The organism is Actinomycetota bacterium (genome assembly GCA_030776625.1).
Lineage (GTDB): Bacteria > Actinomycetota > CADDZG01 > CADDZG01 > WHSQ01 > MB1-2.
In genome coordinates this window covers 57,098-111,761 of record JALYHL010000007.1, presented here as the reverse complement: position 1 = coordinate 111,761, position 54,664 = coordinate 57,098, and the positions used below count along the sequence as shown (strand labels likewise).

The 54,664-nt window shown below is 65.0% G+C and carries 64 protein-coding genes (1 of these 64 only partly in view); 21 read left to right on the top strand and 43 right to left on the bottom strand.

Features of this window, described 5'->3' with window-relative positions; translation table 11 throughout:
- Positions 1–47: 47 nt before the first annotated feature.
- Positions 48–263, bottom strand: a complete 216-nt coding sequence (locus M3N53_11935; protein MDP9069037.1) for a hypothetical protein — start codon at positions 261–263, stop codon at positions 48–50.
- A gap of 157 nt (positions 264–420) precedes the next feature.
- On the opposite strand from M3N53_11935, the gene M3N53_11930 reads away from it, so the two are divergent.
- From M3N53_11930 to M3N53_11920, 3 genes are read left to right on the top strand one after another with little or no spacing between them, the layout of a single operon-like run.
- On the top strand, positions 421–1,392 hold the full coding sequence (locus M3N53_11930; protein MDP9069036.1) for a MoxR family ATPase: 972 nt from the start codon (positions 421–423) through the stop codon (positions 1,390–1,392).
- 14 nt (positions 1,393–1,406) lie between these two features.
- Complete coding sequence (locus tag M3N53_11925) at positions 1,407–2,696, top strand: DUF58 domain-containing protein (protein ID MDP9069035.1); 1,290 nt, start codon at positions 1,407–1,409, stop codon at positions 2,694–2,696.
- Positions 2,669–5,029 carry a DUF3488 and transglutaminase-like domain-containing protein gene (locus M3N53_11920; protein ID MDP9069034.1) on the top strand — a complete coding sequence of 787 codons (2,361 nt, stop codon included), beginning with the start codon at positions 2,669–2,671 and terminating at the stop codon, positions 5,027–5,029. The genes M3N53_11925 and M3N53_11920 overlap by 28 nt, the downstream gene beginning before the upstream one ends.
- Here the strand turns inward: M3N53_11920 and M3N53_11915 are convergent.
- From M3N53_11915 to M3N53_11905, 3 genes are all read right to left on the bottom strand, one after another.
- Complete coding sequence (locus M3N53_11915; protein ID MDP9069033.1) at positions 5,012–5,533, bottom strand: MerR family transcriptional regulator; 522 nt, start codon at positions 5,531–5,533, stop codon at positions 5,012–5,014. The two genes, M3N53_11920 and M3N53_11915, sit on opposite strands and share 18 nt — an antisense overlap.
- A gap of 247 nt (positions 5,534–5,780) precedes the next feature.
- On the bottom strand, positions 5,781–6,146 hold the full coding sequence (locus tag M3N53_11910) for a DUF3040 domain-containing protein (protein ID MDP9069032.1): 366 nt from the start codon (positions 6,144–6,146) through the stop codon (positions 5,781–5,783).
- A 49-nt stretch (positions 6,147–6,195) separates the two neighbouring features.
- On the bottom strand, positions 6,196–7,413 hold the full coding sequence (locus M3N53_11905) for a DNA polymerase IV (GenBank protein MDP9069031.1): 1,218 nt from the start codon (positions 7,411–7,413) through the stop codon (positions 6,196–6,198).
- Positions 7,414–7,477: 64 nt separating this feature from the next.
- On the opposite strand from M3N53_11905, the gene ligD reads away from it, so the two are divergent.
- Positions 7,478–8,383 (top strand): non-homologous end-joining DNA ligase, encoded by a 906-nt coding sequence (gene ligD / locus M3N53_11900; GenBank protein MDP9069030.1) that lies wholly within the window; start codon positions 7,478–7,480, stop codon positions 8,381–8,383.
- 41 nt (positions 8,384–8,424) lie between these two features.
- On the opposite strand, the gene M3N53_11895 is transcribed toward ligD, so the two are convergent.
- The 3 genes from M3N53_11895 to M3N53_11885 form a co-directional block, all read right to left on the bottom strand.
- Positions 8,425–11,826: a DNA polymerase III subunit alpha gene (locus M3N53_11895; GenBank protein MDP9069029.1), complete on the bottom strand. Its 3,402-nt coding sequence runs from the start codon at positions 11,824–11,826 to the stop codon at positions 8,425–8,427.
- A 19-nt stretch (positions 11,827–11,845) separates the two neighbouring features.
- A complete protein-coding gene (locus M3N53_11890; protein MDP9069028.1) occupies positions 11,846–12,265 on the bottom strand; it encodes a PaaI family thioesterase in 420 nt (139 codons plus the stop codon).
- 93 nt (positions 12,266–12,358) lie between these two features.
- The gene (locus tag M3N53_11885; protein ID MDP9069027.1) at positions 12,359–12,670 is read right to left on the bottom strand and encodes a DUF6504 family protein; all 312 of its coding nucleotides are present in this window, start codon (positions 12,668–12,670) and stop codon (positions 12,359–12,361) included.
- Positions 12,671–13,013: 343 nt separating this feature from the next.
- On the opposite strand from M3N53_11885, the gene M3N53_11880 reads away from it, so the two are divergent.
- Positions 13,014–13,466: a DUF2269 family protein gene (locus M3N53_11880; protein ID MDP9069026.1), complete on the top strand. Its 453-nt coding sequence runs from the start codon at positions 13,014–13,016 to the stop codon at positions 13,464–13,466.
- 8 nt (positions 13,467–13,474) lie between these two features.
- Here M3N53_11880 and M3N53_11875 read toward each other — a convergent pair whose 3' ends face one another.
- Genes M3N53_11875 through M3N53_11860 form a run of 4 tightly spaced genes read right to left on the bottom strand, consistent with a single transcriptional unit; the run spans position 13,475 to position 17,303 of the window.
- Positions 13,475–14,626: a threonine synthase gene (locus M3N53_11875; protein MDP9069025.1), complete on the bottom strand. Its 1,152-nt coding sequence runs from the start codon at positions 14,624–14,626 to the stop codon at positions 13,475–13,477.
- Positions 14,627–14,672: 46 nt separating this feature from the next.
- Positions 14,673–15,593: a TIGR03619 family F420-dependent LLM class oxidoreductase gene (locus M3N53_11870; protein ID MDP9069024.1), complete on the bottom strand. Its 921-nt coding sequence runs from the start codon at positions 15,591–15,593 to the stop codon at positions 14,673–14,675.
- Positions 15,590–15,907, bottom strand: a complete 318-nt coding sequence (locus tag M3N53_11865; GenBank protein ID MDP9069023.1) for a metal-sulfur cluster assembly factor — start codon at positions 15,905–15,907, stop codon at positions 15,590–15,592. Before M3N53_11865 ends, M3N53_11870 begins: the two co-directional genes overlap by 4 nt.
- Before the next feature lie 31 nt (positions 15,908–15,938).
- Entirely contained in the window at positions 15,939–17,303 is a 1,365-nt protein-coding gene (locus M3N53_11860; GenBank protein MDP9069022.1) for an HNH endonuclease, read from the bottom strand.
- A gap of 163 nt (positions 17,304–17,466) precedes the next feature.
- On the opposite strand from M3N53_11860, the gene M3N53_11855 reads away from it, so the two are divergent.
- Positions 17,467–17,769: a PspC domain-containing protein gene (locus tag M3N53_11855; protein MDP9069021.1), complete on the top strand. Its 303-nt coding sequence runs from the start codon at positions 17,467–17,469 to the stop codon at positions 17,767–17,769.
- Positions 17,766–18,044, top strand: coding sequence for an SHOCT domain-containing protein (locus tag M3N53_11850; GenBank protein MDP9069020.1), 279 nt, complete (start codon positions 17,766–17,768; stop codon positions 18,042–18,044). Before M3N53_11855 ends, M3N53_11850 begins: the two co-directional genes overlap by 4 nt.
- Here M3N53_11850 and M3N53_11845 read toward each other — a convergent pair.
- From M3N53_11845 to M3N53_11820, 6 genes are all read right to left on the bottom strand, one after another.
- A complete protein-coding gene (locus M3N53_11845; protein MDP9069019.1) occupies positions 18,041–18,883 on the bottom strand; it encodes an amidohydrolase family protein in 843 nt (280 codons plus the stop codon). The two genes, M3N53_11850 and M3N53_11845, sit on opposite strands and share 4 nt — an antisense overlap.
- Before the next feature lie 62 nt (positions 18,884–18,945).
- A complete protein-coding gene (gene cax, locus M3N53_11840; protein ID MDP9069018.1) occupies positions 18,946–19,989 on the bottom strand; it encodes a calcium/proton exchanger in 1,044 nt (347 codons plus the stop codon).
- 20 nt (positions 19,990–20,009) lie between these two features.
- Complete coding sequence (gene thiE / locus M3N53_11835; GenBank protein MDP9069017.1) at positions 20,010–20,639, bottom strand: thiamine phosphate synthase; 630 nt, start codon at positions 20,637–20,639, stop codon at positions 20,010–20,012.
- Positions 20,636–21,070, bottom strand: coding sequence for a hypothetical protein (locus M3N53_11830; protein MDP9069016.1), 435 nt, complete (start codon positions 21,068–21,070; stop codon positions 20,636–20,638). The genes thiE and M3N53_11830 overlap by 4 nt, the downstream gene beginning before the upstream one ends.
- Positions 21,071–21,142: 72 nt before the next feature.
- A complete protein-coding gene (locus M3N53_11825) occupies positions 21,143–21,607 on the bottom strand; it encodes a hypothetical protein (protein ID MDP9069015.1) in 465 nt (154 codons plus the stop codon).
- A gap of 6 nt (positions 21,608–21,613) precedes the next feature.
- Positions 21,614–22,129: a hypothetical protein gene (locus M3N53_11820; GenBank protein ID MDP9069014.1), complete on the bottom strand. Its 516-nt coding sequence runs from the start codon at positions 22,127–22,129 to the stop codon at positions 21,614–21,616.
- Positions 22,130–22,257: 128 nt separating this feature from the next.
- Between M3N53_11820 and M3N53_11815 the strand changes: the two genes are divergently transcribed.
- The gene (locus M3N53_11815; protein ID MDP9069013.1) at positions 22,258–22,407 is read left to right on the top strand and encodes a hypothetical protein; all 150 of its coding nucleotides are present in this window, start codon (positions 22,258–22,260) and stop codon (positions 22,405–22,407) included.
- A 4-nt stretch (positions 22,408–22,411) separates the two neighbouring features.
- Here M3N53_11815 and M3N53_11810 read toward each other — a convergent pair whose 3' ends face one another.
- Genes M3N53_11810 through M3N53_11800 form a run of 3 tightly spaced genes read right to left on the bottom strand, consistent with a single transcriptional unit; the run spans position 22,412 to position 24,098 of the window.
- On the bottom strand, positions 22,412–23,083 hold the full coding sequence (locus M3N53_11810) for a PH domain-containing protein (protein ID MDP9069012.1): 672 nt from the start codon (positions 23,081–23,083) through the stop codon (positions 22,412–22,414).
- 12 nt (positions 23,084–23,095) lie between these two features.
- Complete coding sequence (locus M3N53_11805) at positions 23,096–23,266, bottom strand: hypothetical protein (GenBank protein ID MDP9069011.1); 171 nt, start codon at positions 23,264–23,266, stop codon at positions 23,096–23,098.
- Positions 23,267–23,318: 52 nt separating this feature from the next.
- Positions 23,319–24,098 carry a sugar phosphate isomerase/epimerase gene (locus M3N53_11800; GenBank protein ID MDP9069010.1) on the bottom strand — a complete coding sequence of 260 codons (780 nt, stop codon included), beginning with the start codon at positions 24,096–24,098 and terminating at the stop codon, positions 23,319–23,321.
- Positions 24,099–24,154: 56 nt separating this feature from the next.
- On the opposite strand from M3N53_11800, the gene M3N53_11795 reads away from it, so the two are divergent.
- Together M3N53_11795 and M3N53_11790 are read left to right on the top strand one after the other, a co-directional pair.
- Positions 24,155–24,979 carry an HAD-IB family hydrolase gene (locus M3N53_11795; protein MDP9069009.1) on the top strand — a complete coding sequence of 275 codons (825 nt, stop codon included), beginning with the start codon at positions 24,155–24,157 and terminating at the stop codon, positions 24,977–24,979.
- A gap of 21 nt (positions 24,980–25,000) precedes the next feature.
- Positions 25,001–25,510, top strand: coding sequence for a peptidylprolyl isomerase (locus tag M3N53_11790; protein MDP9069008.1), 510 nt, complete (start codon positions 25,001–25,003; stop codon positions 25,508–25,510).
- A 58-nt stretch (positions 25,511–25,568) separates the two neighbouring features.
- Here the strand turns inward: M3N53_11790 and M3N53_11785 are convergent, their stop codons facing one another.
- On the bottom strand, positions 25,569–26,441 hold the full coding sequence (locus M3N53_11785) for an alpha/beta hydrolase (GenBank protein ID MDP9069007.1): 873 nt from the start codon (positions 26,439–26,441) through the stop codon (positions 25,569–25,571).
- A gap of 52 nt (positions 26,442–26,493) precedes the next feature.
- Positions 26,494–27,684, bottom strand: a complete 1,191-nt coding sequence (locus M3N53_11780; protein MDP9069006.1) for a hypothetical protein — start codon at positions 27,682–27,684, stop codon at positions 26,494–26,496.
- Positions 27,685–27,952: 268 nt separating this feature from the next.
- On the opposite strand from M3N53_11780, the gene M3N53_11775 reads away from it, so the two are divergent.
- The 3 genes from M3N53_11775 to M3N53_11765 all read left to right on the top strand — a co-directional run bounded on the left by M3N53_11775 (position 27,953) and on the right by M3N53_11765 (position 29,685).
- Positions 27,953–28,879: an alpha/beta fold hydrolase gene (locus M3N53_11775; protein ID MDP9069005.1), complete on the top strand. Its 927-nt coding sequence runs from the start codon at positions 27,953–27,955 to the stop codon at positions 28,877–28,879.
- Entirely contained in the window at positions 28,876–29,193 is a 318-nt protein-coding gene (locus tag M3N53_11770; protein MDP9069004.1) for a TfoX/Sxy family protein, read from the top strand. Before M3N53_11775 ends, M3N53_11770 begins: the two co-directional genes overlap by 4 nt.
- Before the next feature lie 123 nt (positions 29,194–29,316).
- Complete coding sequence (locus M3N53_11765) at positions 29,317–29,685, top strand: rhodanese-like domain-containing protein (GenBank protein ID MDP9069003.1); 369 nt, start codon at positions 29,317–29,319, stop codon at positions 29,683–29,685.
- 27 nt (positions 29,686–29,712) lie between these two features.
- Here the strand turns inward: M3N53_11765 and M3N53_11760 are convergent, their stop codons facing one another.
- The 4 genes from M3N53_11760 to M3N53_11745 form a co-directional block, all read right to left on the bottom strand.
- Positions 29,713–30,549, bottom strand: a complete 837-nt coding sequence (locus M3N53_11760; GenBank protein MDP9069002.1) for an NAD(P)/FAD-dependent oxidoreductase — start codon at positions 30,547–30,549, stop codon at positions 29,713–29,715.
- A 132-nt stretch (positions 30,550–30,681) separates the two neighbouring features.
- Positions 30,682–32,223, bottom strand: a complete 1,542-nt coding sequence (locus M3N53_11755; GenBank protein MDP9069001.1) for a hypothetical protein — start codon at positions 32,221–32,223, stop codon at positions 30,682–30,684.
- Positions 32,224–32,353: 130 nt separating this feature from the next.
- A complete protein-coding gene (locus M3N53_11750; protein ID MDP9069000.1) occupies positions 32,354–33,133 on the bottom strand; it encodes a hypothetical protein in 780 nt (259 codons plus the stop codon).
- Positions 33,123–33,653, bottom strand: a complete 531-nt coding sequence (locus tag M3N53_11745) for a sigma-70 family RNA polymerase sigma factor (GenBank protein MDP9068999.1) — start codon at positions 33,651–33,653, stop codon at positions 33,123–33,125. The genes M3N53_11750 and M3N53_11745 overlap by 11 nt, the downstream gene beginning before the upstream one ends.
- 108 nt (positions 33,654–33,761) lie before the next feature.
- Between M3N53_11745 and M3N53_11740 the strand changes: the two genes are divergently transcribed.
- Positions 33,762–34,439 (top strand): hypothetical protein, encoded by a 678-nt coding sequence (locus M3N53_11740; protein ID MDP9068998.1) that lies wholly within the window; start codon positions 33,762–33,764, stop codon positions 34,437–34,439.
- Positions 34,440–34,585: 146 nt separating this feature from the next.
- Here the strand turns inward: M3N53_11740 and M3N53_11735 are convergent, their stop codons facing one another.
- Entirely contained in the window at positions 34,586–36,304 is a 1,719-nt protein-coding gene (locus M3N53_11735) for a transcriptional activator domain-containing protein (GenBank protein ID MDP9068997.1), read from the bottom strand.
- A 120-nt stretch (positions 36,305–36,424) separates the two neighbouring features.
- On the opposite strand from M3N53_11735, the gene M3N53_11730 reads away from it, so the two are divergent.
- Together M3N53_11730 and M3N53_11725 are read left to right on the top strand one after the other, a co-directional pair.
- Positions 36,425–36,676 (top strand): DUF4242 domain-containing protein, encoded by a 252-nt coding sequence (locus M3N53_11730; protein MDP9068996.1) that lies wholly within the window; start codon positions 36,425–36,427, stop codon positions 36,674–36,676.
- A gap of 70 nt (positions 36,677–36,746) precedes the next feature.
- Entirely contained in the window at positions 36,747–37,370 is a 624-nt protein-coding gene (locus M3N53_11725; protein MDP9068995.1) for a hypothetical protein, read from the top strand.
- Positions 37,371–37,461: 91 nt separating this feature from the next.
- On the opposite strand, the gene M3N53_11720 is transcribed toward M3N53_11725, so the two are convergent.
- From M3N53_11720 to M3N53_11695, 6 genes are all read right to left on the bottom strand, one after another.
- Positions 37,462–38,550, bottom strand: a complete 1,089-nt coding sequence (locus M3N53_11720) for an MBL fold metallo-hydrolase (GenBank protein MDP9068994.1) — start codon at positions 38,548–38,550, stop codon at positions 37,462–37,464.
- Positions 38,551–38,752: 202 nt separating this feature from the next.
- Complete coding sequence (locus tag M3N53_11715) at positions 38,753–39,487, bottom strand: hypothetical protein (GenBank protein MDP9068993.1); 735 nt, start codon at positions 39,485–39,487, stop codon at positions 38,753–38,755.
- Between the two features lie 510 nt (positions 39,488–39,997).
- Positions 39,998–40,315 carry a type II toxin-antitoxin system PemK/MazF family toxin gene (locus tag M3N53_11710; GenBank protein ID MDP9068992.1) on the bottom strand — a complete coding sequence of 106 codons (318 nt, stop codon included), beginning with the start codon at positions 40,313–40,315 and terminating at the stop codon, positions 39,998–40,000.
- Positions 40,308–40,541 carry a ribbon-helix-helix protein, CopG family gene (locus M3N53_11705; protein MDP9068991.1) on the bottom strand — a complete coding sequence of 78 codons (234 nt, stop codon included), beginning with the start codon at positions 40,539–40,541 and terminating at the stop codon, positions 40,308–40,310. Before M3N53_11705 ends, M3N53_11710 begins: the two co-directional genes overlap by 8 nt.
- Before the next feature lie 236 nt (positions 40,542–40,777).
- A complete protein-coding gene (locus M3N53_11700; protein ID MDP9068990.1) occupies positions 40,778–41,719 on the bottom strand; it encodes a beta-lactamase family protein in 942 nt (313 codons plus the stop codon).
- Between the two features lie 55 nt (positions 41,720–41,774).
- Positions 41,775–42,506: a hypothetical protein gene (locus M3N53_11695; GenBank protein MDP9068989.1), complete on the bottom strand. Its 732-nt coding sequence runs from the start codon at positions 42,504–42,506 to the stop codon at positions 41,775–41,777.
- Between the two features lie 141 nt (positions 42,507–42,647).
- Here M3N53_11695 and M3N53_11690 point away from each other — a divergent pair, with 141 nt between their 5' ends.
- Positions 42,648–43,259, top strand: a complete 612-nt coding sequence (locus tag M3N53_11690) for a TetR/AcrR family transcriptional regulator (GenBank protein ID MDP9068988.1) — start codon at positions 42,648–42,650, stop codon at positions 43,257–43,259.
- A gap of 227 nt (positions 43,260–43,486) precedes the next feature.
- On the opposite strand, the gene M3N53_11685 is transcribed toward M3N53_11690, so the two are convergent.
- A complete protein-coding gene (locus M3N53_11685; GenBank protein ID MDP9068987.1) occupies positions 43,487–43,945 on the bottom strand; it encodes a DUF2269 family protein in 459 nt (152 codons plus the stop codon).
- Positions 43,946–44,177: 232 nt separating this feature from the next.
- Between M3N53_11685 and M3N53_11680 the strand changes: the two genes are divergently transcribed.
- A complete protein-coding gene (locus M3N53_11680) occupies positions 44,178–44,624 on the top strand; it encodes a MarR family transcriptional regulator (GenBank protein MDP9068986.1) in 447 nt (148 codons plus the stop codon).
- A gap of 265 nt (positions 44,625–44,889) precedes the next feature.
- On the opposite strand, the gene M3N53_11675 is transcribed toward M3N53_11680, so the two are convergent.
- The gene (locus tag M3N53_11675) at positions 44,890–45,552 is read right to left on the bottom strand and encodes a TetR/AcrR family transcriptional regulator (protein ID MDP9068985.1); all 663 of its coding nucleotides are present in this window, start codon (positions 45,550–45,552) and stop codon (positions 44,890–44,892) included.
- Positions 45,553–45,658: 106 nt separating this feature from the next.
- Between M3N53_11675 and M3N53_11670 the strand changes: the two genes are divergently transcribed.
- Positions 45,659–46,144 carry a VOC family protein gene (locus M3N53_11670; GenBank protein MDP9068984.1) on the top strand — a complete coding sequence of 162 codons (486 nt, stop codon included), beginning with the start codon at positions 45,659–45,661 and terminating at the stop codon, positions 46,142–46,144.
- Positions 46,145–46,426: 282 nt separating this feature from the next.
- Here the strand turns inward: M3N53_11670 and M3N53_11665 are convergent, their stop codons facing one another.
- Positions 46,427–48,277 (bottom strand): sensor histidine kinase, encoded by a 1,851-nt coding sequence (locus M3N53_11665; protein MDP9068983.1) that lies wholly within the window; start codon positions 48,275–48,277, stop codon positions 46,427–46,429.
- A 15-nt stretch (positions 48,278–48,292) separates the two neighbouring features.
- Positions 48,293–49,225 (bottom strand): glycoside hydrolase, encoded by a 933-nt coding sequence (locus M3N53_11660; protein MDP9068982.1) that lies wholly within the window; start codon positions 49,223–49,225, stop codon positions 48,293–48,295.
- Between the two features lie 563 nt (positions 49,226–49,788).
- On the opposite strand from M3N53_11660, the gene M3N53_11655 reads away from it, so the two are divergent.
- Positions 49,789–50,436, top strand: coding sequence for a response regulator transcription factor (locus M3N53_11655; protein MDP9068981.1), 648 nt, complete (start codon positions 49,789–49,791; stop codon positions 50,434–50,436).
- 63 nt (positions 50,437–50,499) lie between these two features.
- Here the strand turns inward: M3N53_11655 and M3N53_11650 are convergent, their stop codons facing one another.
- Genes M3N53_11650 through M3N53_11640 form a run of 3 tightly spaced genes read right to left on the bottom strand, consistent with a single transcriptional unit; the run spans position 50,500 to position 52,537 of the window.
- A complete protein-coding gene (locus M3N53_11650) occupies positions 50,500–51,381 on the bottom strand; it encodes a DUF72 domain-containing protein (protein MDP9068980.1) in 882 nt (293 codons plus the stop codon).
- The gene (locus tag M3N53_11645; GenBank protein MDP9068979.1) at positions 51,363–52,172 is read right to left on the bottom strand and encodes a DUF72 domain-containing protein; all 810 of its coding nucleotides are present in this window, start codon (positions 52,170–52,172) and stop codon (positions 51,363–51,365) included. The genes M3N53_11650 and M3N53_11645 overlap by 19 nt, the downstream gene beginning before the upstream one ends.
- 29 nt (positions 52,173–52,201) lie before the next feature.
- Positions 52,202–52,537, bottom strand: coding sequence for a plasmid stabilization protein (locus tag M3N53_11640; GenBank protein ID MDP9068978.1), 336 nt, complete (start codon positions 52,535–52,537; stop codon positions 52,202–52,204).
- A gap of 173 nt (positions 52,538–52,710) precedes the next feature.
- On the opposite strand from M3N53_11640, the gene M3N53_11635 reads away from it, so the two are divergent.
- Positions 52,711–53,205 (top strand): DUF427 domain-containing protein, encoded by a 495-nt coding sequence (locus M3N53_11635; protein MDP9068977.1) that lies wholly within the window; start codon positions 52,711–52,713, stop codon positions 53,203–53,205.
- A 12-nt stretch (positions 53,206–53,217) separates the two neighbouring features.
- On the opposite strand, the gene M3N53_11630 is transcribed toward M3N53_11635, so the two are convergent.
- The 3 genes in view from M3N53_11630 to thiO are tightly spaced (each overlapping or abutting the next) and all read right to left on the bottom strand, a layout consistent with a single transcriptional unit that may run on beyond the window.
- The gene (locus M3N53_11630) at positions 53,218–53,994 is read right to left on the bottom strand and encodes a thiazole synthase (GenBank protein ID MDP9068976.1); all 777 of its coding nucleotides are present in this window, start codon (positions 53,992–53,994) and stop codon (positions 53,218–53,220) included.
- Positions 53,995–54,204 carry a sulfur carrier protein ThiS gene (gene thiS / locus M3N53_11625; protein ID MDP9068975.1) on the bottom strand — a complete coding sequence of 70 codons (210 nt, stop codon included), beginning with the start codon at positions 54,202–54,204 and terminating at the stop codon, positions 53,995–53,997.
- On the bottom strand, positions 54,201–54,664 hold the final stretch of the coding sequence (gene thiO / locus M3N53_11620) for a glycine oxidase ThiO (GenBank protein ID MDP9068974.1). 643 nt of this gene lie beyond the right edge of the window; only the last 464 of its 1,107 coding nucleotides appear in the window; the start codon falls outside the window, past its right edge — the gene reads right to left on this strand; its stop codon occupies positions 54,201–54,203. Before thiO ends, thiS begins: the two co-directional genes overlap by 4 nt.

Here is a 54,664-nt window from a genome sequence, read left to right as displayed (position 1 = left end):
CGGCGTTAGCGCAGCGCGGTCGAGTAACTACGCGCTGCGTCGCGCGCTTACGACTGGTGTTGCTCCTGTAGCCAAACGACGTAGTGATGGAACTGCAGATGGTCGGAGGTGACCTCTTCGGTCTGTCCGTCTTTCGTGAGCTTCACGGTGTCCGCGGGCCCGCCGGGCGCGTTGGGATCGTCTGTGATCTCGACGACCTCCCAGCCGGAGTCCACGAGGTCCCGGAGTCGTTCCAGTTCGGGGTCATCTCCCCAGCCGGCCATCGGACCTCCTGTGTTCGCGTTCGAGCGGCTCCGCACCCTATCGCCGCTCCGCGCTCGGCGCGCTCTTGCGGGCGCTTTTGAGGGCCCCGTGCGTCTCAACTACGCCCGGCGCGCTGCTAGTCTCGTGCGCCTCATATCAACCGACCAAGGGGCTTCAATGGCGGACAGCTCCGTGGGGGACTTCTCCGGCTTTCAGGCGTCCTTCGAACGGATCGTTTCGAACGTGGAGAAGACGATCCGCGGCAAAGGAGACGTTGTCCGGCTGGCCCTGATCGCGATGGTCGCCGAAGGCCACGTGCTGATCGAAGACATCCCCGGGGTCGGCAAGACCATGCTCGCGAAGTCCGTGGCCAAGTCCGTCGGCTGCTCGTGGAGCCGGATCCAGTTCACCCCAGACCTCCTGCCGACCGACGTCACCGGCGTCAGCATCTACGACACCGGGGCCGAGGAGTTCGCCTTCAAGCCCGGAGCCGTCTTCGCCAACATCTGCTTGGCCGACGAGATCAACCGCGCGTCGCCCAAGACGCAGGCGGCGCTGCTCGAGTGCATGGAGGAGCGCCAGGTGACGGTCGACGGCAACACGCACGAGCTCGAGGAGCCGTTCATGGTCATCGCGACCCAGAACCCGGTGGAGCACGAGGGCACCTATCCCCTGCCGGAGTCGCAGCTGGACCGGTTCACGATGCGCCTCTCGATGGGCTACCCGAGCCGCGAGTCGGAGCTCGAGATCCTCGACCGCCACGGGGCGCAGGCGCCGTTGGTAGAGCTGGAGGCCGTGGCCGACCCGAACGAGGTTGTCGGCCTGATCAAGCTGGCGCGTGAGGTGCACGTCGCTCCCACGCTCAAGCGCTACATCGTGGAGCTGACCGAGAGCACGAGGGACCATCCCGACGTCTATCTCGGTGCGAGCCCCCGAGCGTCGCTCTACCTGCTTCGAACCGCACGGGCGCTTGCGGCCAGCCGGGGACGCGACTACGTCGTCCCCGACGACATCAAGGACATCGTCGCTCCGGTGCTGGCGCACCGGATCCTTCTGTCTCCCGAGGCGCAGATGCGCGGCACGACGGCCGAGCAGATCCTCGACGGGCTCGTCGGCCGCGTCCCGATACCTGCCCGCGAGCAGGCCTAACACCTCCTCCGCTTATGCCGACCGGCAGGGGCTGGATGATCGGAGTCACGGGGGTGGCTCTCCTGGCCGCGGGAACGATCTTCGGGACGCGCGCGCTGCAACAGGTCGGGCTGGCGCTGATGGTCCTGTTGCTGCTCGCTATCGCGGTGGTCCGACTGGGCAAGCACGACCTATCGGTCGAGCGCGCCATCATGCCGCTCCGTGCTCGGTCGGAGCAGGACGTGACGGTGTCGCTGGCGCTGCACAACCGCGGAGCAGGCTCGGCGCCGTTGCTGCTGATCGAGGACGTTCTCCCCTCGCGCCTCGCCGGCCGCTCCCGCTTCACCCTCAACGGGATCGAGGCCGACGGACGCCGAGACGTCAGCTATACCGTCCGCCCCCACCGGAGGGGTCACTACGAGGTGGGGCCACTCAGCTTGAAGATGATCGATCCGTTCGGGCTCGCGCGCGTCAGCTCCCAAGGAGCGGGGCGCGAGAGCTTCCTGGTCCACCCCAGGATGGAGAAACTGGTGCTGCCGCGCGATGCCGGAGACCGCCGCAGCGTCGCGACGTCTGCCCTCCGACAGCCGACCGGCACGCGGGGAGAAGACTTCTATGCGCTGCGCGAATACGTGCAGGGAGACGACCTCCGTAAGGTGCACTGGCCGTCGACGGCGCGGCGCGGCAAGGTCATGATCCGCCAGGAGGAGACGCCGTGGCACACGCGAGCAACGATCCTGCTCGACGACCGCGCCCGCGTCCACACAACGGCAGGGGAATCTCCGTCGTTCGAGCGAGCGGTCGAAGTAGCGGCCTCGGTCGTCCAGCTGTACCACCAGGCCGGCTACGGCTTCCGGCTCGTGGGTGCACATCATCCCGGGTTCCCCAGCGCGCGCGGGGTGCCGCACTTCCACCGCTGCTTGGACCTGCTTGCGACGGTCGCGCCGCAGCGGGGGTCGGCCGACGATGCGCTGCTGGGGCGCCTGCTCGAGATGGAGGCCACAGGCGCCGCCGAGGAGACTCTCGTGCTGATCACGGGCTCGCCCGACCCACAGGGCGCGACCGCGGTTGCGCGCCTGAGGAATGTCTTCAAACAGATCATCTTCGTGTCGCTACCGGCACACCGCTTCTCGACCCAGCCGACGAAGCAGCGCTGGGACGGTGAACGTCTGGCCGGCGAGGTCGCGAGACAGCTGGCTCGCTCCGGGATCCGGAGCGTGATGCTGGCGCCGGGCGAACCGCTGGCACCTGCGTGGAGCGCTGCCGCCGCCGGAAAGCAGCGAGGGGGTGAAGCACCATGGGGTCAGAAGCCAGAGCTCGTCTAGGTCTGATCGGCCTCGGGTCGATAACCCTGCTGACGTTCAACCAGCTGTTCGGACAAGAGGAGTTCGCCGGGCCCGCGCTGCTGGCGATGATGGCGGCCATCGGGGTCACCCTGATCTGCAGGCGCCTGGGGCTGTGGCCTTCGACCACTCTCGCCGTGTCCGCAATCGTGATGATCTGGTACCTGGCACTGATCTTCCACGCCCCTGCCACGTTCTACGGCCTGCCGACCCTGACCGCGGTGCAAAGGCTCGGGACGTCCATCTCCCGCGCTTACGAGCACAGCCATGTGGACTTCGCGCCGGTGCCGCTGCGACCGGGCTACGCGATCCTGTCGGTCGCCGCGATGTGGGTGTTGGTGTCGCTGGGAGAGGTCGCCACGTTCCGGTGGCGCCGCCCGCTCCTGGCGAGCATCCCCGCCGTCGCCCTTTTCTCGTTCCTGCTCGTGGTCGGCACGGGCGAGGGCGCGACGATCAACGTCATCGTCTTCCTAGCCGCCCTGCTGACTTACTGGGCGCTCGAGTCAGACCACAGGTTGAGGTCGTGGGGACGGTGGGTCCCGGTGTGGAAGAGCCAGAAGGCTCAGGAGCCGGCGTCGATCACGGGCGCGCTGGCTCGTCGGATGGGAGCCTCGTGCGTCGCGGCGGCGCTCGTCCTGCCGGTCTTCCTCCCCGCCCTCGAGGAAGGCCTCATCTCGTGGCGCAGCAAGTCGGGCGAGGGGGTCGCGGGCGAGGGCGCTGGCGGTCCGGGTGCTCCCGGCGGCAGGATCGACCCGCTGGTGTCGCTGGTGCCAGAGCTGATCCAACAGTCCGAAGAAGAGCTGTTCCGCGTCACAGCCGACAGAGCCGAGTACTGGCGCCTCCTGACGCTGAGCGATTTCGACGGTGAGAAGTGGACGGATGGGAGCAACCTCACCGTCGCCGTGCCGCCGAGCGGCGCACTGTCGATCACGGCAGGTGTTCCCAACCCCGGGCGATCACTGGACCAGCGGTTCGAGGTGACGGGTCTAGAGGGACAACCGCTTCCAGTGGCAGGTGTTCCGCTCACGATCATCCCGCTGCAGGGGGCGACGGGGTTGCAGATCGATCCCTCCACCGCGGACGTGAAGCTGGAGGAGGGCCTCGAGGAGGGCTTCGTCTACGACGTCCAGGCCACCGTGCCCGATACGTCGTTCCGCAAGCTCCGCGAGGCAGAGGTGGTCGAGGTGGAACCCGGAGACCCATTGGTGCAGGTCGGACCCGTCGACGGCCCGGGGCTGTCCCCGGCCGTCAAGCAGCTGCTTCAGCTGTGGACGCGCGGCGCCAAAACGGACTTCGAAAGACTCATCGCGATCCAGAGCCGCCTGCGCGGCTTCGACTACGACGTCCAGCTGAATAAGCCGACCAGCAGCGACTACCTGCAGGAGTTCCTACTAGAGACGCGGGTCGGCTACTGCCAGCAGTTCGCGACCGCTTTCACTCTGCTGGCTCGAGAGCTGGGACTCCCCACGAGGGTGTCGGTTGGATTCCTCCCCGGCCGGACCAGCATCGAGGCGCCCAACACCTACACGGTAACCGGCAACGACACTCACGCCTGGCCCGAGGTCTGGTTCGAGGGCTTCGGCTGGGTGCGCTTCGAGCCGACCCCGCGCGACGAAGCTCCAGAGCCCGTCTACACGCTCGCCCGCATCGCTTCTGATCCCGCGACTATCACCGGCGCCGAAGCGCCGCTCACCGAGGGACGTGGGGGCAAGCGAGGCCTGGGCGAGGTGCAGGGGAACACCGGTCCAAACCGCGCCGCGCAGAACCCGAACAACGTGGGCGACGGCAGCGTGGCGGAGGAAGGTCGGATCAACAGCGACTGGCAGAAGACGTTCGGGCGCGTAGCGCTGGTCCTGCTGGTGCTCTTGCTCCTGTTCGTCGCGCTCGTGCCGCTGCTGAAGAGAGCCAACATCGAACGCCGCTACCGTCGAGCTACCGACACCAGGGCCAAGGCGGCCGCGGCCTTCGCGGAGTTCCAGCAGGAGGCCGCCGAGCTCGCCTCCGGCCGCGCCCGCGGCGAGTCCGCCGCCGCCTACGCCCGCCGGCTGGCGCGGGAAACGCTGCTCCCGCGGTCGTCGGTCATCAGGCTCGCCTCGATCTACGAGGCGGCCGAGTTCGCACCGGTCGAGCCGTCTCCCCAGGTAGCGGACGAAGCCAAGCGACTGGCGCGCCAGCTGCGCGTGAGCCTGTGGCAGCAGGCCGGTTGGTGGCGCCGGATCAACCGGTTGTGGTCGCCTGCAGGCGTGGCTCCCCGGGTCTCGCTGCCCATCAAGAGGATCGCGCTGCAGAAGATCCTGTCACTGGGCCGCTCGTAGCCTCCGGCGCGCGCTCGGATCGAGGTCTTGCTCCAGGCGCGTCTCGACTCGCCGCAGAGCGCTGACGAACTCGTTGCGGTCGTAGAGGTATTCCGCGACCCGGCCGTCGATACTGCGGGCGATGTCGTCGATCGCGAGGAAGAAGGCCATCTGGCCCTCTTTCAGAGCGTCCAGGACCTCACCGTCGGTGCGACAGATCTTGAAGATGCTCTTGCCGTCGGTGACCAGCCTGACCTCGGACAGGTGCTGCTCCAGCCCGGCCTTCTTGCGCAGGTAGTCATAAGCGCGGCGAACGCGCTGGAGGCTCATGCCGCCGTCGAGCAGTGAGCGGATCACCTTGAGCGCGATGAGGTCTCTGAATGAATACAGACGGCGAACGCCCGGACGTCCACCGGTCTCTTGGATGGTGGGTTTCACCAGTCCGACGCGATCCCAATACCTGAGCTGATGTGCGGTGCAGCCCGTGAAACGGGATGCTTGTTCGGCAGTGAAACCTTCCTCCATAGAGCGCGCAGACCTCCAAACGAGTCGCAGACTTGAGTCGCAATCCTGGTTGTTTCCGTCCCACCCGAGGGAACCCACTGCGGTGGGCGTTCCCCCTGCCGCCCTAGCGACTTGTGGAAGATAGCGCGGCTACTCGTGTTGCAGCAAGCCCGCTGCTAAAACAGTCCTGGGAGTCGCGAAAACATGTCGCGCAACTGTCGCGCGAGCGCGCGATCGCCAGCCGCGCGAGAGCATTCGGTGAAGGCGGTCATTCCTTCTTGTACCGACGTCGCACCCGCTCCTCCCATTCGGAAAGAGCGCGACTCATCCGGTCGGCGGGACCGCGCACGAAATCGCGGGGCGACGCAATCGCTCGGAGGCCGGCGGTGAGGATGACAATCCCGAGCACCATCGCCGCGAAAGCAAGCACACCGACGATCACCGAACCGGAGTAGAAGAACACGAAGAGTCCGATGAACCCCAGCACGAAAAGGAGCGCACCCAACCTCACCCGCGTGCGCTGGTCGGCGCCGCTGCGCCGGTCTCGTGCATGGCGCGCGAACGCGGGATCCTCGCGGTAGAGGTTCTTCTCGATCTCGTCGAGGATGCGCTGCTCGTGATCGGAGAGGGGCACTGTCAGTCGATTATAGGAACCAGCAGGTCCGGGACGGAACCGCCACTGATCATCGAGCGTCGCCGTCGATGTGGTCCAACAATGCCGCGGGCCCGACGGAGTCGGACCCGAACCTGCGCCGGATCGAGTCCATGGCGCCCGCCGCATCGTCCCAGCGCTGATGTGTTGCAGTAGACAGCTCACCATCCGGCACCAGCTCTAGCTGCCGGTTCGGAGGACCGGTCGCGAGCCCGGTCACGCTGACGCCTAGAAGCCTTATCCGCAACCGGTCGTGGTCGAGCTTGTCGAAAAGAGCCCGCGCCACCTGGTAGATCGCCGGAGTGGTGTCCACCTCCGCCGGCAGCGTCTTCGACCGGGTCAGGGTGCTGAAGTTGGAGAAGCGCACCTTGAGCGTGACGGTGCGACCACAGAGCCCCTTGGCTCGCAGGCGCTCGGCCGTCCGGTCCGCGAGCCTCAAGATCTCTCTCGCGATCTCTGCGGGCGAATCTAGGTCGTAAGAGAACGTCTCCTCCGAGCCCACGGACCGCGCCGGATCATTCGGCACGACCTCGCGGTCGTCGATGCCCCTGGCGAGGTGATGGAGGTGCGCCCCGAGCGCCTCTCCCACCGCCCGCGCCAGCGTGCGCTGCGAGATCGCAGCGAGGTCACCCACGGTCTTGAGGCCGAGCCTCTCCAAGGTCACCGCCGTCTGCGGCCCCACTCCCCACAACGCGGTGACGGGCAGCGGATGGAGGAATGCGATCACCTCGTCGGCGCGTACGACCAACAGACCGTCCGGTTTGCCGCGCGTCGAGGCGAGCTTCGCGAGGAACTTGTTCGGCGCCACCCCCACCGTGCAGGTGAGGCCCAGCTCCGCCACCTTGCGCTTTATCTGCAGCGCGATGTCCACGGGCGACCCGAAGATCCGAACGGACCCCGAGACGTCGAGGAACGCCTCATCGAGAGACAGCGGCTCGACGAGCGGAGTGAACGACGTGAAGACCTCTTTGATCTTGATCGAGTACTCGCCGTAGGACTTGAAATCGTTCGGCAGGAAGGTGGCGTGGGGACACAGCCGCCTGGCCGTCACGATCGGCATCGCAGAGCGGACGCCGTACTTGCGCGCTTCGTACGAGGCCGAGGTGACCACACCGCGGCCCCCCTGGCCCCCGACCACCACCGGAAGCCCCTTGAGCGAGGGGTCCTTGATCTCTTCGACCGACGCGTAGAAGGCGTCCATGTCGACATGGAGGATCGGCTCGCTGAACGTTGCGGGACCCGGCGCCATCACCCCATCCTCCCCCGCTGTCGGTGCTACCTGCCGCCTTGTCGGGTCGTGTATCCATATCGTCATGGCACAGAAGACCGAGGTGAGGGTCGGACGACGGAAGCTCCAGCTCTCCAACCTCGACAAGGTCTTCTATCCCGCGACCGGGATGACCAAAGGCGACGTGATCGCCTACTACAGGGAGATCGCGCCCGTACTGCTCCCCCACCTCCGCAACAGGTTCGTGACCCTCAAGCGCTATCCGAATGGGGTCGACGGGAAGTTCTTCTACGAGAAGGAGTGCCCCTCACACCGCCCAGAGTGGGTCGCCACCGCGCCCATGGTGCGAAAGAAGGACAAGAAAGCCGTCAACTACTGCCTTCTGAACGACCTCCCGAGCCTGGTGTGGTCGGCGAACCTCGCCAACCTCGAGCTGCACACGTCTCTCGCCTGTGCCAAGGACTTCTACCGCCCGACGGCGCTGGTGTTCGATCTGGACCCGGGGCCTCCCGCGGCCGTGCTCCAGTGCGCCGAGGTGGCGCTCCTGGTGCGCGCGATCCTGGAGGAAGCGGGGCTCGAGGCGTTCGCCAAGACCTCGGGCTCGAAGGGCATCCAGCTGTTCGCGCCCCTCAACACGGCGGTCACCTACGACGACACGAAGCCGTTCGCGCACCAGCTCGCGCTGCGACTGCAGGAGGAGCATCGGGATCTGGTGCTGTCGAGCCAGAGCCGAGCGGAGCGGGAGGGGAAGGTGCTCGTCGACTGGAGCCAGAACGACGACCACAAGACGACCGCGTCGGTGTACTCGCTGCGGGCGAAGGAACGCCCAACGGCGTCTACCCCGGTGACCTGGGACGAGGTCGAGGCGGCGCTGAAGAAGAGGAGGCCGGAGCGGCTCTCGTTCGAGGCGTCCGAGGTGCTGGCGCGGGTCGAGCAACACGGCGATCTGTTCGAGCCCGTGAGGAAGCTGAAGCAGAAGCTGCCGCGTTAGCTTTCTGGGCTAGCGGCTTCTGAGCAGCCCCTGCGGCGCGCTTAGCGGCCGGCGCTGCCCCCACTCGCGTGCCAGAGACGGCCCGGTGCCGCCGCGGTTCCCCCGGCGTCGAGGCCGCGGAAGGACTGCTTCTTGCGCTGGCGGCCCAGACAGCCGGCCGCGGAGTGACCCTGTTTGCGATCGCGAGCCAGCTCGGCCAGGTCGAACGCCTCGTTCACCACCACGGTGAGTCCCACGTTGTCACCCGTCGGGTGGATCAACGAGGCGCCGCCTCGTTTGCGCACGACGCCTCGCACCAACAGGATCCAGGAGTGGAAAATCGTGCGGGCACAGCGCGGCTGGACCCGCTCGAACGCCGTCACGTCGATCGGCCCGGTGACGTCGTCGATCGTGACGAAGATGATCCTCTGCCCCGAGCGGATCGCCGGCGTCTGGCTGGCGACCTTCACGCCCGCCACCCACACCTCGGAGTTGTTCCGCAGCGACACCAGGTCCCTGGCGCTGGTGCAGCCGAGCTCGGCCAGCAGGGGCTCGTAGAGCGACATGATGTGACGGCGCGCATCTATGCCCGACACCTCGAGCTCGGCCTCCGTCTCCTCCAGAGGCGTGTAGGCGGGAAGACCCGGCAGCGCCTCCGCGATCGGCTCCTCCAATGCGAACCCGAGCTGGCTCCCGCCCCGCGGCTTCGGCTGCGACGAGAGATCGAGCACGCGCCACATCAACTCGTGCCGAGACCTCGGCTCGATCCCGTCCAGAGCACCGACGTGGACCAGGTTCTCGAGCACAGGTTGCGACACCTCGGTGCGCCGCCACAGGTCCTCGAGCGACGAGAACCGAGCCTCTTCACGCGCCGCCAACAGCGAGTCGATCGCGGCCTCCGACACCCCCCGCACCTCGGACAGCGCGAGCCGGATCCCCGGGCGAGCCGGATCGCCCACCGGCTCCACCCGGTAGACCCGATCGGATGCGTTCACGTCGATCGGCAGGATCGGGATGCCGAAGTTGCGGGCGTCCGCCACGATCAGCCGGCGCGGGTACATGCCGGGGTCGTGCGTCAGCACGCCGGCGAGGAAAGCGGCGGGGTGATGCGCCTTCAGCCACGCCGACAGGTAGGTCGGCAGCGCGAAGGCCGCAGCGTGAGATTTGCAGAACCCGAACGAGGCGAAGCTGAAGACCTCCCTCCACAAGGTCTCGGCCTGCTCGGGCTTGAAGCCGTTGTAGATGGCCGACGTGATGAACCACTCGGCGACGTCGCCCTGCGGCGGTGTCACCGTGATCGGTCCCGCTACTCCGGCGAAGTGCACGCGCTCGTCTTTGACCCAGTCCTGGCCCAGCTTGCGCTCGCCGGGATGGCCGGGATCGCCCGGCAGGCTCGGCCGCTCTGCATCGAGGTGCCTTCGCACGTAATCGGCATCGGCCAGGCTGCAGCCGGTCACCTCCGCGATCACCCGGATGACCTGCTCGTGGAAGACGACGACGCCGTTCGTCTCTCTCAGGATCGGCTTCAGGCTCGGGTGCGGGTACCGCACCTGTTCGAAGCCGTGGTAGCGCTCGAGGAACGGAGACACCATGTCGGACTTCACCGGGCCGGGCCGGAACAGCGAGATGTCGACGATCAGGTCCTCGAAGCGGTTCGGCTGGAACCGGGCCAGGAGCTCGCGCTGGCCCGGTGACTCGATCTGAAAGCAGCCCAGCGTCTTGGACGTCTTGACCAGGTCGTACGTAGCTGTGTCGTCGTGCGGCAGCCGGTCCAGGTCGACCCGCTCGCCATGTGCGCGCTCGATCTCTCCCACCGCATGCGAGATGGAAGACAGCATCCGCACGCCCAGCACGTCGAGCTTCGCGAGGCCGAGCTCTTCGACGTCGTCCTTGTCCGCCTGCAGCATCGTGAAGCCGCCGTAGGACGCCTGCATCGGGACGCGGTCCGCGAGGTCCGGCGAGGACAGGATCACGCCCGATGGATGCAGCGCCAGGTGCCGCGGGAAGCCGTCGATCGCGAGACAGAGCTCGAAGAGCTGCTCGAGCTGGCCCGCCCGGAGGTTCGTGCCGGCCAGCTCCGGAAGACGCTCGATCGCCTGAGGGATGTCCCTGGCCCTCACGCGCGGGAACGCCTTCGCCACGAGATCGATCTCTTGGCCGGGAAGCCCTAGAGCCTTGCCAACCTCGCGGATGGCCATGCGGGCCCTGAAGGTGTCGACCATGCAGCACATCGCGGTCTGGTCGCGTCCGTAGGTGTCGAGGATGTGCGCCAGCACCTCTTCGCGCCGGTGCGACTCGACGTCTACGTCGATGTCTGGAAGCTCCTCGCGTCGCTCGTTCATGAAGCGCTCGAACAGGAGGTCGTAGCGAACCGGGTCCACGTCGGAGATGCCGAGCACGTAACAGACCAGCGACCCCGCCGCGCTGCCCCGGCAGGCGCAGCGCATCCCGAGCACCTCTCTGGTGTGACGGACGATGTCGGCGACCAGCAGGAAGTAGGCGGCAAATCCCATCTTGTAGATCAGCTGCAGCTCGTGCTGGAGCCGGACGTCGATCACCCCGGTCACCTTGTCGAAACGATGGTGGGCGCCCTCGTAGCAACGACGTGCCAGCGCGCCGGTTGCGGTCTCACCGGGAGGCATCGGGATCTCGGGGAAGTGATACCTGCCGAGGTCGAGATCGAAGTCACAGGCTTCGGCTATACGAAGCGTCTCGTCGGCGGCATCCCGTCCGGCCGCGTCTTGGAACAGCTCGCGCATCGCATGTGGCGCCTTGAAGCCGTACTCGGAGTTGGAGCGCAGCGCCTTGGTCCGAGACAACGGGACGATCTCCCTGATCGCATGCAGGAGCTCGTGCGTCGCCGCCTCCCGAGGGGTCGGATAGTGCACGTCGTTCGTGGCGACGGCCTGGATGCCGGTCTCTCGCGCGATCCCCAGCAAGCGGTCCCGAAGCGTGCTCGCGCCGTAGCCGCGGTGGTCGAAGACCTCGATGCGGTAGCCGTCGCCGATCACATCCCGCCACCGCCGTGCGGCTTCGATCGCCTGAGGCATGGCGCCGGCAGCGGCCAGTGCCGGGACCTCGCCTCGTCCGCACCCCGATAGCACGAACAACCCCTCGGCGCGCTCCGCGAGCGAGGCGAAGGTGGTGCGGGGCTGGCCGCGCTCGTGGTCGAGGTGAGCCCGAGAGATGAGCCGGCACAGGTTCGCGTAGCCGGTCGCATCGCGGGCGATCGCGGTGACGTGATGCCCGTCGGTCAGAGTCAGCTCGGCTCCGTAGATCGGTTTGACCCCTGCGTCCCTGCAAGCGCGGGCGAAGCGGACGGCCCCCGTCAGCGCGTCGTGATCGGTGAGAGCAACGGCCTCGTATCCCAGCTCGGCTGCCATCCACGGAAGGGTCTCGGCCGGGATCGCCCCGTCTAGCAAAGACCAGGTCGAGTGACAGTGGAGATGGACGAAGCCGCTCATGCGGCTCTGCCCGGGTGAGCTACGGGAGCGAGGCGGGTAGCTCGGTTCCGCTGATCTTGGCGATCATCCGACCGTCGGAGTCGGTGATCTCGGCCTCCGCGAACATCAAGCGCTTGCCCACCTTCAACAGGCGCCCGGTGCCGGTGATGGTGGCGCCCGCGGGAGCCGGGCGCAGGAACGAGATCTTCATCTCGGCCAGAGCGGGATACGAATCTTCGTCGAGCTGCGTCGCGCACAACCCGCCCAGAACGGCATCCGCGAACGCGGCCAGCATCCCGCCCTGGAGGTTGCCGGCGGAGTTGCACAGCTCGGCCGGAACCGTCCACGTGAACGCGACCTCGTTCGGATCGGGCGCGTCGCGGCGCTGGAAGCCGAGCGTCTCGTTCGCGGGGATCGAGAACGCCCCCTCGAGATAGGCCTCCCAGCGCGTGCGCGACATGCGAGCGACGATACTCAAGCTCGAACGGAAGGCGGGCGCTTCTGACTCCCTCACAACCGTCGCCCGGGGAGCCGGTGTGCAGAGATAACGGGGTCAGTCCCATAGGCGGGCTATGCGCCAGGCGCTGTTGAGGCGATCGAAGTAGATGTCGTAGACGGCTGCCGGCGAAACCATGAAACCGTCGGGGTCGAGGTCTCCGCTCGCGAGCACACCGGCGGGCCGAGCGAGCACCCTGAAGTACTCGCGCTCGCGCGCCTTCGCCCGGTCCCACCACTCGCCCCCATCGCGCCAACAGCTCAGTTGCTCGTCGATCTCGTAGCGGCGGCCGCGCCAGGAGAACGACACCGGTCCTGGCACCTGCGGATCGGCCGTGACATCGATCGGATCGTCGTAACGCTTGGCCACCGCTCCTCTATGTTTTTCGCGTTCTCGCGCTGCAACGACTAAGGGACCCGAATCGCTTCGCCTCCCGCGGAGCGTTCGGACCCGTCAATGACTAAGGGAGCCCGACCGACCCGCCCCAGTGAGGAGGCGGGCCCATCGGGCCCCCGGTCTACGTTCGTTCCAGGAGGCGGGGCCGGGGAACCCACGCGGCTTCGGGGAGAGAGCCAGCCTGACCTGAATCGAACGTATGTTCGATAGTAGGCGTACCGAGTCCCCGCGTCAAGCAGAAGTCTGAAAACCCTTGTGAACGGTTTTCGCCCGTCGGATACTCCGGTCGACGATCCGAGCGACTCTGGGAGGAAGCGTGTACGACCTGCTCAAATCGATCCACGTGCTGGCCGCGGTCGCATGGGTGGGCGGAGCGCTATTCGGACAGATCCTCGCGGTTAGGGCTCGAAAGGGAGGACCCACCCGTCTCGCCCAGTTCGCCGACGACATGGCCTGGCTCGGCCCCCACTACTTCGCCCCGATCTCGCTGCTCGTGCTCCTGACAGGCATCGGCACGGTGATCGTCAGCGGGTGGGAATTCACCGACCTCTGGATCGTCATCGGCCTCCTCGGGTTCGCCGCCACCTTCGTGACCGGCATCGCCTACCTCGCTCCCGCCGGCAAGAAGGTGACCGCCGGCATCACAGACCGGGGCCCAGAAGATGCAGAAGTGCAGAGCAACATCGAGCGGATCCAGCGGATCAGCCAGATCGACACGCTGGTCCTCGTCATCGTCGTGCTCAACATGGTCGTGAAGCCGGGCACCTAGCCCCCGACTCAGAGCACGTCGACGTACTTGATGCCGCTGCCGGTGTTGTAGAGGACCACCGGCCCCTCCAGTGCCCCTCTGCGCGCGAGACGATCCGCGGCGGCCACGGTGGCGGCCCCCTCGGGGCAGGCGAACACTCCCTCGGTCGCGGCGAGGTGACGGATCGACAGCCTGATGTCTCTCTCGGCGACCGCCAGCATGGTGCCGCCCGAGGAACGAACGCGGTCGAGAACGAGCGCTCCTTCGGCTGGAGCCGGAACGCGAAGCCCCGCCGCGATCGTCGTCGTTGGGTGAGGCCAGGGCGGCACGTCGTCTCGCCCCTCCTCGAAGGCTCGGGTGATCGGCGCGCAATCCTCCGGCTGCACGCCGACGAGAACGGGCGGCTCGTCGTTCGTCCAACCCGCGGACCGCACCTCGTCGGCGGCTTTGGCGGCGGCGACGGCCGCCACTCCGCCGCCTACCGGGATGACGAGCGTGCGCGGCAGGCGCATCCCTGCTTCGTCGCCGGCCTGGTCGAACAGCTCCAGCCACGCGGTCTTCTTGCCCTCGAGGCGGTACGGCTCGAAGAAGGTGCCCGCGAACAGCGCGCCGGCCTCGCCCGCGATCTCCTTCGCCCGCCGACCAGCGTCTGCGATCGAGCCGTCCACCAGCTCGAGCTCCGCCCCCGCGGCCTCCACCTCCGCCTGCTGCGAAGCGGGCGCCGTACGCGACATCACGACGGTCAGCGGCAGCCCGGCTCGCGCGGCGTAAAGCGCCCAGGCCGCGCCCGCATTACCCGCCGTAGGCATCGCGATAGCGGTCGCCCCAAGCTCGGCCGCGCGAGACACGCCCATCGCGGCGCCGCGAGCCTTGAAGGTGCCGCTCGGCAGCAGCCCGTCGTCCTTCAGCCAGGTCTCGATGCCCCACCTCTCCGAGAGCCGGGGGAGGAACAACAGAGGTGTCTCCGGCTCTCCGAGAGACACGGGGGCCGAGCGCAGCGGGAGGAGCTCGGTGTAGCGCCACATGCCTGCGCGCCTCTGTCGGGCATCGCCCAAGCTGAGGTCTCGAAGGTCGTAGCGCGCGAGGAGCGTGCCGCCGCACTCGCACCTCTGCTGCAAGACGTGCGGATCGTGGCTCCGCCCACAGCGCGCGCACTCCAGGTCGGACAAACGAGAAGGCATGGACGAAAGGTAATCGCCACTGCGGACGTAGCCGACGCTTCTTTGCCTAAAGGAGCGGTAGCACTTCCTCGGCGAATCGCTCTGCGGTCTCGCAGACCAGGGGGCCGGGACCGAAGACGATCAGGTGCGCCGTGGTGACGCCGATCTCCTCGAGCCTCTTGATCGACCCGGCTATGTCTTCGGGCGTTCCCGTCAGCGGCATCTTCGGGTTCGGTTGATCCGAGAACCACAACAGGTTCGGGTAAACGATCTCGAGCTCGCCGAGATCTCGCCCCCGCTTGTCCATCTCGGCCTTCAACACATCGAGACGAGCCGCCACCGCCTCGATGCCCGCGCCCTGCCCCCTGGAGGTCGTGATCACCCAGCCGTCGGCCAGCTCCGCGGTGCGTCGCAGTGCCTCGTTGCCGTGGCCGCCCAGCAAGATCGGCAGGTGCGTGGTGGGCGCGGGCAAGAAACCCGCTTCCTCCCATGAATAGAACTCACCGGAGAATGACGACGGCTCACCGGACCAGATCGCGCGCAGGGCTCTCACGTATTCCTCGAGCCGCGCTCCGCGCCGCTCGAAACCGACGCCGAGTGCGTCGAACTCCTCGCGCATCCAGCCGCGCCCCAGACCGAGCACGACCCGCCCCGGCGCGAATTGCTCGATGGTCGCGAGTGCTTTGCCCAAGACGATCGGGTGGCGGTAAGCGGCGATGGTCACCCCGGTGCCGATCCTGATGCGCTCCGTCGCCCCGGCGAGCACCCCGTAGACGCCCGCGGGGTCGAAGAACGGGTCGCTCGCGCTCATCGCGTACGACCCGTCGCGGCTGTAAGGATACTTCGACTCCAGATCGACCGGCGTGAACAGGTGGTCGAACATCCACACGGAGTCAAAAGCGAGACGTTCCGCGGTACCGGCTACCGCCAGGATGTCGGCCGCGTTGGCGCCCGGCTGTGCGCTGGGGAGGTGGAGGCCGAACCTCAAACGAACCCGAGGGCGGACTTAGCCAGCGGGTCCATCTTCTCGGGCGTCCACGGTGGGTACATGACCATCTCCGTCGTCACCTCGCCGATCCCCTCGATCTCCTTGGTGGCCGCCTTGATCTCCTCGTCGATCATCGGTCCGATCGGGCAGCCCATCGTCGTCAGCGTGAACTCGACCTTGACGTCGTTGTTCTCCTCGTTGATGAGGATGTCGTAGACAAGGCCAAGGTGATAGATGTCGATCCCGAGCTCGGGGTCGTTCACCGTCTTCAAGGCCGCGATGACCTGCTCTTCTATCTCTTGCGTGGTTGCCATCTCACTACTGTAGACGCCCCAGGGCGCCGAGCTATTCCGGCCCGGCCCGCGCTCCTGCCAGGCTCAGCTCTCTGGCCTCCAGATCGTTCTCGCACAGCCACGAAACGGCATCGGCGTAGTCGCACGGGTCGATCCAATGCGACCAGGTGTCGACGTCGGTTGTAGACGCCGCGCACCACTCCGCGATCTCGACCTCGGTGAGCGACGGGTACGTCGGCACCCGTTCCACCTCGCTGCCGTCGGGGCGGAAGAAGCGAGCCGACTTGCCGTCGAAGGTCATCGTGTAGCCGCCCTCGTGGACCAAGCGGTGGTGGCGGCGACACAGCAGTGTCACGTTGTCGGGTTCGGTGAGACCATCTTCGATCCAATGCGCCACGTGGTGGCCATCCAGCCTCCGCTCGTTGCTGCAGCCCGGGAAAACACAGTGCCGGTCGCGCGCCTCCAGCACCCGTCTCAGCGCGGGAGAGATGGTGCGCCGGGTGCGGCCGAGCTTGAGGGGAACGCCGTCTCCTTCCAGCAGCGCCATGATCGAACAATCGCAAGAGATGCGCCGGGCGGTGTCGGGGGAGATACCGGCGCCAGCCTGAAGCTCGCAGGTGGCACCGGCATCTCTGTGGAGCGCGGCCTGGTCCACGTGCACCATGACCTGGTAGCGATCCGAGACAGGGCCATCTGAAAGACCATGGGCGAGGAAAGTTTCGCCGAGCGCCACCAACGCGTCTGCCCGCCGCGCACCGCCTGTGTCTCCACGACGCACCATCTGCCGGCGATCAGCCTCGGAGACCGCCTCGTCGCGGAAGACCTGTTGCTCCTCCCACAGCTTCTCCTCGGCGGCCTCGATCGCGGCCGCGACCAGCGCGCCTTGCTCGGCCGGCATCTGAGCGCGGAGGCGGAAGGCGCCCTCTTCGGTGTAGTAGTAGGTGAGAGAGCGGTCACGCTGCAGCGCCGCGGCTCCCTCGAGGTTCACCTTGGCGCGGCGGAAGCCGGATGCGATCGTGCCGAGCTGCGAACATGTCCCGTGCTGAGCCCACATGAGCAGGTGCTCTTCCGTCTCTTTCGACGCGATGCGCGCGATGGTGTCCGCTTTCTCGAAGCTGATCTCTCCCGCGGCGAAGGACTCCTTGATCTTCGGCAGCTCCATCAGGCGCTCGCCGAGGCGCAGGTGCTTGTTCGCGGTGGTGGGTCTCATGCCGGCCGCCCAGGCGAGCCAGGTCGCAGGCTGGTCGCCCGCGGTGAGGAAGCTTCCGTGAGTGGTCACGAGGTCGATGATGCGCGCCTGCGCGGCCGCGATCGCAGAGGAGAGCGTCATGATCTCCTCGTAAGCCTCCTGCCACTCGGGCCGCGCTGCGTCGTCACCAGAAGAGTCCTCCTCCGGCTCGGGTGGCGACGGGCTCACCGCGCCGCGAGGCGGGGTTTCGCCCAGCCCAGGTAGGCCAAGCGCTCCGGCCGCCAAGGGTGGCGGTTGCCGTGATTGTCGGTGAAATACCGTGAGTCGAACATATGTTCGATACTATTGCAGGCCGTCGACCCCGTCAAGACCTTCTCGCTACCATCAGCGGATGGCCAGGGGGCAATTAAGAAGGTCAACGACCGACCGCAAGATCGCGGGTGTAGCCGGTGGGATCGCGGCGTACCTCGGGATGGACGCGACATTGGTGCGCGTCATCTGGGCGCTGGTCATCATCCTGCCCGGCGGGTTTGGCCTGATCCCCTACATCATCCTGTGGATCGCGCTTCCGGAGGGAGACCCCGGCTCGCTCGGGTCTAGGTCACCTGCGCTGGAGATCGCCGAGGAGCGTTACGCGCGCGGGGAGATCAGCGCGGAAGACCTCTCACGCATCAGAGAGGACCTCTCGCGGTGACGCCGGCGCACGGGATGTGGCACGGCTCTGGACCCGGCCCGTTCGAGTGGCTATGGGCTTTTGTGCCGATCGCTCTGATGATCGTGTTCTGGTCGCTCGTCGTCGTGCTCGTGGCGAAGTTGGTGAAGAACCGCCCCCAGCACCGCCCGGACCGGAGCGCGGGGCTGCAGGTCTTAGAGGAGCGTTACGCGCGTGGCGAGATCTCGCGCGATGAGTTCCTGGAGCGCCGTGAGGTGCTGAGCGAAGCGAAGTCGCCCGGCTCCCGATCTACCTAGAGCTCGAGGCCCAGCAGGCGCGCGGCGTTGTTCTTCAGCACGTCTTCTTCCTTGTCGCCGAGCTCCATGACATCGAACTCGTCGAGGATGCGGCCCGGGTCAAGCATCGGGTAGTCGCTCCCCCACACCGTCCTGTCCGAGAGGCGGCCGCGTGCATCCCGCTTCACCTCGGCCGGGATGTACTTCGGGCGCCACGCGCTGAGGTCGACCCACACGTTCGTCTTGTGCAGCGCGCTCGAAAGCACCTCCAGGTGCCAGGGGTAGCCGAAGTGAGCCATGACGACGGTGAGACCGGGGTGCCTCGCGGCGACCATGTCCATCAGCATCGGGCGGCCGTAGTCGAACGCGATGCCGAACCCGCCCGGCACCCCGGCCCCCAGCCCCGTCTGTCCCACGTGCGCGACGATCGGCAGCGAGTGCTCCTCGCACTTCTCCCACAGCGCCGTGTATTGCGGCTCGTTCGGATAGAACTCCTGGACCTGCGGGTGGATCTTGAGACCGCGCAGGCCTAGCTCCGTGACGGCCCGCTCCAGCTCCTCCACGTGATCCGGTTTGTGCGGGTCGACGCTGGCGAACCCGATGAACTGCTCGGGAAACGCGCGCACGATCTCGGCCACACGGTCGTTCGTGAGCGGCGGGAGCCCGGTCGCTGTCTCCGCATCCCACGCGAGCAGGACGCCGAAGATGTCCCAGTCCTTGTACTCCTGAGCCATCTGCTCCATCGTGCGGATCCGCACGGTGTGGTTGAAGTACTTCTGGGTCACCTCCAGCATCGGACCTATGGAGCCATTCAGCCACTCGTGCGTCGAGACGTGGACGTGGAAATCGATGGCACGCACTGAGACCTCCTACTGAGTCGATCGAAGACGAAGCGCCCGCGGCGCGGGCGTGAGGCTTTCGATCAAAGGAAGAAGAAGCTGATTGCCATGATGATGTAGGCCGCCATCAGTTGTGCGCCCTCGAGCCAATGCGAGCGTCCGTCCAGCGCGATGAATCCCAGGATCGCCGACGAGAAAGCGACCGCGGCGATCTCGAAGCTCGAGAAGATCAGGTCCATCGGCTTGCCGACCGCGAGCGAGGCGAAGACCAACATCGGCGCCACGAACAACGCGATCTGCGTAGACGAACCGATCGCGATCTCGATCGCGACATCCATCTTGTCTTTCGCCGCCAGGAAGATGGCGGACGAGTGTTCCGCTGCGTTCCCCACGATGGGAACGACGATCAGGCCCACGAACAGCTTGGAGAGACCGAACTCCTCCACGGTCGGCTCAAGAGCGCCCACGAGGAACTCCGACATCAGCGCGACCATCACCGTAGATCCGGCGAGCATCCCCATCGCGTACTTCGCCGACCACTTCGGCTCGTGCTCTTCCTCCTTCGTAGGCCGGAAGAAATCACGGTGCGTCTTGAATGAGAACAACAGACTCAGCGCGTAGACGAGGATCAGCACGATCGAGACACCGATCGACACAGCCTCGGTGCGGAACTCGGTGGACTCGGAGGTCAGCGCGAACAGCGCGGGCATCAACAACGCGACGACCGCGATCACCAACGAAGTGCTGTGCAATCCCGCCGAGGTCCGATTGAACTGTTGCTCCTGGCGCGTCCAACCGCCGACGAGGAAAGCCAACCCGAGGACGAGCAAAACGTTGCCGATGATCGAGCCGGTGATCGAGCCCTTCACGACCTCCAACTCGCCCTCCAGAATCAGGAAGAAGGCGATGATCATCTCGGTCACGTTCCCCATGGTTGCGTTGAGGAGGCCGCCCTTCTGGGGACCGATCCGGATGGCCAGGTCCTCCGTCGCGTGACCGATCAACCCGGCCAGGGGAAGGATCGCGAGAGCGGAGGTGACGAAGATCGCGGTGTGGTTGCCGTGCGTGAATTCGAGGACGAGCGCGATCGGGACGAAGATCAGGAGCCACTCGAGCTTCGGTTTCACGCCGGGCACCTTACTCATACTTAGCCGGCGACGACCAACATCTCCTTGAGGCGCGCGGCCGCAGCGGGGGGATCGGCCGACTCCGTGATCGCGCGGACAACGACGATACGGCGCGCCCCCGCCTCCAGCACCGGCGCCAACGTCTCTATGGACATGCCTCCCGTCACGAACCACGGGAGCTGGATCGTCGCCGCCGCGTGCTTCACCAGCGACAGCCCGGTTCCCGGACGACCCTTTTTCGTCGGCGTCTCGTTGACTGGGCCGACCGCGACGTAATCGAGCAGGTGCGCCTGCGCCACAGCTGCGTCTACCTCGTCGGGAGCGTGAGTCGAGAGTCCCACGATGCGAGGCCCGACGATCCGGCGGGTCGCATCCGGAGGCAGGTCGTTCTGCCCCACGTGAACGCCGTCGGCGTCCAGCACCACAGCGAGGTCGGGCCGGTCGTTGATGATGAACGGGAGCCCGACGGCTCGACACGCCGCCTGCAGAGGGCGCGCGAGGCGAAGCACATCGCCTGCCTCGAGCTCCTTCTCACGGAGCTGGAAGAGATCCACCCCCGCATCCGCGAGCTCGGGGATCAGGTGCGCGATGTCACCTGCGCGGATCCGAGCGGGGGCGACGAGGTAGAGGAGGGCGTCCTGGAGGCTCACAACGCGACTACCGCGGGACCTCCGTCGCCGCCTTCCCTCCAGTCTTCGTCTGGGTCCTCGCCCACCTCGCGCTCGTAGGTCTTCATCCGCTCCGCCACCTGTTGCAACGCCCCCGGCAGGCGGAACAGAGCGATGCCGACGAAGACGTACGGAAGGATGTCGGTGATGACCTCGTAGAAGCGCTTGTCGAGCAAGCTGGCGATCGCCACCCACACGATCACGAGCCCGGCCAGGACCTCCGCGACCACACGCAGCCGCCGGCGATCCTGGCCCGCCTCCTCCAACCGCTCGCGCATCAGACGAACCGCGAGACGCCCGCGGGTCCGGCGCAGGCGCCGCCACGTTGCGCGGGACGGGTAGAAGCGCCGCAGCGCCTCCACGAAGCCGAGGATCAGAACCGCGACCAGAGCAGCGATCAGGCCGGTCGTCATGGCTTCAACCCTAGACGCCGGACGCGAAGAAGGGGCGGTGACCCGCCCCTTCCGGTGAAGCTAGAGAGATGTCTACTTGCTGGTTGCGGTGTAGGTGAAGTCGGTGTTGCTCCCTGCGACCATGCACACGATGGCGATCGGGTAACCCGGAGGTACGACACCCGACTCGCCTCCGGCCTCCCGCGTCTCGAACGGGACATTAGCAGGGACGCCGGCCGGATCGCTCGGGTCGCCGAGGCTCTGATAGAAGCTGATGTCGAGGTCGGCGGAGTCGTCCGACGGCACGAGCTTGAACTTGCCGCCCGCCGTCTTCTGGTCCACGTCGAAGTCGAAGCCCACGATCCCTTGGGCCTGACGCTGCGCCACGAGGTTGATGCGCCGGTGCAACCCGAAGAAGCAGCTACCGTCGGCGAACATCGCAGCTACCGCGACCGAGCCCTCCTGCCTCTGCTTCGTCTTCTTTGCCTTACCGGCCGTGGCCGGTACGGCGCCCCCGAGCAACAGCGCCGCGACGGATAGAGCGATCAGTCGTTTCATAGCCGTCTAGCCCTTCGGAGCCTTGACGCCCTTGCCGGCCGTGTAGGTGAAGGGGACCGCGGCCGCCGCCCCGTTCTCCGATGCGTAGATGCAGACGATCGCCTTGATGGCGCCCACGGGAACGACACCCGCCTCACCGGGACCGTCGTGCGTATGGAACTCGGCGGTCGCCGGCGGTGCCGGAAGGGGGTCGTTCACGAACTCTTGCTGCGTCGCGAAGTCACCGAGGTAGTAGGTGAGGTCCAAGTCGGGCACGCCGGCGCCGCCTGTTGCCTCGAGGACGAACGGCTTCTTCCACGTTCCCTTATCGACGTCGAAGGTCCAGCCGACCGCGCCATTGGAGTTCGCTCCACCCAACGAGAACAGGTGACGGGACAAACCGGTGTAGCAACCATCCGGGTGCCGTGCCGGCGCTGCGATGATCCCAGACACCTCTTGCTTCTTGGCCTTGCCCGCGCTCGCCGGAGCAAGGATCGACGCCGCCATCAGCGCCGCCAGCCCGATAACGATCGACTTCCTCATCGAAATCCTCCCACTGGTACCTATATCCGTAGCGAGAGGTTTCTCCGCATGCGGGGCCGTTCCTGCACCGTTTGGGGGGCGATCAGCAGGGGGAAGGCTGCAGGGAGACCTCCTACGAAGGAGCTTCGATGAGCGATCAGACCAGCGACGGCAAGGACTACGCGAAGGGGTCCGAGAAGGACCAGGCGACGGACGCGCCGACGGGCAAGGAGGCCGTGAACAAGAGCGACGAGACCTTGCCCGACGACCAGGCCGCGTTCCAGCCCGAGTCGAGCTAGAGCGCTAGACGATCACCCGCGGCAGGGGACCGGTGTCTTCGTTGTCGGTGTCCACCCGCGTCGCCACGTCTTCCCGATGCGTCGGGGATTTCGCCATCACGAGCGAGGTCACGGTCCGGTAGAAGTCGTCGGGGTTCGGGAGGTACCCGATCTTCTCGACCGCCTGCTTCTGCCCCGGTGACTCCACGCGCAGATCGCCGTAGCCCAGGAGCCTTCCGGGCACCGAGCGGTGGTAGGTCATGTCGGTCACCTTCGTGAGCGGCAGCGACGCAACCCGGCGCGACAGCAGCCCCGACACCTCGAACAGCCTCCGGTCGGTCACGACGATGCGCGCGACGCTCCACTCCCATCCTCGCCACGCGAAGCGAGCCATGAAGAAGATCGCCACGAGCCCGAGGACGGTGTCGATGACGTCGGACCCATCGGAGGGGCTCAACAGCGTGCCGAGAAACGATGCGAGGACGATCGCGCCCAACGCCTCTGCGAACGGCCGCGCCAGGACGGCGGGATGCCGGCGGACGCGGCAGACAACGTGCTCGTCGAGGGCGAGGTAGCGCCTGTCTCCCCGAGATGGCCCGGGCGACGATTCAGAGGGGAACGAGTGGCGGCCTAGGTAGCGCCTCTCCGCCCGAGATGGCCCGGGCGACGATTCAGAGGGGAACGAGTGGCGGCCCACTAGACCTGGTGCTCAGATGAGCGAGCGCAGGAACTGCGTGAAGGCGGCGGACGCGGTCGAGAACCACTCCCCGGCGTTCTCGCCGGTCACCTTCACGAGCTTGGCCGCCTCGCCGGGAGAGTTGATGAGGAAGACCGCGAGGAACGCCAGCAATAGGTACATGCCGACCTTTTTCAACTTCATGCGGTCACGATAGTCTGGAACCCGCAGAGGGGCCGGATTAGGAGGACGTGCCTCAGTACTCGGACCACCAGCTAAGCCAGAGCTTCCGCGAAGTGCGGAGATGCTCCCGCTCGCGCGAGAAGACCTCGAGCGTGACCGTTCCGTCGTAGCCGTGCTCCTTCAGCAACCGGATGTGGGCCTTCCAGTCGATCGTCCCGGCGCCCAGCGGAAGGTGCAGGTCCTCTCCCCCGCCCCGGTTGTCGGACACGTGGACGTGCGCGAGCCGAGGCCCGAACGCCTCGAGCAGCGACGACGAGCGGTTCGGCTCTCGCAGCCCCAGACGCAGGTTCGCATGGGCGATGTCGAGGTGGAAGTCGACCTCGGGAACCGCTTCGAAGATCGCGCCCAGATCGTCGACGCCCGAGAAGGCGCGATCGAGGTTCTCGACCATCAACGTGATCCCGCGCCCGGCCGCGTCTTGGGCCAAGTCGGCGATCGCCTCCGCGTTCATCGCGCGCACCTTGTCCGGCGAGTGCAGTGGCACCCTCTGATCGGGGTGCACGTTGACCAGCGTCACTCCCGCGTCGGCGAACACGTCCAGCCCACGACGGTATAGATCCCTCGCTAACTGGCGCATCTCGGGGTAGGGAGACGCGATCGGCAGGTACCACGCGGTGTGGCCGACCGCCTGCAGACCCAGGTCCAAGATCAGCGAGCCGACCTCCTTCCCGTCGGGCACCCAGGCGGCGGGCGGCTCGAGTGTGAGGTCGATGAAGTCGAACCCATCCTCCGCGATCCGATGGATCTCTTTGAGGACGGAGCGACCGGGGAAGTTCATCGAGCCGACGAGCATCGTCCGAGACCGTAACTCCTGAGGCTCTGTCTGCCCTCTGCGGTAGAACAGGGTGCGTGATCTCCCGACGCGCCGCCTTCTTCGACCTGGATCGCACGCTGATCCCCGGATCGAGCCTGTTCCTGCTGGCGCGCGGCGCCTACGAGAGAGACATGTTCCGAGTCCGCGACCTCCTGCAGTTCGGGTGGGGGCAGCTGATGTTCCGCCTGCGGGGAGAGACCGCGTCGGGGATGGAACGCACGAGAGAGGGGACGCTCGGCTTCGTCACCGGCCACAAGGCGGAAGAGCTTCTGGAGTGGGGGCGGGAGATCGCGAACGAGAGGGTGATCCCGCGCGTGTACCAAGACATCGTCCGTGTGATCGAGGGCCACAAGGAGCGAGGCGACCTCACCTTCCTCGTGACGGCTGCGCCGATAGAGCTTGCGAACACGATCGCGGAGGAGTTCGGGATGGAGGGCGCGATCGCGACGGTGTCGGAGATCGACGAGGACGGCTACTACACGGGCAGGCTCGTGGGACCGCTCATGCACGGGCCGGAGAAAGCCAAAGCGGTCGCAGAGGTGGCCGCCGAGCGCGGCATCGACCTACAGGAATGCGCGGCTTACTCCGACTCGATCAACGATCTCCCACTTCTCGAGTCCGTCGGGTACCCGCACGCGGTCAATCCCGAGACCGAGCTGCAGCGGCTGGCGCTGCGACGCGGCTGGCCGATCCACGAGCTCCGGACGCGACGCAAGGCTCTGCTCATCGGGATCCCGGCGGGGCTGGGCGGCGTAACCATGTTCGGAACGGGCGTGGCCGTGGGGGCGTACCTGGAACGTAGGAGACAAGAGCAAGCACCGGGCCGGTTGGAGCGGATCTCCCACCGTCTGCACATCTGACCACCGATCAGGAGGAGCCCCATGCCCAGCGCGACCTTCGTGACCAACCGCGGAACCTTCAAGGTGAAGCTGATGCCGGAACACGCGCCGACCACCGTTGCCAACTTCACCGACCTCGCGACCGGCAAGCGCGAGTGGAAGGACCCGCGCGATGGGCAGCGCAAGAAGCAACCGCTGTACAACGGGACGATCTTCCACCGGGTGATCCAGAACTTCATGATCCAGGGCGGTGACCCGGAGGGCACGGGCATGGGGGGCCCCGGCTACCGCTTCGAAGACGAGGTGGGCCCCGGTAGCCCGAGGTTCGACCGCGCCGGGTTGCTCGCGATGGCGAACGCGGGTCCGAACACGAACGGATCGCAGTTCTTCGTCACGCTCGCGCCCACGCCTCATCTGAACGGCAAGCACACGATCTTCGGCGAGGTGACCGCGGGCATGGAGGTCGTGGAAGCGATCGGAGCAACACCCACCGGGCGCCAGGACCGGCCGGCCGAAGACGTCGTGCTGGAGCGGGTAGAGATCGAGGAGTGAAGGGTCGTCTTCGTTCAGCGGTGCCCGCTTCCCGGGCATAGTTGAGAAAGAAGCGCCGCTACCCGAAGAAGGCCTCAGCCTTCGCCGTGATCAGGTCCGGTTTCTCGTCGACGATGAAGTGCGACGCCTCCTCGATGATCTCGTGCTCCATCGCGGTCGCGTGAGGCTCGTATCCCTCGAGCATCTCCGTGCCGATCGCCGGGTCGTGGCGCCCTACGAGCAGGCGCGTCGGCACCTCTAGGCGGTAGGAGTCATAGCGCCCGGTCACCAGCGGGAGCATCTCTTTCGCCAGGAAGGTCCGGTACAGGCTAGAGCTGGCCGCAGCGCGCGCCGGTTCGCGCAAGACGTGGGAGAAAGCCTGTAGCTCTTGTGGCCTCCACACCGTCTTGTCGTACGTGCCGCCGAGGATCGCGCGCTCCACGACGGCGGGCTGGGTGCGGAGCAGCCACGGTCCCGCGGGCGAAGCAAGCACCCACTGATAAGCGGAACGCCACGCCGCGCTGGCCCGTTTCAGATCGATCTTGATCCAGGGGTGGACGATGCTGAGGGCCAGGTAGCGCTCGACGCGCTGCGGTTGGAACAGAGTCATGAGGAAGCCCACGTAGCCGCCCCAGTCGTGACCCACCAGCTTCACCCGGTCGAGGTCCATCTCGTCCATCAGCGCGAGGACGTCCGCCGCGAGCGTTTCCTTCTCGTAACCGGTGGCGGGAGCGTCGGACCAGCCGAAGCCGCGCAGGTCGGGGCAGATCACCCGGTAGCTCCTCGAGAGCTGCGGGATCACGTGGCGCCACATGTACCAGTGCTGCGGCCAGCCGTGAAGCATGAGCAACGGGTCTCCGGTCCCCGCCTCGGCAACATGGAACCGCAACCCGTTCGCCTCTACGAAGTGGTGAGCAACACCTGGAACATCCGGAAGGGCGTGGGTGGGCACGCCGCTCATCGTACGGGTGACCCGTGACGCGTTGCGGCGGGCGGGCCCGCGGCTAGAGCTTCAGCCGCAGGACCTCGACACCTCTCTCGAAGTCGGCGACGTAGATCCGGCCGCGGTACCAGTACGAGGACATCGCCACGGCGTCATCCGGCCGGTAGTGCGCCACCTCCTCCACGTTCGTCGGATCGGAGATGTCGATCACGTTCGTTCCCCCGCCGATCCAGGAGACGACGATCAGGCGAGACTCGGGGATGAAGTTGAAGTTATGCGCGGTGCACGAGATGGATTGGCCGCTCAGACTCCCGATGGGAAGCAGGCCCCGCTGCGGACCATAGAAACCCAGCAGGCGAGGTTCTGAGAGGTCGCTGATGTCGTAGAACCACAGAGCTCCCAGCGGGGCTCCGCCCCTGCACGCGTGGACCGCGTAGGCCTCGTCGCTGATCGCCGCCACCTTCCCATCCGATGAGACCGCTACCTGGTGTGGGAGCTGCGTGGCGGGCAACAGCATCCTCCCGATCGGGGTCGGAGCGAGTGGGTCGCTCGCGTCCCATATCTCCGTGCCTCCGAGCCCGGGGCAGAAACCGATGATCTTCCTGCCGATGCGCTCGAAAAGGATGTCGTGGCAGCCGCCGGGGTTGAGCGGGCTCTGGTAGACCGCCGCCACCTTTGGAGTGCGCCGCTTCGAGGTGTCGATGATGTGCGTGATCCCGCCTTCGGCGACGAACGTGTCCGCCCCTCCCATCGCCGTGTAGACGAAGTTGGATCCCGGGTAGCGCGTGAGGGTGTGGACCCCGCCCGGCACCGCGAGGTCACCGAGAAGCCTCGGCCGCGCCGGATCGCTCATGTCTCCGATCTGGACCCCGCCGCTGGTTCCCACTACCATCGGGGTCGGTCCGTTGCACCTCGTTCCGCGCTGTTGCAGCCCGATCGCGACCAAGCCCTCATCGAGCGGCGCCGTGTCCGTGATGCCGTCGCAATGCAGCATGCCCGTCCTCTTAAGGGTGCCGTCACGCGTCAAGTCGAAGGAGTGCACCCCGATGTCGTCACCGCTTGCGTACTGGTTCACGTAGACGCGACGCCCGTCGAAGGCGATCTCGTTCGCGAGCCACATCGGGATGTGCTGCAGAGCCTGGACGTTGTCGCTCTGCGATGCATCGGCGAGAGCGGCGGGCGCGGCTTCGACCGGTGCCGACACGCCGAGGGCGGCGGCACCAAGAAGAAGGCAGATCAGGCGTCGTTTCATAGTGGGTTCTCCCGCGAAGTCCCGCCTGATGGTTCTTCGCACCCGCCCTCGATTCCTGCGCCTCTGGCGACCAGAAGAGGCGATCGTTCGTTACGGAGGAGGATCGTCCACCTTTGCGCCTAGCACGCCCGCGGCGACGTCTGGGTCACCCCGAACGGTCAGAAACGACATCGGAAGCTGACCGGCCGCGACTCCTAGGATTCTTGTCTGTGCTGCCCCGATGGAGCCGAAACTGAAACCGGCCGCGCGGCCGAGAGGAGGCGAGACGTTGACGCGTGACGTGGAGCGACCGGACTGGGTGCCGGGCGAGCTCTACCCCTTCAGGAGCCATTTCCTCGAGATCGACGGAAGCAACGTCCATTACGTCGACGAGGGCTCAGGGCCAACGCTTTTGTTCGTGCACGGAAACCCGAGTTGGTCGTTCCTTTATCGCGACATCATCATCGGATTGCGCGACAGCTTCCGCTGCGTCGCCGTCGACTACCCCGGCTTCGGCCTGTCGACGGCAGGCTCTGATTACGGTTTCACAGCCGCGGAGCACGCGGGCGCCGTGGAGCGGTTAGTCGTCGATGTCGACCTTCAGGACGTCACTCTGATGGGGCAGGACTGGGGTGGCCCTATCGGGTTGACGGTGGCGACCCGTCACCCCGACCGGTTCCGCGGCTTCATCCTTGGCAACACGTGGGCCTGGCCGCTGAACGGGATCTTTCACTTCGAGGCCTTCTCTCGGATGATGGGGAACCCGGTCGCGAAGTTCTGGGTCCGCAATGCCAACGCATTCGTCAACCTCATGATCCCTCTCGGCACAGCGTCGCGCCCGAGCGGCGATGTGATGCGGGCTTATCGCGGGCCGTTTCCAGATGTCGAGGCGCGGACCCCAACGTGGGAGTTCGCGCGGCAACTGCTGCGGAGTGAGCCCTTCATGCGCCGGCTCGAGGAGGAGCTTCCGAAGCTGACCCACCTGCCCGCCTTGTTCCTGTGGGGCGGCCAGGACTTCGCACTGCGGAAGCGCGTCGAGCTCCCGCGCCTCCAGCGGCTCTTCCCGCACCACGAGACGGTCGTGCTCGAACGGGCGCGGCACTTCTTCCAGGAGGATGCAGCCGACGACGCCGCTAGCGCGATCCGTGACTGGATGGGTAGACGGGGTTCGGGTGCTGCCGGCTCCGATCGCGTCGGCTCTGAAACGGGTGCGTGACAACGGCTAGCGAGTCGGTCGAGTACCTGCTCGATCAACTCAACGATCCTGCGATCACAGCACGTGCGATGTTCGGCGGTCACGGCATCTATCGCGACGGCCGGATGTTCGCCCTCGTCTACAACGACACGATCTACATGAAGATCCCGGAAGAGGAAGCCGCCACCACCGACCGGCCCCCGTTCAGGCCGCGCCCGAACCAAACGTTCCCGAGCTTCCGCGAGATCTCCGCAGACGAGATCGAGGACACCGGAGTCCTAGCGGCCCTTGCGCAGAAGGCACAGCAGGCAGCTCGGTCATCTCGGTCCCGCTAATCGCCCTACTGGCCCGAGGCCGGGCCTGCGAACGCTCGCGCTTGCATCGCGGCCCTACCGCGCACGATGATGCTGCCGGAACTCGCGCGATCGAGAGGAGGAACCGGAGTGGCAAAGGGTGCGATGGATCTCGTCAAAGAGGCAAAGACGCAGGTCGAGAATCTGGGGCCTGATCAGGTCGCGTCCGAGCTCGAAGAAGGGAACGCCGTCCTGGTCGATGTCCGGGAGCCCCAGGAGCGCGAGGCAGCCGCCATCCCCGGCGCGATCAGCGCTCCCCGCGGCATGCTCGAGTTCTACGCCGATCCGTCCCTCCCCTATCACCGGGAGGAGTTCGAGCCGGACAAGCGGCTCATCCTGCACTGCGCCTCAGGCGGTCGCTCCGCGCTCGCGGCGAAGACGCTCCAGGACATGGGATACACGAACGTGGCCCACTTGGACGGCGGCATCAAGGCGTGGCAGGAGTCGGGCCGCCCCACCGAGCCCAGCGCCTAGCGTCCACTGCGACCCGGGTCGCCGTGCCTAGTCCGACAAGAGCGACTTGTGGATGTCGATCGCAGCTTGCGCTCCGTCGGCGGCGGCCAGGACGACCTGGTGGGGCATCGCAGGCGGACGTCTCCGCACGTCGCCCACGGCCCACACCGCGGGATCCGTCGTCATGCACGTCGCAGAAGTCTGGATGAAGCCCCAGTCGTCGACCTCGCACCCGAGAGCGAGCGCCAGCTGCGACCGAGGACGCATGGGAGCGCGAAGGAACACGGCTTCTGCCTCCACGACCGAACCATCTGTCCGCTCGACCCCCTCCAGCGCCTCTCCGTCTCCCACGAGAGCACGAACCTCCTCTACCGCTATCAGCGTCACCTGGCTGGTCCAGCTACGCAGCATGTTCGCTAGATCCTCGGCTCCTTCAGCTGCCCCAACAACGACAACCGGTCGGTCGCGGTGCTCCCAGCCATCGCAGAACGGGCAGTTGACGACCGTCCGTCCCCATCTCTCTGCAAGTCCCGGCACAGCCGGAAGCTCGTCGACTACGCCCGTTCCGAGGACGAGCCTGCGGGATTCGACCGTCCGATCAGGCAACCCGATCCGGAGCATCGAGGTGTCCCGAGAGGCCGACGTCGCGGGGCCGGCGGTCATCTCGACGTCGTAGCGGCCGAGCTCCTTCACGACGTCGGCGCGGAACTGACTCGGCGCGGTTGCGTCGCGACCGGGGAAGCCGTGGAACTCTGGTACCTGAAGGTTCCGGTAGGTCCCGTCGTCGACGAGCAGCACACGTCGCCGCGCGCGAGACAAGACAAGGGCGGCGGTCAGACCGCCCGGACCCCCACCGATGATCACGACGTCGTATGCCTCGGTCATCGCGCAACGATACGAGGTGTGAAGTCTCTGGTCTCGGCCTAGTCGGCAAGAAGCTCCGCACTAGCTGTCGTGGCCTGCGCGAACCACTTCTGCTTGCCCCGCCGCAGAAAGATCCTTGACCGACCCGATCTGTCAGTTCCCGGGATGCAGGATTCGTCCCGCGAACCGGTTGACGCCAGCGGCACCGGTGAGGCGCACCACGTAGAACCCGGTGTGTCCGTCCGAGTACCAGATGTCGTTCGTCTCGTCGTCGTACGCGGGAGCCGACATCGCGAACGCCCCAGCTTTCTCCGGGTAGTAGGGGTTGCCGCCCGGCATGAGCGGCTTGTTGAAGTAGGCGATCTCGCGAGGGTGCTCGGGATCGCGGATATCGAAGACGCGCAGGCCCGACATGATGAACGTGCACGCGACGACGTACGGGTCGACACGGCTCGGCAGCGAGCAGTAGTGCGCTTGGTAACCCTGGAACGCCTGGTCGTCGCCGGGATCTTCGGTGTCGTCGCCCTTGTTTACAGCGAGCCGCAGGTTAGAGACGACGAACGGCTTCTTCTCGTTCTCGATATCGATGATGCGAGCCGCGCCGACGCGCTTTCCGGAGCCGAACTCGTCCGTCTCGAGCACGTACTTGTGTCCGTCGAGCGTGAACGGTGTCGCGTTCTGCGGCGTGCTGAGCTGCGGCCATGTCAGGCGGCTCACGAGCGGCACCGTGGGGTTGGGCACACGCTTCTGGATCTCGCTCACGTCGAGGATGGTGAGCCCGCTGAAGTCGCTGTCATCGTTGAACGCGGCCTCGGCCATATAGAGGCGCTTGCCGTCGTTGCTGATCGAGACACCGTGCGGCTGGTACTTCGCGGACGCCCACAGCAGGACCGGCGCCTTCGGGTTCGACACGTCCACGGCGGTGAGCGTGTGCCCGTAAAGGCCCGCGGCGTAGTACGTCTTGCCGTCGGGGGAGAACCCTCCCTCGTGGCCGACGATCCCCATCGGCGTCGACGATTCCAGCACTGGATTGCGGCAGTCCTCCTTGACGCTGTAGATGTCGACGATCCCAGGCATCCAGGTGGGCCACGCCATGACCGCAACGAGCAATCCGCGTTTCGTGTTGAGCCGGAGCGACTCGTGCGGTGACTGCATCGCCGGGGTGCGCAACGTCGCGGTGTGCACAGGCTTCGCCGGGTTGCTCATGTCCATCACGTAGACGCCCGGGCCTTCCGCTCCTTGCTCCGGCGCGTTGTGTGGCCACAGCAGCGTGGTATCCCAGAAGGCGCACTCGCGCCCCGCCGAGTCGACGTAGCGCGCGACCCGGTACCCACCGCTCGTGCCGAAGTGCGACACCTCCCGCGCGTTGCAGAAGTAGCCACGCTTGGCTCGACCCGACTTGTAGTCCTTCAGCGGCGCCTTGCCCTGGACCTCTTCCGGCAGCGACCCTTCGTCGCACGGGATCTGGGGGGTCGGTCCCGCGTACGGGTCGGTCCGCCCGAAGTAACGCGCTAGAGACGCGGATGGGTTCACCGGAGGTCCGCCGATGGGCGCGGAGTGGTCGTGGGCAGCCTGGTCATGCGACGCGTGGTCACGGACGCCTATATCTGCTGCCGGAGCCGACACGAGCGCGGCGACGAGAGTACCGGCTAGGGCAGCGGCGACGGCGACCCGGTAGGAGGGACGTTGATGCATTGGACTCCTTCCATACTGAAGGTATGCGCTGATACTTCGCCGGGAGCTCGTGCTTCCCTGCGGGTACCCGCAATTGAGCCCTCCGCCGGGAGAGGGCGAATTCCCTGAGGCAGACTCCGACGCTGGCGATCTACAGGAACCTGATCGAGCGGACTATGCGATCCAGCATTGGTTCCAGGCGATCAAATCGCTTGGTGGGGACGCCCCAGTAGATGATTATCGGCGACTCGGCGGTGTGCACGACGTAGAAACGAGCGGTATCGCCGGCCGGGACATCAACCACCTCCTCGTGTACAGCGACCCGAGCAAGGACGAGGCAGCGCGTCCCGGGGCATTCGCGATGCTGCCGCGCCGAGGAATGTCGAGCGCGAACGTCGAGGGCCGTCGCGGGCACACCACCTACGTCCACCGGCTGGGTACGCTGAACGTTCAAGCCCGGATGACGCTCCAACCACGCGACGAGATCTTCGGGAAGACTGCGGAACCCTCCCGAGCTCGCTCCCCTGTCCCACCTCTGGACATGAACGTGGACGCCCTTGCTCGTGACGTACACCCATGTCGGCGACACAATCCCGGTGAACCAACCGTCTGTTGGGATCCGAAGAGTGAATGGGATCCCGAAGTCGTCCGCCGCATACTCACCCACTTCGAGGGGCTTCGACGCCTCCAACGGAGGGGTGCTCTGCAGTTCGGGTGCCTCCTGGACCGGTGGAAGCGGCGCCGCTGCGAACATGTTCAACCGAGAGCCCAAGACCGCGCCAGCGATGACGGCCGCGCCTGCCACTGCGACACGCAACGCACGGCGCCGCCGAACGAGGATCCGCCCGCGCCGCGCGATCGCGGGAACGTCGGGAAGCTCGGTCATGCCGCCACTTGTGTCTTCTAGAACGCGGCGCACGTCAGGAGGCACCAGCGTCCTCCCTCAGATCTCGAAGCGACATGTCGGTCCTCAGGGTGCTGATCGCTCGGCCGGTGAGCTTCTTCACGGTGTGATCTGCGCAACCCATCTGCTCCGCTGTCTCTTCAACAGACAGATCGAAGAAATAGCGCAGGATCAACGCCGTCTTCTGGCGGCGCGGCAACCGCGCGATCCGCTCCAGAAGGACCAATCTGTCGGTACTGACGCCCGCCTCCTCTTGGGAGGAACGACTAAGTCGTTCTCGCGCTCGGGTCTCGTACCGCATCCGACGGAAGTGCGAATTGGCCGCGTTCGTCGCCACCCGATGGAGCCAGGGTCCAGGGTGATCCATCGACCGCACCCTCCGCCAATCGGCGAACGCCCGCGCGAGCGCTTCATTCGCAATCTCGCGTGCGAGCTCTCGGTCGCCCGTATAGAGCGTCATGGAACTGACCAGGCGCGCATACTGCACATGGCAGAACGCGTCAAAGTCGTATGGATCCGCAGTCACTTTGTCGTCATCCCGACTCACTAACTCTCGAGTCTGACGATTGGTACCCATCGCGGCAATCGCGATGGGTACGCGATCCGATGCTCATGCGTTAGGTGAACAGCAAATGGGCTAGGGAAGGAGACGCAGATGAGGGCTCCGCGGAATGCCTGGAACACGGCAACCGGCCTGATCTTGATCGGTCTCGTAACTGCGTCTCCGGGCTGCGCTCGCTCGTCGGACACCAAGCCTCCCGCCGCAGCGAGCTCCGAACCCGCGTCAGAGCCCGAGGAGACGTCGACTTCGACGCCCGAGGAGCGCCGCGTGCTTGCCTATCCGGCGCAACGTTTGCCGGCCGGGGTCAACCGAACCGCCGGACAGGAGAGCGCGACCTTGGTCGAGTTCCAGGTACCCGCGGGGTGGTGGGGCGAGCAGGGGGGCCCAACGGGATGGGCTCTGTCCTGGGGACCTGATCCGGAGAATGCAAGAGTCAGCTTGTGGGTGGATGAGCTCGATATGACATTCGAAAAGGCGGTTGCAGGTTTCCGCCGGGTGAAGAACCTGGAGGTGCCCGACCCGACGCCGATGCAGATCGACGGACATCGCTCCCTGCTCTTTGCAGCCGAGGTTACGAAAGGCGAGCACGCACTTCTAGACGAGGCCCTCGGCGTGGCGATCGACGTGATCGGATGGGTCGAAACCAGGCAAGCTTTCGTCGATCTTGGGCGCAACGCGATGATTGTGAGGATCGAGCTTCCAAAGGGAGAGAAGCACCTTCCCGAGGCACTGAAGGTACTGAGGTCGTTCCGGTTCGATCCCGCTCGATAGGGCCGCCTGGGTAGGAACCGCGCCGCGGCTACCGCGCTAGATCTACGGGTTCAGCCAACTCAGGCGCGTTTGTTTGTGCGTAGGCTGAGGAGCAGGCGAACGCGTCGCACAGGACGTCGCCGCCGGATAGCGGCGGGAACTTGATTTCAGACCGGCGTGAGGGCGAGTGCGCGGCAGCGCGCCTCGTCGATAGGTCTCCGATAGCCGGCAAAGCTCTCTGCCGCCTCACGGAACAACGCAACCGCTTGAGCGCCCTCCCCTTCGGCTCGCCGCAGCTCGGCACGTGCCTCCCATACCGCAGCTGTCCACGGACCTGTCTGCCAGAGACCGGCGATCCGCTCCGCTTCAGTGATACGACGACGTGCCCGCGAAAGTTCGCCGGCCCGTGCGAAGGCGCGAGCTGCCTCGATGTGGAAGTTCATCGAGCATGGCTCGCAAACCCGCGGCGCATCCGACAGAGCTCGTTCGGCATCCAATGCAACCTGCAATGCCTGGAGGTGCCCCTCGGCGGCCGTGATCTTTATCGCGAGCAGGCGCACTAGAAGATGTGAACGGATATGAGATGACTCCGCGAGCGGCCGAGCGCGCTCGAGGAGGTCCCGGGCTCGGTCCCGGTTCTCGCGCGCCACCTCAGCCTCCGCAAGACGCTCGAGCCCGATGCATTCGGGCGAGACGCACGCTCCTTCTCCCGCGTACCGGGACGCCATCTCCAGTGAGGCCACCGCTTCGTCGACCTTGCCGGAGAGCAATTCACATTCCCCGAGAAGCAGCATGGCCAGTGCCATGCCGCCGGCCGACGCCGCTGCCGTCGCCATGGCGAGAAGCTCCCGCGCCAAGGTGGCACCGCCCGCATGGCCTTGCGGTCCATATAGATAGAACTCCTGGAAACAGAGGTGAGCGTCGTAGACGGCGGACTCGACGGCCGGACCGCCGCCGCCGACCGCGTGGGCGAAATGCTGCTTGAATACCTCGTTCCACCTGCCGCGGGCGTAGGCGATCAATGCAAGAAGGCCGCTGGCCTGTCCAAGCTCGTGGCCGAGCTCGGCACTCAACGCGAGAGAACGCGCCTCTCGAGCAAGACGATCGGCTTCGATCAGATCACCTCGGCTCCAGAGCACTAGGGCGTTGGCGAGCAACGCCGCGGTGCGCTCGGCCGGACCTTGGGTTTCCGGACCTTCCAAAGCGAGAACCCTTTCGTAGAGCCGGACGGTTGTTGGATCGGGACCGACTCCGATGTGCTCCCGCAGCGCACCCCGCAGACGCTCGAACTGACGGATCGCTTCTCGCCGATTGCCGGCAGTGAGGTGTGCCTCCATCAACGCTCTATGGGCTTCTTCGTCCGTCTCATCCAGTTCCAGAACCCGTTCCCACTCGCCGGCGCGCTTCAATAGAGCGAGACGACGCGCGCGAACGCGCTCCTGCGGTTCCTCGCTCCAGACTTCGTAGCGATCCCCCGGAAGGACGACTCCCGAGTAGCTGCCTGCAAGCCTCCTGCACCGTTCACGGTCGCCAGATGAGAGCGCTTCTTCGGACTCTCGAAGGAACCGGTCCAGGTCGATCTCAACGGCGGCGGTCGGCCACAACATCAGCAGGGCGCCGTCCGTCCGAATGGCGTCTTCGGACCCCATCGCGCGCCTCGCGTAGTGGATCGCCTTGCGCAGATTGGCCGCAGCGGCATCAACGGCAAGATCGGGCCATAGGGATTCCATCACTTGTTCTCGATGCAACCGGTGCCCGGTCTCGAGGGCAAGCAACTTGACCAGATCGGCGGCGCGTCTGCTCCGCCACGAGTCGCCCGACACCCGGGACCCGTCCACGATGACCTCGAAGCCTCCGACGAGCCTTATCTCGCACCTCTGCTCCATGCCGAACGATAGGCAGATGGTCGCGAGGGGGTCAAGCCTGGGAACGCTCTGGGAACGGCCGGTCCCTAGATTCGGGTGAAGCCGTCCCCGCCGGGGGGACGGGTCGAAGAAGGAGGGACGATGCCGCTGTTCATGGACGTGCACAACAAGCTCCCCGAGGGAGCGACCGCGGAAGACGTCGCCGGGGCTCATGAGGCAGACCTGAAGGTCCAGGACAAGCACAACGTCCGGTACCTCAACTACTGGGTCGACGAGAAGGCGGGGAAGGTCTTCTGTCTCGTCGAGGCTCCGAATGCCGAGGCGGCTCACGATGTACATCGGGAGGCGCACGGTCTGGTCGCCGACGAGATCTACCCGGTCCAACAAGGTTGATCGCGCCGACCTGCACAGGGGCCATGCCCGCCTACAGAACCCCGTCGAACACCGACCCAAGGAGACGGTAATGAGAATCGTCAAAAGCCATGTCGCGACGCTGGTCGCCGTGGCGACGGCGCTGACCCTAATCAGCGCCATGACCAGCGCCGGAGCAAGCGGGGACCACGGGAGCCAAGACCTGACCGCCCGGCAGGTAAACAGACTGGCCGCGCCCCTGGCGAAGGCGCGCGCAGCCACCGCCAAGTACGCGAGCGATCTCGAACTGGCTAAAGCCGATGGTTACCGGATGATGATCACCCAGATGATCCCGGACATGGGGTATCACTTCCTCAACCCGGATATCACCGAGTTCGATGTGACGCGACCACCGATCCTGGTTTACGTCCGGGACGGAGACGACTGGCAGCTGGTCGCCTTCGAGTGGGTCTTTCCGGAGAAGCCGGCCGCCAAGCCACTTCCTGGGGCGACATATGGAAGCTTCCCTGCGGCCTGTCACTACGAGGACGGGATGTTCATCTTCGAAAACGACGAGCGAGCGTGCTCCGAGACGCATCCGGAGACTGGGTCGAGCTTCACCTTCTGGCACCCAGAGCTCGTCACGTTGCACGTATGGGCCTGGTATCCGAACCCGGCCGGGCTCTTCGCCGGGGCCAACCGCTGGATCCGCCCCTTCAACGACGGGCAGGTCTGATCAACGGCGGACCGAAGCCGATCGATTGCGAAGGCCAGTCAGACGAGGGATGCCGGTCGTGCGACCGGCATCCCCTGGCCCTCCGCGAGTACTACCGCCAGCGCGGCTCGGTCGGATCGAAGGTGAACGGATCGGGGTTCAGGTAGTCGTCGGGGTCGTACGTGTACAGAAGAGCCGGGCGGAGCTTCTTCGGGAGACGCTTCAGTTCCGCACGGACATGCGGCTCTAGCTGCCGCGCGTTGGTCCCGATGAGCGTGAAGTTGTCGTGGTGGGTCGCCGCGTACACCGTGGGTCGCAGAGCCCGCAGGTACAGCCCCAGGCTCCGGAGGCAGTTCGTCACCTGGCCGAAAGCAAGCACCGCACCGAACTCGACATCTGTCTGCGGCAGTGCCTTGAGCGCCTTCACGACCACCGGGTTGTCATCGATCTTCCCGACGGTGTCGTGATGAACCAGCGAGAACCTCCCCACCCTGAACTGGTAAAGGATGTTGGCGCCACGCGCGTCCCGTAGGTGACGCAGCTGGTGCGCCGCGTCTTCGGGGGTCGGCGGGTGCTCGACCGTGTCCTCTGGGTTCCAGATCGGCGGGCACGGTCGTCTGTCTGAATCGGGCTCTGGGCGTTCGAAGGACGAGTGGATGTGGACTACGGCGCTGGCGTCGACACCAGGTAGGAAGTCCTGACCCTGCCACACGAACCCTGGCGGCGCCGCCTCTGGGACGATCGGCTTACACGGAACCTTCTCACCTGCTTGGTCGTTGACCAGATCGCAGTGCTCCGGGCTGCCGACCACCGTCGCGCCCGAGCGTTTCGCTATCTCGCCGACGTCGGCGGCGTGGTCGAAGTCGCCGTGGCCGATGAAGATGTATTCGGGGTCGAGTGCGGCTACCTCCTCGGGAGATGTGGGGACATAGCCAGAATGGGTGCCTCGGGCGACCCATCCGTCCAAGAGCACCACATGACCGTTGAAGCTGGCTGCATAGCTCGCAACCGAGAACCACGAGAGGATCACTCGGTCCTGGCGGACCGCGCCGGTCCGGGGGTCGACGTTCTCCGCGCCAAAGAAGCGCTGCCGCGCTTCGACCATCGCCGGATCCGCCTTCTGCGAGCGACCCGCGGGAGCATGGCCGGTCGTAGCCGCGATCAGAAGGACCGTCAACACGAGCAGACCGCACCGTTTCACAAGCGGAGTCTTCGGCACCCAGGGGGCGTTTCCTCCAGCCCGTGCGACCTGCGCCCGACGGGGTGCTCAGGTCAGCGACCGCCTCATGAGATGCCGGCGATTCGGAACTCTGCGATGACGCGGCCGCGCGCCGTCACGGCTGCGTCCTCGATCAGCTATCCCAACTACCGCGCTTGTCACGCACTGGGAGCGCGGTGCTAGCTCATTGCGGATCGAGGTAGCGGAGCAGGACCTCCAGCTCCTCCGGCCGGCAATATGCGCAGGGGATATCAGGGTTCGTCGTGGGATACGAGAAGTAGATGCCGTCAACGTCCTTCGCGACCCGGGCTATGGCCGTCGTCATCGTGTCGGCTGCGCTGTCGCGGAACGACACTTGCGTCAGGACCTCGATATTCGGATTGGCTTCCTTGAACAACGCTGCCAGACGCGACACGATCTGCTCGTAGAGCGCCAGACCACCCTGCGGCAGACAGTGGTCACCCAGCAGCCGCTGTGACTGGATATCCACCAGGTCGATCGACCCCCATGGAAGGTCCCGGTAGGCACCCTCAGCGAGGTTGACCTCGCACGCGATCGGATCAAGACCAAAGAAGGGAAGAGCTCCCGGCGCGATCCCGAAGCGATGACAGCCGGTGCCATCAACCAGGCGAGCTGCTTTACGAACGGATGCCGGCAGGTCCTCGACCTCTGCGGGCGGAGTCCACTCGGGTCTGAACTCCGGGTCGTAGACGATCAAGCCCGGCTCGGTTGGGCCGCACCCACGCTTGGTCCACGCGCGCACGCCGGGATGGCCGTTCCAAGTGACCCGCAAGGTCGTCACAAGCGCGTAGCGAGAGCGGCGTGGAACGCCTGTCGCCTGATCGATGTCCGTCCGAACGTAGTCGTTGTTGGTGAAGAAGAGATCGAAGAGATCGTCGGGCGTGTTCGCTGAGTACATGACGGCCAGATCCTCTATCTCGCTCGAGCCCCGCGAGCGCGTTTCGATCGGCCGCGAGTCTTCGTTGCTGCACCCCCCCGCCAGCGCGATCACTAGGCACAGAGCTAACACGATATGGGGCACCCTCTCGCGAGCGTCGATCAGCAAGGCTCCTCAGGACTTGCGCTAGCTCAAAGCGTCCCAATGAGCGTAGTCGCGGTTGCAATCGTCTTAAACAGCGCGCACATCCTCTGCCATACCGCGACTACCGCCGACGACCATCACTGCGCAATGATCACGAAGGTGACCCCCATCAGCGTGGAGAGCTGGGCATGTTGGCGCTAGAGCTCCCTCCTCGCGCAGCCAACTGCTACGAAGAACCCCATCTTTCAGCAGGTCTGCAAGCTCCTTTGCGTTTCGTTGGGCGTCAGCCCTGTGGGCGTTGTCTAGATCCGGATAAGCGCTGTGCTAGATGCCGTTCCTGCAGGTCATCCCTGAGCGGAAGTGCATGTTTATCGTGACTATCCGCCGCTAGTCCAAGGACGAGATCAGGCGCAGGGCGTCGTCTATCTCCCATTGTTCCTCTGGCGTCACACGACCGACGCGTCTACCGAGCCTAGATGTGTCCACGGCGCCAAGCTGCTCCACGAGCAACCGGGTCGGTTGATCCCTTACCTCGATCTCCGGGCGGAAGGTCGCGGGTCTTGCACTTTGGGACGTGGGAGCCACGATCACCACGGAACGAGGAAGGAATACATCGGCTTGGAGGATGACTCCGAACCTCCGTCCCTGTTGTTCATGACCCTTCGACCTCGGGGGACGAAGCTCGTGGATGTCGCCCCTATGCACGAAGGCTTTCCATCAGTGACGCTACTTCGAGCATCTCGCGGCGATCGGCTTCGTCGGCCTCCAGCGCGGCGACCTCGGCGGCGACGAGCTCCCGGCGGCGGAGTTTCTCGGCCGACTCCACGAGTGCTCTTCTGATTGCCTCCGAGCGGGACATGCCTGTCGCTTGGAGCCGAGCTAAAGCCCGTTCAGCCTCAGGATCCAGTCGGATCGACACCGCTCTCGCCATGCGGCTACCGTATCACGAATCGTCATACGTCACTCGCAACCCCTGGCGATCGCCGGCTAGGGCTGGGAGGGCTGGCCCTCACGAACGCGCATCAGGCGTGAAGCGACCCTTTCTTCGTCCGCGTGGCCCAGAACAAGTTGCTGAGACTTTCGAGAAAATCGGTCCAGGCGCTGTCTACTGTGAGAGCACGCTCACCCGCTTGATTGCCGCGTTGCCCGACCGCGTCAGCGGTCCTGCTACTTGGGCATTCGCCAAAGCAGCCAGGGACACCCCGGCCTCAGCAGAGAAGCCTGCGAACGAACTGAAGCCGCCCGTGCCGCCCCGTGCCACGCGATCGTCATTCCCTTGTGGTGGCCAATGAACCACGCGAGGCCGACTGCGAGGCGTCCTTTCCGAATGTCGACACGAGGCTGCTGGACGTCAGTCAAGGACCCGGCCAACGGCGAATTCCCCGGATGAACGTGAGCGCGGACGTAGGTGAGGAGATCGCCTACGGAAGACTTCAGGCCCCCGGCAGGGGCGAAAGACACGAGGTCCCACCGGCTTACCTCCCGCCCCCTCTTCTTGTGACCGCGCACGAACCGCTGCTCCAAATCACTCGCAAGCGCGAATGATGTCGAGTCCAACCCCAGTGGGTCGCAGAGGCGACCATCGATTAGATGTTCATACGGGACGCCCGCGACTTTCGAGAGGACATAGCCCAGAGTCGCATATCCGAAGTTGGAGTAGCGCACCCTCTTGCTGACACCACGTCTTGCTCTGATGCGGCTGAGCGCGTTCTCGAGTCGTGACTCGCAGTAATCGTGGTACGGATTCTCGTGATTCCGCAATGCTCGCCCCCACAGATCTCGCGGAACCCGAGGGAACCGAGCCGTGTGTGTAGCAAGATCCACCAGCGTCACCTGGGACAGTGCCTGATTCTGCGTTCGCACGAACTTCGACGCGGGATCATCCAGCGCGACCTCGTTCCGTTGGGCCATCTCAGCTAAGAGAAGCGCCGTGAACGTCTTCGTAATCGACCCAATCTCGAAGATCGTCTCCTCCGCGCAAGTATCACCATCCGCGCCCAGCGATGTGACTTGAACCTGGCCATTCACCTCGATGCCGACTACGACGCACGGCGCTACACGAGTTACAGGCGCGAACACATCGACGATGCCCTCAGCTTCCATATTCATGGAAGGATCATTGTGGCAGGGTCGCTAAAGCTGCTGTTTCTCTGCCTTGAGTAAGTCAGCGAGCTCGCGCGCGTTTCGCTGTCCGTAGTCTCTGTGGCAGTTGTCTAGATCCGAATGAGCGCTGTGCGAGATCGCGTTTCCGTTCCATTCCTGAAGGCGTCGCCGCCGCACTGCGACCAGATGCTAGGAGGCCGACAGACGTTGCGACGATCCAGACGAATGTAGGGACAAAGGTTGCCATTAGGAGAGGAGGATTCGCGGCTGCGAACGGCCGGACGAGGTTGATGATTCCGACCGCGACGCCAAGCCACCAGATCCACTTAGGGAGAAGATCGCTCCTCAGACCGGCTACGGACAACGCTATAAGGGCAACAGCCAGACCGGCCTGGCCCTGGACAAGAGCCACGTATTGCAGTCCTTGCACCGTAAGGACGGTGTTGAGACTCACCTCGTAGCCGGGAACAGACGCCATCACGACCGGGATCCCGTGGCTGAAGACCTCCGAGGCCAACCCGCCCGCAAGAAACAGTGGAACAGCGATCCCCGCGATGACCCCGAGGAAGCCTGACCGATCGCCCTCCCTAACTAGGACGCGGACGCCCGAGAAGAAGGGGATCGCGAAGACGAAGATCAGGTTCGAAAGAGCGAAGACGACCACAGCGCGGTCAACGCGTTCCGGATCCTGCAAGAACCGCTCAAAATCCGCTGCCGCAGAAGACGTCCAAAATGACGGATACCCCTCGATCACTGCCGCGAGGGGTCCGTTGACGACGATCGCTGCGACCATGAGGAGACCGCTTATCCCTGCGACAGTAAGTGGCCACCGCCCCACCCGGGACGACCGAGGCTGAACTGCAGCAACATCCATCGAGACCTCCCTGTTCGTTATAGTCATCCTATATCGAGTAAAGTTGTACTCTCACCAGCGATGGCTGTCAAGCGCGAACGTTCGACCTACCGTCAGGAACAGGCCGCTGCGACTAAGGACAGGATCGCGATCGCCGCGCGGAAGCTGTTCCGCGAGCGCGGATATGGAGCGACGAGCATCGCGGCCATCGCTGAAGAGGCTGGGGTCGCCGAACCCACTGTCTACGCGGTGTTCGGGTCGAAGAAATCATTCCTACTCGCGCTGAGACAGCAGATGCACGCTGAGGTCGAGCTACCTGAGCTGACAGCGCAAGCGAAGGCGGCACCCGAGGCCAACGGGAAACTGGAGGGGTGGGCCAAGCTCCTGCGGCGCCAGATGGAGCGGAGTTATGACGTCATCGCTGCGCATCGAGAAGCCGCCCGGGTAGATCCGGCTGCTGCCGAGGAGTATCGAACCGTCCTCGAGAGCCGCGCGAGCGTCATGCAGGAGTTCGTGGCCGAACTCGCCTCAGACCTAGCCCCGGGCCTCGATCTTCACAGTGCCACCGACGTCTTGTGGGCACTTTCTAATGAGGAGATCTACCGCGAGTTGGTACACGAGAGGGGATGGGCACCCAGTCGCTACGAGGCATGGATGGTCCAGACGCTTAAGCAGCAGCTCCTCGGTCAGTAGAGCATTGTGCCGGTTACTCAGGCCTCACAGGTGCAACATCTTGGGTCTTTAGCAAGTCAGCCAGCTCTCTGGCGTTGCGCTGTGCGTAATCTCTGTGGCAGTTGTCTAGATCCGGATGACCGCTGTGCTAGATGCCGAATTCGCAGGTCGCTCCTGAGCGAAAGGCCGATGTTTATCAGGACTAACGGCTGCGCCCGCCGCCGGGAGTGACAACTCCCGGAGGGCGCCTACGGGCCCGGCTTTACCGTCATCAGAAAGACAACGGTCGTCATGAGGAGCGCATCGAGGCGACCTGCGTTGCGCAATCGGATCAGTCCCCTCTTCATTTCATGATCCAGCGTGGTTGAAGAACGCAAGCCCTCTTCCAGACGCTTTACGGTCGGACCGATGAAGACGCCTCCGATCGCCATCGAAGCGACTACACCGACCAGACCGCCGACCACGAACATTCGGTCGAACCCCCAGTTCCCTTCAAGTACCAACCAAAGACCGGTAACAAGAACAATCATCGATGCCGGACCGAAAAGCGTCTTTCCGAGACGCTCTCCTTCCCGGACAACGGTTCTCAGGGTCCCGGTGTCGTCGGTCGCCGCGGCACGCTCCGTGAATATCTGAAACAGGAACCCGGGGCCGACCCACAGGATGACCGCCAAGACATGGCCAAAGAGCAAGACTCTGTACAACAAGATTCGCCTCCTAAGTGTGAGCTGTGAGAGTCAGCGGATAGCTATAGCGACCTCTGCGACGGCTGGCTCGGCGAGCACGAGAAAGACCGCCGCTGCCGCACCGATCAGGCCCCGCGCCCAGACACAGCCAACCCGGCGTCCCCACCGTCACCCCTGATGCCTGTCCACCCATAGCTGCCCGTATTCTAAGGATACCTGTATTTCAGGCTACCTTAGTGTTTAATGGCCCGCGATGCAAGAGGAGGCTCCCGGGCACCCTGACGACCGCCTGAACACGATCTCCATGCTTGGACAGGCGTACAGCCTTCTCGGCTTCCAGATCGTCGATGGTGTGGTTGGCGCGGGTTACCCGCAGAAGCCGAAACACTCTGCTGTGTTCGCCCAGATCGATCGCGAGGGCTCTCGACTCACCGACCTGGCTCGTCGAGCGAACATGACCCCGCAGGCCATGGGCGAGCTCGTGGACGAGCTCGAAGAGCTCGGGTACGTCGAGCGACAACCCGATCCAACAGACCGCCGGGCCAAGCTGATCGTGCTCACCCCTAACGGGTGGGCCGCGGTAGAGGCGGCGAAGCAAACGATCGTCGGCCTCGAAGCTCGCGTCGATGAGATCCTCGGCGAACAAGGACACCGCACTCTCCGCGAGTTGCTAGCTAGGCTGCTCCGCGCCGAGGGGTAAGCGCCGTCGTTCTCAGACCGATCGTTCCTTGAACGAGAGTGACCGAACGCGACATGCCACCTCAGCAGAGTGGCTACCAAGGCTAGCCGGGACCGAGCACGAGATACACATCGTCTCCGTTCGGTCACTGACTACGTCCTCAGTGACCTAGACGGATGTTCGGGGCCGCAGTCGGAACCTCATTACAACAGTCGCTCCTTCAAGAGTCATGCTGGTGTGACAGTTCAGCAAGCTCCCTCGCGTTTTGTTGGGCAAAACTAGCTCTTCACTCCAGCGGCGAGTCTGGGGCTGAGGGCAGAAGCGTCCGGATCAGTGTCTCCGCTAGCCATCCGGCATGCTCAGCCTGGCTCCACCTAAGCTCGTCACAAAGCTTCCGCCCCATGTCGGGACTTGCAAGGGCCCACATGATTTCCCCTGCGCGTTCAACGTGGCACCGCAGCGCTCCTCGTTCTGCGATCCATCCGGCGTAGATATGCATGTTCTGCAGGCGGTAAGCCTCCATCTCTTTCAAGACGGCAGCCGACTCCGGCTCCACAGCCGATGCAGTCCGCAGGATCTCGAACACGGGACGGAGGTCGCCCGAGATTTTGGTGAAGATCTCCGCGAACATCTCGAGTTGGCGTCGCTGATCTTGCTCGGTGCGGATCGCTTGAACATCAGGACGATCCCTCACGCTTGCTACGGCACCATCCGGAACGAGACGCTGATCGATGAGAGCCGTGAGGACGCGGACCTTGCTCCCGAATGCGGCGTAAACGGTGTCCGGGACGACGCCAGCCCCTTCAGCGATGGCCCGGATCGACGTTCGGGCGTACCCGTCCTCCAGGAACAACCTAGTGGCGGCCTCGAGGATCCGAGTGCGCGTCTGCTCCGCCTGCTCCTGTCTGACTTTGGAGTTGTACTTGCGCTTCTTGACGGGCTTCGCCATATCGTCCTATATTCGCTCTAGTAATACCCGGATGAATACTGCTACGCTCGGATGATACTGCCACGGAGGTCGGGCAGCGTGGTCTGGACAAGGAGGAGCGAGTCTCATGAGCCTTCCCATCGGGTTCAATCACGTGGCCATTGTGACGAAGGACCTCGATCGCCTCGGTCGCTTCTACAGCGAGGTCTTCGAGGCTGAAACTGTTTGGAGTGGCGAGACACCCTTGCGCGGAGGTATCCCCCACGCCTTCATCGAACTGAATCCCACGACGGCTATCCACGCGTTCGAGCTTCCTGAGGAGCACGTGGACGGGTTGGGCGGCGAGCTCCTCGCGCGCGGCAGGGTTGACCACTTCGCCCTCTCGGTACCTGACGGGTCCCTGCTCGAAAAGTTGCGGGCGCGCCTCGTTGAGGGGGGCTATAGCCCCGGGACGATCTCCCGATTCGGTTCAGTCATCAGTCTCTACTTCGAAGACCCAGATGGCATGCCCTGTGAGGTGTGTTGCCTTGCAGCGGGGAGCCGGGGCTTTGCCGATTGTGCTGCCCCCGAGCCCAGCGATCCGTTCTGGTCCCGTAACGACAGCGATAGTTAGCGCGGGAAGGGTTACTTGACGATTGTTGAGGCCAAGTGCTTGATGCAGCAGGCCTATCCGGCAGCATGCAACAAGTGGGCAAGTTCTCTTGCGTTCCGTTGTGCGTAGTCTCTGTGGCAGTTGTCTAGATCTCGATTAGCGCTGTGCTAGAAGCCGTGTCCGCAGGTCGGCCGTAAGCGACGGGCAATATTTATCAGGACTAGCCGGGCTACCGAGAGGGCGCATCTTCTTCTTCGCCGGTTGCGCATGAGGTCGTGTTCGCCTCGGAGATTGATCCAGAAATCAAGTGTTGTCCCCGGGGCGCCGGCCAGCAGCCGAGGCGTGGTCCGACTCCGCTCTTAGCAGAGGTGTAACAGGCAGTCTCGCCTGCACCACAGTTCCTTGATTGACCTTGCTGGTGATCGTCAATTCGCCGCCCAATGCCTCAGCCCGATCGCGCAATCCGCGAAGCCCAGACCTGCCGTCCGCTTCACTCGCGCCTCCCACCCCCGCGTCCGCCACCACAACCGTCAGCCACCCCTCTGACAACGTGACCTTCACCCGGGCCCCATCGGTCTGAGCGTGTTTGGCCACATTGGCGAGCGCCTCGGAGACAATGAAATAGACGTTCGCCTCCACCATTGCAAGGGGACGCTGTGGGACCCGAACGTCAAGCTCGACCCTTATTGGAGATCTGTCTCGAAGCAGCTCCAGGGCTGCCGGGAGGCCCCCATCAAGCAGCGCCTGTGGATAGAGACCATGCGAGAGAGACCGAAGCTCGTCGACGGCCTCCAACAGTTCCGTAGACAGTGCCGCAAGGTCTTCACGCAGCGGATCGGGAGCCTGACCCTGCAGCAGTTTGGCCGTGAGCGAAGCGCCAAGCAAACGTTGCTGCGCGCCGTCATGCAGATCGCGCTCGATCCGTCTCCTCGCTTGTTCCTCCGCTGCAACCAAACGAGCCCGAGAAGCCTTCACATCTGCGAGGTGCTCCTGCCGTTCGGCAGCCAATCGCGTATTCGCCAAAACTATGGCTGCCACGGAACCAGCGGAATTCAAAAGACGGGGGTGTTCCGAGAGGGCGCTGTCGTGGAGGAGGGCTCCCAACCTCGTCCCTTCGTGTTCGAGCCACCGGAGGGATCGAGATGACGTCTCGTCGGGTGGAGCGACCGGCTTGCCCGCTGAATCGCGCAGACTTCCGTCCGGAAAGAGCTCTGCCAACACGAGCGTCGGATCTCCAAGTACGGCGCGTAGTGCCCCCTCAAGATCATCCTCGCCTCCGCGGGCTCCAGCGATCAGGTCGGCAACCCGACCACGTCTGAATCGATCTCTGCTCATCCCCAGGAGAACGCCCGCCGGCATGAGGACGTAGGAGGCCGTGCCAGCCGTAGCAGCAACGAGCGGAAGGCTTAGGGCCGTCTCAACCCCGACCTTCGTCAACCACTCCAGACCGGTAAACAGGCTCAGGATGACCAAGAACACAATCGCCGGCAGCTGCAGGGGCCAGTAGACCTGGCGTCCGGCCGGCGTAGCGCGCCACCACGACAGGCCGAGCATGCTGGCGACCACCACTCCCGTGACGGCGAAGATCCCCAAAGCGAGGATCTCCATCACCGAGAAGAACTCAGGCCATGGGTGTACGAGCAGAGCATTCAGCGAACTCGGGCAGCCTGGGCACATGGCTGCGTATCGGGGAAGCGAGGGGTCCCAGAAAAGAAGCGTGATCGGACCCCACAAGAAATTTGTCAGCCACAGGGCCGCGACGATCCACCTTCGCGCCGCGCCCTCGAGTACACCGTCCGGATACGCGAGAACGAGCCAGGCGACAAATGCGAAATCCACCCAACCGATCACGCCTGAGAAAGTCCACAGCAAAGGGTTCTGAGAGGTCCACCAGTAGGCGGGTATCAACCAGCCCGATAACGCGCAGGCCGAAAGCAACAGCGCCAGGCGGCGTCGCGAGTACGCCCGCCACGCCACGACAGCGGCGATGCTGAATATGAGAGCTCCAGCGACGCGTCCGTACCACACGCTGGGGGCCGCGATCGAGCGGAACCACGCGAACAGGAGGAAGGTCACTAGCAACGAGGCGAACACGGCCACGCCGGCCAACACTTTGGGAGCCGTCGGCTCTCTCGTACCAGCCTCGATAGTCATCGATGTTGACCGATATTAGGGCCGACACCCTGCCTGGGGCAGCCCAGGCACCGCAAACGTCTGCACGAACACATCGGTCGGTCCTTCGGTCGCTTGGGACCCGCCGAGGACAGCGGAGACCACGAACCCACAGCTGGAGGAACCGAGGCCGGTGAAAAGGCCTAGCCCCGCATCTTCAACCTCGGAGAAATAAGGCACCGTTGTGTGATCGAAGGGCTCGCCGATCTGTTCGGTCGACCATGTCGCCCCACCATCTCTTGATACACGCAAGACCTCTGTCGTCAGGGGTCGTCCGTCCGCATCGTACGAGCGCGAGTAATGCAGGACTCCGATTGCGTTGGATCCCATCACTTCTAGAGAGGGGTAGGGACCACCGCGGCCGTCGAGCTCGTACGACCCAATGGAGGAGCTCGACCAGGAGACTCCGAGGTCGTTCGACGTCATCAGGGACATCCGGAAGGCCCCGCCCGTCTTCGTGACCAGCAACATGCGCAGAGTGCCGTCGGGTTCCGCCACGACCTCGGGCCACAAGGCCTCCGACTCGGGTGCAATCACACGGGGGTCGCTCCACGTCAGCCCCTTGTCTTCTGAGGAGACCACGTAGATCGGACCCTCTGATGCGCTCCCAGCCGTGAGCGCTCTCACCCCGTTGCTCTTCTGGAACAAGACCAGGATCTCGCCTGTGGGAAGTGCCACGGGAGAAGCCTGCAACAATGAACCTGTTCCGAGATCGACGTCGACCACGTGACGATCTATAACGAGTCCATCCGCCACCCGCACGAGCTGCAACACTTCGGCTCCTAGCTCCATGTCCGTGACGAGGACATCCAGAACATCGGTATCTGGTTCAACGGTGGCCATATCCATATCGGCGAGCACTGGTCCGTCGCCGAGCTCTATCGGGGGCAGCCATGAGTCCCCACCGTCCGTCGAATAACTCAGCGACACCGAATTGACCGGATTTTCCCAGGTCAAGTGCGGATGCGAGATCAGATAGAGGCCGCGGTTGCCCGTGAAGTGAAGCCGGGGGTGAAGTACGCGGTCCCGTTGGCCACCCGTGCAAGTGGTAAGCCCAGGGACGAGTGAATTCTTCCAGGTCGATCCTGCGTCTTTGCTGGACGCGGTGACCACCCCCAGACCTTCGTCTTGGACCCAAGCTGACACGATCCGATCTGGGTTTCCCGGATCGGCTGTCACGTCAGTCTCCCACTCCCAATGCGGATTGCCTCGGTCGACGTCGCAGTCATGGCTGCCCCCTGCCACGAATGGGCTGGAGCTAGAGACCTTGACCGCGCCCGCTGAGGGCCTGGCTCCTGCTCCTGCCAGCCCTGAGAAAACTGATAGCGCACTAAGAACCGTCACAAAAGCTGCCCTACGTCGTTTCACTGATCGCCTCCCTTGTCTGATGACACAAGGTGGCATCCGAAGTGACTATCCGGCATCCGTAACAGCGCGCTTTCCTTTAGGTGCTAGCACGGAGCCCGATGAGGCCTTATGCCACACTCCACCTAATGAGAGTCGTCATCGGCGAAGACTCGGCACTCTTCCGCGAGGGCCTGAAGCGCCTTCTTGTCGAAAACGAGATCGAGGTTGTTGGAGAAGCGAGCGACCTTCCGAGCGTTCTAACGGAGGTCCATAATCAGCAGCCTGACGTCGCTGTGATGGACATCCGCTTGCCGCCGACGAACACCGATGAAGGTGTGCGCGCGGCGGAAGAGATATTCGTCACCGCTCCTGATGTTGGTGTCCTCGTCCTGTCTCAAGTTGTGGATGCCCGCTTCGCTACGCGACTGCTCGAGGGGCGAACTACCGGGATCGGGTACCTCCTCAAGGATCGGGTAGTTGACCTAGGCGCCTTTATCAGCGCCATCAAGACCGTGGGGGCCCGTGGCTCGGTGATCGACCCAGAGGTGGTGACTCAACTGGTTCAGCGCGAACGCGATAAGGGCCCCCTCCACTTACTAAGCGAGAGAGAAACGAACGTCCTCACACTGATGGCACGCGGCATGTCGAATGCTGCGATCGGCGGCGAGCTCTTTTTGAGCGAACGCACCGTCGAATCCCACGTCGCCACCGTCTTTAGGAAACTCAACATCGACAGTGGCACGGAAAGCAATCGCCGCGTCCTCGCGGTTCTCGCATACCTAAGGGCCACATAGGCCGCCTCCTATCAAGAATCGCCTGACACCGCTGAGGTAAGCCAGCCCATGAGCGGCCTTGGTTCACGAGCCTCGATCGCGTAAAAGTTCAGCCAGCTCCTTTGCATTTCGTTGTGCGTAATCTCTGTGGCAGTTGTTCATCAGCACGTGCGTTTCCTTCGCCTCGCTCGCCAGCTCCTGCACCCGCGCGGCCCATTCCTTCAGCTCCTTCTCCGAGTACAGATATGCGAAGCGGCGTTGCACGGAGCCGCTCTCCCACTCGTCACGGTTGTGACCGTGGAAACGAACCACGGCTAGATCAGAGGTGGCGGCCACTACCGGAGGCACCGAGCTCTTGAAGCCCTGCGGCATGTCGACGCAGACGTAGGCGAGGTCGTGGCCCTCCAAGAACTCCAGCGTCTCCTCGCGGTTGTCCTCGCTCATCCAGGTCGGCTGACGGAACTCGACGCAGATCTTCATCGGCGCAGCGCGCCTCGCGCACTCGAGGATGTATTCCTTGTTGCGCCGGGAGATCGGGAACCAGTGCGGGAACTGGAACAACAACGCACCCAGCTTGCCCGCCTGGTGAAGCGGCGCGAGCGCCGACAGGAACCGCTCCCATACCTCGTCCACTGTCTTCGGATCGAGATCGCCGATGTAGATGTTCTTCTTGTCCGACTCCGGCCGAAGATCCTCGTACAGCGCTTGCAGCTTGGTGGGGTGCTGGGTCAGCAGCGAGAAAGCCTTGACGTTGAAGGTGAAGTCCTTCGGCGTGCGCTCGACCCACAACTCCGAGTTCTTCTCGCTCGGCGGGAAGTAGTAGGTCGAGTCCACCTCGACCAGCGGGAAGTGTTCCGCATAGAAGCGCAGCCGCTCCTCCGCGGAGTCCACTCCCTTCGGGTACCAGCCTGACTGCAGCAGGCTCTTATCGGTCCAGGAAGCAGTACCTACGAGGATGTCGCCCATGCTGAGGAGGAATTGTCGCCTACCGTCACGTCGGTCCGAGGAGGGACCCGCGTGACGTCGTGCCCGGCCTCCTGCATCAGGTCGTGGAACCAGATCGCATCACGAAGGGCGCACGCCCGGGGGTCGTTGTTGAAGAAAACGTAGCTGTCTGCACCCGTCCCCCACTCGGCACTGAGTCGCTCCACCCACGGGACGAGGGCTTTCTTGCGGTAACAGGGAATCGGCTTGCCGTAACCCTGGTGGAAGCGCAGGAACGTCCACTCCGCCGTCTTCCAGATGGGTGTCAGAGGCTTCTCGCCACGGTCGGCCATGCAAAGCGCCGCTTGATGTTTTTCGAGGACTCCTCGAACCTCGTCGTTCCACCACGACTCGTGGCGGGGCTCCACGGCCAGCCGCAGCCCCGGCGGAAAGGCGGTTAACGTGCGATCGAGGTTCTCCGGATCGGATCTGAGCGTCGGGGGTAACTGGATGAGGATCGGGCCGAGCTTGTCTTTCAAGTGCCGGACGTGCTTCATGAACCGCGCCACGGGCTCTTCAGGCTCTTGCAGCCTCTTGATGTGGGTCAGATAACGGCTCACCTTCGCCGCGAACAGGAAGTCGTCCGGCGTTTTGGCGTACCACTTCGCGAACGTCTCTTCTTTGGGTAGACGGTAGAAGGTGACGTTCAGCTCGACGATTCGGAAGCGTTCGAAATAGAAGTCGAGCCACTTCGTCTGAGCTGTCCCCTTGGGATAAAAGGTCTCACGCCAGTGCGCGTACTGCCATCCCGAGGTTCCGAGGTAGACGGTCACCTCGCGTCCTTGCCTTCAATCGACAACCTCTACGCGCCCTTCTTCTTCAGAGCCCGCTCGAGCTCGGCTTTGTTCATCGAGGAGCGACCCTCGATGCCGCGACGCTTAGCCTCGTTGTAGAGCTGCTCTTTCGTGCGACCTTTGGGGCGGTTGGTCCCAGACCTCAGCCCGCCGCGCCGCGACGATGACATGTCATCGGTAGAGGACTTGCTGGCTGTCTTGGACTGGCCCTTTTGAGCCCGCTCCTTGTTGACGGTTGCCGCCGCTATGCGCTTCGCGGTTTTCGTCGACTTCCCTTGATCCTTCGCGGAGTCCTTGATGTGCTCGTACTTCCGCTCCTGCTTCGCCGTCCACTCCTTCGGCATCGCGCCCTCCTCCTCGTCGGGAATCCTCCCCTAGGCCCATACCCCACCCTTAGCATCACAACTCACTTTGGGAGCCGCCCACGTGCGTGCCTTCCTGCTGTTCCGGCTGTTCGAAGCCGAGAGCTCCAGAAGAGCTTCACTCGAAACTCTGTAGCGATGTCAACATGGGGGGGATGAAGCCGCAGCGGATCGAACCCGGGCCGGGACAGGAGTCGGTATGGGACTACCCGCGGCCGCCTCGGCTAGAGCCGAGCCGCCGCCACGTGAGGGTGGTCTTCGCGAACGAGGCCGTAGCCGAGTCCGGCTCGGCCCTGCGAGTGTGCGAGACCGCGGGTCCACCCGTGTACTACGTCCCGCCGCAGGATGTCCGGATGGATCTGTTGGTTCCGGTGGAGCATGCGTCGTTCTGCGAATGGAAAGGACACGCCTCCTACTTCGACCTCGACCTGGGGGGCCGCGTCTCGCACCGGGCAGCATGGAGCTACGCGCAGCCGACGGAGCCATTCCGCCAACTGCAGGGGTTCATCGCGTTCTACCCGGGCCGCGTCGACGCCGCCTATCTAGACGACGAGAGAGTGCGACCACAGCCGGGAGATTTCTACGGAGGCTGGATCACCGACGACATCGTCGGCCCCTTCAAGGGGATCCCCGGCAGCGACGGTTGGTAGACCTGAACGAAACTACGACTCGAGGTCTGGGAGCCCCTCGAAAGTGGTTGAGGCCTCTGCATAGAGACGCCGCGGGATCCGGCCCGCGTTCCGCGCAAGTCGTCCGGCTTCAACCGCTTTGCGGATCGCCTCCGCCATAGCGGCCGGTTTCTCTGCGCGCGTGATCGCGCTGGCGGCAAGCACGGCCCCGCAGCCGAGCTCCATCGCGAGCGCTGCGTCGGACGCCGTTCCGATACCCGCGTCCAGCACCACCGGCACGCGCGCCTGGTCGGTTATCAACCGGATGTTGTAGGGGTTGCGGATCCCCATCCCGCTGCCGATGGGAGAACCGAGCGGCATCACCGCGGCGCAGCCGAGCCGCGCTAGCCGCGTCGCCAGGATGGGATCGTCATTGGTGTAGGCCAGGACGACGAATCCCTCGTCGACCAGAGCCTCGGCCGCTTCCAGCAGCCCGACCGGGTCCGGCAGCAGGGTCCGGTCGTCGCCGATGACCTCGAGCTTTATCCAGTCGGTGCCGAACGCCTCGCGCGCGAGCCGCGCGGTCGCGATCGCGTCGCTTGCGGTGAAGCAGCCTGCGGTGTTGGGGAGCACCTTGCACCCGGTCCGCTCCAGAACGTCGAGGATCGAGCCGCGCGCGGTGGGGTCCACCCGCCTCAACGCGACGGTCGCTATCTCGGCCCCCGAGGCGATCACGGCCTCCTCCAACGCGTCGAGGCTGGTGGCTCCTCCGGTGCCGATGATCAACCGGGACGAGAACACCTCGCCCGCTATGACCAGTGGATCTTCCACCTAGCCTCCTCCTACAGCGCGCAGCACCTCGACGCGGTCGTCTTCGTGGAGCTGGAGAGTGCGCCATGCCGCACGCGATACCACCTCTCCGTTCACCGCAACCGCGACACCTCTCATGGCTGCATCTGTGGGGTTCAACGACAAGACCGCGTCGAACACCGTGGCTTCGTCGCGAAGGTTCGCGCTCTGCCCGTTCAGCGTCACGTTCACGACGCTTGCTCCACCCGATCGAACCTGCGCGGCGAGAAGGGCGCGATCTCGCCCGGCACCTCACCGGTGTTCAGAAGCGCCGAGATCGCGTCGGCGGTGACGGGCAGCAGCAGAACGCCGTTGCGGTAGTGCCCTGTGGCGATGATCAAGCCGCGCACGCCCGCCGGTCCCAGCAGCGGCGCGTTGTCCGGCGTCCCGGGGCGGTGGCCAACCGCGACCTCCACCAGCTCCATCTCTGCAACCCCGGGAAAGAGCTCCGAGGCCGCTCGCAACAGATCGTGTACCGCGCCGGCGGTAACTGCTGGGTCGAAACCCTGCTCCTCGACGGTGGCGCCGACGACGAGACGCCCGTCCGGGCGCGGCACCAGATAGACCTCCAGGCCCCTGATGTTGCGCGAGGGCAGCGGCGTCGCGTCGCGCGACCGCAGATGCAGGAGCTGCCCCTTGACGGGCCGAACCC

Bases quoted from the DNA above. Each gene is read 5' to 3' on its own strand.
- M3N53_11935 (MDP9069037.1), bottom strand. From the start codon at position 263: ATGGCCGGCTGGGGAGATGACCCCGAACTGGAACGACTCCGGGACCTC.
- M3N53_11930 (MDP9069036.1), top strand. From the start codon at position 421: ATGGCGGACAGCTCCGTGGGGGACTTCTCCGGCTTTCAGGCGTCCTTC.
- M3N53_11925 (MDP9069035.1), top strand. From the start codon at position 1,407: ATGCCGACCGGCAGGGGCTGGATGATCGGAGTCACGGGGGTGGCTCTC.
- M3N53_11920 (MDP9069034.1), top strand. From the start codon at position 2,669: ATGGGGTCAGAAGCCAGAGCTCGTCTAGGTCTGATCGGCCTCGGGTCG.
- M3N53_11915 (MDP9069033.1), bottom strand. From the start codon at position 5,533: ATGGAGGAAGGTTTCACTGCCGAACAAGCATCCCGTTTCACGGGCTGC.
- M3N53_11905 (MDP9069031.1), bottom strand. From the start codon at position 7,413: ATGGCGCCGGGTCCCGCAACGTTCAGCGAGCCGATCCTCCATGTCGAC.
- ligD (MDP9069030.1), top strand. From the start codon at position 7,478: ATGGCACAGAAGACCGAGGTGAGGGTCGGACGACGGAAGCTCCAGCTC.
- M3N53_11895 (MDP9069029.1), bottom strand. From the start codon at position 11,826: ATGAGCGGCTTCGTCCATCTCCACTGTCACTCGACCTGGTCTTTGCTA.
- M3N53_11890 (MDP9069028.1), bottom strand. From the start codon at position 12,265: ATGTCGCGCACGCGCTGGGAGGCCTATCTCGAGGGGGCGTTCTCGATC.
- M3N53_11875 (MDP9069025.1), bottom strand. From the start codon at position 14,626: ATGCCTTCTCGTTTGTCCGACCTGGAGTGCGCGCGCTGTGGGCGGAGC.
- M3N53_11865 (MDP9069023.1), bottom strand. From the start codon at position 15,907: ATGGCAACCACGCAAGAGATAGAAGAGCAGGTCATCGCGGCCTTGAAG.
- M3N53_11855 (MDP9069021.1), top strand. From the start codon at position 17,467: ATGGCCAGGGGGCAATTAAGAAGGTCAACGACCGACCGCAAGATCGCG.
- M3N53_11830 (MDP9069016.1), bottom strand. From the start codon at position 21,070: ATGACGACCGGCCTGATCGCTGCTCTGGTCGCGGTTCTGATCCTCGGC.
- M3N53_11825 (MDP9069015.1), bottom strand. From the start codon at position 21,607: ATGAAACGACTGATCGCTCTATCCGTCGCGGCGCTGTTGCTCGGGGGC.
- M3N53_11820 (MDP9069014.1), bottom strand. From the start codon at position 22,129: ATGAGGAAGTCGATCGTTATCGGGCTGGCGGCGCTGATGGCGGCGTCG.
- M3N53_11815 (MDP9069013.1), top strand. From the start codon at position 22,258: ATGAGCGATCAGACCAGCGACGGCAAGGACTACGCGAAGGGGTCCGAG.
- M3N53_11805 (MDP9069011.1), bottom strand. From the start codon at position 23,266: ATGAAGTTGAAAAAGGTCGGCATGTACCTATTGCTGGCGTTCCTCGCG.
- M3N53_11800 (MDP9069010.1), bottom strand. From the start codon at position 24,098: ATGCTCGTCGGCTCGATGAACTTCCCCGGTCGCTCCGTCCTCAAAGAG.
- M3N53_11790 (MDP9069008.1), top strand. From the start codon at position 25,001: ATGCCCAGCGCGACCTTCGTGACCAACCGCGGAACCTTCAAGGTGAAG.
- M3N53_11780 (MDP9069006.1), bottom strand. From the start codon at position 27,684: ATGAAACGACGCCTGATCTGCCTTCTTCTTGGTGCCGCCGCCCTCGGC.
- M3N53_11765 (MDP9069003.1), top strand. From the start codon at position 29,317: ATGGATCTCGTCAAAGAGGCAAAGACGCAGGTCGAGAATCTGGGGCCT.
- M3N53_11760 (MDP9069002.1), bottom strand. From the start codon at position 30,549: ATGACCGAGGCATACGACGTCGTGATCATCGGTGGGGGTCCGGGCGGT.
- M3N53_11755 (MDP9069001.1), bottom strand. From the start codon at position 32,223: ATGCATCAACGTCCCTCCTACCGGGTCGCCGTCGCCGCTGCCCTAGCC.
- M3N53_11740 (MDP9068998.1), top strand. From the start codon at position 33,762: ATGAGGGCTCCGCGGAATGCCTGGAACACGGCAACCGGCCTGATCTTG.
- M3N53_11735 (MDP9068997.1), bottom strand. From the start codon at position 36,304: ATGGAGCAGAGGTGCGAGATAAGGCTCGTCGGAGGCTTCGAGGTCATC.
- M3N53_11730 (MDP9068996.1), top strand. From the start codon at position 36,425: ATGCCGCTGTTCATGGACGTGCACAACAAGCTCCCCGAGGGAGCGACC.
- M3N53_11725 (MDP9068995.1), top strand. From the start codon at position 36,747: ATGAGAATCGTCAAAAGCCATGTCGCGACGCTGGTCGCCGTGGCGACG.
- M3N53_11715 (MDP9068993.1), bottom strand. From the start codon at position 39,487: ATGTACTCAGCGAACACGCCCGACGATCTCTTCGATCTCTTCTTCACC.
- M3N53_11705 (MDP9068991.1), bottom strand. From the start codon at position 40,541: ATGGCGAGAGCGGTGTCGATCCGACTGGATCCTGAGGCTGAACGGGCT.
- M3N53_11700 (MDP9068990.1), bottom strand. From the start codon at position 41,719: ATGAATATGGAAGCTGAGGGCATCGTCGATGTGTTCGCGCCTGTAACT.
- M3N53_11695 (MDP9068989.1), bottom strand. From the start codon at position 42,506: ATGGTCGCAGCGATCGTCGTCAACGGACCCCTCGCGGCAGTGATCGAG.
- M3N53_11690 (MDP9068988.1), top strand. From the start codon at position 42,648: ATGGCTGTCAAGCGCGAACGTTCGACCTACCGTCAGGAACAGGCCGCT.
- M3N53_11680 (MDP9068986.1), top strand. From the start codon at position 44,178: ATGCAAGAGGAGGCTCCCGGGCACCCTGACGACCGCCTGAACACGATC.
- M3N53_11675 (MDP9068985.1), bottom strand. From the start codon at position 45,552: ATGGCGAAGCCCGTCAAGAAGCGCAAGTACAACTCCAAAGTCAGACAG.
- M3N53_11670 (MDP9068984.1), top strand. From the start codon at position 45,659: ATGAGCCTTCCCATCGGGTTCAATCACGTGGCCATTGTGACGAAGGAC.
- M3N53_11665 (MDP9068983.1), bottom strand. From the start codon at position 48,277: ATGACTATCGAGGCTGGTACGAGAGAGCCGACGGCTCCCAAAGTGTTG.
- M3N53_11655 (MDP9068981.1), top strand. From the start codon at position 49,789: ATGAGAGTCGTCATCGGCGAAGACTCGGCACTCTTCCGCGAGGGCCTG.
- M3N53_11650 (MDP9068980.1), bottom strand. From the start codon at position 51,381: ATGGGCGACATCCTCGTAGGTACTGCTTCCTGGACCGATAAGAGCCTG.
- M3N53_11640 (MDP9068978.1), bottom strand. From the start codon at position 52,537: ATGCCGAAGGAGTGGACGGCGAAGCAGGAGCGGAAGTACGAGCACATC.
- M3N53_11635 (MDP9068977.1), top strand. From the start codon at position 52,711: ATGAAGCCGCAGCGGATCGAACCCGGGCCGGGACAGGAGTCGGTATGG.